Below are 40622 nucleotides of genomic sequence, written 5' to 3'. Positions count from 1 at the left end.
CCCGCCGGTGCCGCCGCGCAGGCTGTTGAGCGAGGCGGCGAGCTGCACCGCCTGGATCGGGGTCAGCTCGCCGATCGAATTGCCGAACAGGATGCGCGCCATGACCTCGTCCTGCGGGAGCGCGGGCGTCGAGGAGAACGCGATGTCTGGATTCTCGCCGGTGCCCGATACGTTGATGTTCACCGTGACATCGCCCGCTTCGCCGCTGGCGCGCAGATTGATCACCGGATTGGTGGCGCTGCCGCCGTTGAACCGCAGGCGGCCCTCTTCCAGATCGAACGAGCGCCCGGCAAAGCCCAGCGTGCCGCGCACCAGATCGATACCGCCGGTGATCCGCGGATTGCCCGTCGTTCCGGTGATGCGGATGTCCGCCGCCCATTCGGAATCCAGCCCCATTCCCGAGACATAGACCTGATTGTCCGCGACCAGCTTGACGTCAAGCCGCCAGTCGCTGGGTACGCCCGAAATGGGATCGGGGTCGCCGGTGATCCGTGCACGGCCCAACGCCGGCTTGCGCCTGACGCCGGTGAGCTTGGCGACCTGCACCGAACCCTGGCGCACGATGCGGTAGCGGGTCTCGGGCAGCCGGATGGTGCCCGAGATCAGCGCTGGCTGGGTCGCGCTGTTGATGATGCTGAGCTGTCCGGTGGCGGTCGCGGCTAGGCCGCTGCCATCTGCCAGTCGCGCATTGTCGAGATTGAGCGCGAGCTGCACCGGAAAGCCCTGCGCCGAGCTCAGCGAGACGAAGCCTTCGCCGCTGATCGTGCCGCTGCCGGCACGCGCTGTCAGCTGTTCGACCTGCAGCCGGTCGCCGGTGAAGCTGCCGCGCAGCCGCATGTTGGTCAGCCGGGTGCCGTATTGTTCGTTTTCGTACGTGAGGTTGTTGGCGCGCACGATGCCGCGCAGCTGCGGCTGCTGGACTCGGCCCGTGAAGTCCGCAGCCACGCCGATCGCGCCCGACAGGCTTTGGTCGGGAAGCGCGGCGAGGGAGAACAGGGTGTCGGCAGGTCCATTGTAGCGCAGACCGCCGCTCAGCGGAGCGGCAAGCAGCCGGGTGGTCCAGCTGCCGGCGCCAGCGGCGAGCGGGGTGAGCGCGACCTGCATGCGGCCGATCACCGCACCACGCCGCCTGATGATCGCGCGGGCATTGCCGCCATCGGGCTGCAGCGTCCCGACCACGCTCATGTCCACCGGTTGCGAAACCGAAGCCAGGCTGGTGCGGGTGAAATTGTCGATCGTCAGCCGGGCATCGGCCTCGGGGAAGCTGTTGGGATTCGTCTGGCGGAAATCCAGGCTGCCCGAGGCCGTTCCGCCCAGGCCCAGTCCGGGCATGATCGGGTTGATCAGCGCCAGATCGACCTCGGCAAGCCGCGCTCCGATATCCATGCCTGCGCCATAGCGGCCTGCGAGCTGGATTGTGCCGCGTGACAGATCGATGGTGGTAGGCATCAGCCGGTACTGTGCGGCCTCGGGAATGATCCGCGCCGGGTTGCGGGTCTTGAAGTCGATGCCGTTGGCACGGCCATCAAGCGCGACGCGCCACAGCTTGGGTTGCAGAACCGCATTGGCGGCAAAGCGGAACGGAAAGCTGTTGCGCCCTTCCGCCATCACCCGGGCGCTGCCCTGGCCGTTGCGATAATCGATCTTGGCGCGCGCGGCGGCGATCTGCAGTTGGCCCATTCTAGTGCCCGCGAGCTGGACATCGGCGACGATCTGCGGCTTTTCGGTCATCACCATGTCGGCTGCGATGATCGCGCGGCCGATGACCACGCCTGCGGGCCCGGGAAGCCGCGCATCGCGGGCGTTCAACGCCAGCACCGCGCGCTGATAGGCACCCGCGGCGGAGAGGTCGACATTGCCCGACACTCCGGCGCCATCGGCTATGAGCAGGCCTGCGAAGGGTCCGGCGCTGGTCTGGCGGACCCTGCCGGTGATGCCGATATCGGCAAAGCGGGTGCCCGGGTTTACCGCGATCTCGAGCGGTCCGCGTGCCGTGAAGACGTTCACATCGGCAGCAAACGCGCCGTAATCGGTGTCGCCATTGCCGGTCACCGCATAGCTGTTGCCGTCTCCGCGAATGGTGGCGATGACGTTGGACATGCCTATGCCCAGCCCGGGCCGCGCGGCTGTCACGGTCGCGACGGGTCGTGTCACCGTCCCTGTCACCGCGACGGTCAGCGGGCCATATTGGTTGGATGAACCGCGCGCGTCGAAGCGGATCTGGCCGTCGGTGGAATAGGCGCCCCGGCCTTCGGAAAGCCTGAATGCCGGCGCTGCCACGGTCAGCCTTGTGACCCGGCCGATGCCGTCGCTGCCATAGCTGACATCGGCGTTGATCAGAGAATTGCCGCCCAGGAACTCGCGCAGGCCATCGTTGAGGATCTGGCTGGATCGCGCCGAAATCTTGCCCGCGAGGCGGAAACCGCCATTGCCGGTTGTTTCCAGATCGATATCTGTCGCGACGTTGAAGATGCCCACGCTCTCTACGCGGTAGCCGTTTACGCGGCCATTGAGCGCGCCGGTATACAGCCCGGTATTGAGATCGGCGAGGATCACCGCCGTTGCATCGATGCGGCTGGACCGGATTTTGAGGTTGTCGGACATCAGCCGGGCGTTCGAATAAGCAAGGTCGCCGTCGAGACGGACGTTTTCGAGCAGGCCACCTGCGGCAGCGTTGAGCCCAGCGATCCGGCGTGCGCGTGCGCTGACCGGGATCATCCAGGCGTCGGCATCAAGCCGCGCCGCGCCGGTCGCGGTCAGGCCGATCACCGAAATATCGTTGAAGCCCAGCCGCGCGGCGGTGATGTCATAGCCGATCTGCGGGGATGCAAACCCGCCGTTGAGCGTGAGATTGGCCGCAATCCCCGCACCGCTAAGATTTTCGGCGATCGTTCCGGGCTGCAGCAGGCGGAAGGCCACCTGCAGATCGCGCATCTGGCTTGTCCCCAGATCGACCAGACCATCGGCATCGAACGCGAAATTGGCGTTGCCGATTTTGGCCGCGATATCGAACTGCCGCTCGTTGGCGGTGGTGGTGATGTCGATCGTCGTTTCGGGCTCGAGCAGCGCGCCGGGCTGGGCTGCGAGCAGCAGGGCAGGGCGCATCTTGCCGCGCGCGGTGAAGGTACCCTTGCGCGAGGTGAGCACGACATCGGCGAGCGACTGCCCGCCCAGCGTGCCGCCCAGCGCACCGTTCCATGCGTCCCAGTCACCCTTGCCGCGCAGATCGACGCGCATCGGCTGGGCAACGCCGGTCAATCCGGCGATCAGGCCTTGCGCCGGGGCGTCGAGATTGAAAGCCAGGTCGAGCGTGTTGGTTTCCGGAACCGCGCGCAGATCGAGCGTCATCGTCTCGCCGCCTGCAAATCCGGTGCCTGCCTGCGTCGCCGCGCGCGCGCTGACCACGGCGGTGCGGTCGGCAATGTGGACCTTGCCTTCGAGGGATGCGCGATGGCGCTGGCCTGTCACTGCCGGATCGATGTCGATGCGGCGGAGGTCCAGCCGGGCGATGTCGATGTCCAGATCGGGCAGCAGCGGCTCGTCGGTGGGCGGGGTCTCATTGAACGCGGGCAGGCGGCGCAGGCGCATCTGCGGCACAACCAGCGAGCGGATATCGACATGGCTGCGTGCAAAGGCAAATGGGCGCCAGTTGACCTCGACCAGTGGCGAGGAAGCAAAAACGCCCTGCGGATCGCGCAAAGTCAGGTCGCGGATTCGCATCTGCCCGTACAGCGAACCTTCGATCCTGCCGATGCCGATGTTGAGTCCATTCTCGAACTCCATCCCGGCAATCTGCTTGGCAACGAAACGCTTTCCGCTGCTGCTATCCAGCCAGACATAGCCGATCGTGAGCAGCGCCAGGATCGTGCCCAGCAGCACCGCGACACCGATGGCGATGCGGCGCGGCCAGGATTTTAGTGGGTGTTCGGTCTGCACCGGCTCGGCCACGGGTTCGGCGGCGGTATCGATTGCGTCGGCCATCAGAAGGCCTGACCGATAGAGATATAGACCGCGACGCGGGATTCGCCGGGGCGCCGGGCGATCGGGGTTGCGACATCGAGCCGCATCGGCCCGAAATTGGTATAGAAACGCCCGCCGATCCCGACGCCATAGCGAAGGTCGTCAAACCCCGGGGTCGAGCTGGTCGAAACCTGCCCTGCGTCGACAAAGCCAACGATCCCGTAATTGCCGAAGCGATAGCGGATTTCCGCCGCCGCCTCGACCAGGCTGCGCCCGCCGATCGGACGGTTGTCGGGGTCCTTGGGACCCAGTTCCTGATAGCCGAAGCCGCGGACCGACCCGCCGCCGCCTGCGTAATATCGCCGCGAGGGCGCGATGTCTGGGCGGTCGGCGCCAAAGATCGACCCCACCCGTGCGCGTCCGGCAATCACGATGTTGTCGCCCACCGGGTAATAGCCGGTGCCCTCGAGCAGCCCGCGGCCATAGAACAGCGTTCCGCTGCCAAGCGAGGCCTCGGGCGAAACCTGCGCCGAGAGCCGGAAGCCGCTGGTCGGGTCAAGCAGATCGTTCGAACGATCCCAGGTGATCTGGCCCGGCAGCGCAGCGACATAATAGGTCCGCCGGTCGCGCTGGCCGAGGGTGAAGTTGTAATCCTGCTCGTTGGTGCCCAGCAGCTCGAAGCCATAGCTGTAGGTCAGCCGCTTCTGCCAGATCGGCGTGCTGTAATAAGACACACGCCCCGCCAACCGCCCGGTGAAGGATTCATACGCTGCAAAGTCGCTGCGCAGCGCCGACAGGCTCAGTTCGACCGCACGGTCGCGGCGTCCGGCGTTCGATCTGCGGAAGGTCGCCGATGCGCCCTGTTCCTGCGTGCCTGCGGTAATGCTGGCGATCAGCGCGCCTTCGGGCGGGAAGAGGTTGCGATGGGTCCAGCTGCCCTGCGCGCGGATGCCCTGGCCAGTGCCATAACCGGCATTGGCCGCGAGCGTGCGCGCGGGGCCAGCCTCCTGATCGACCTTGAGATCGGCATATCGGGTTCCGTCGGGCGCTGCTGTGCCCGAAGGCTCGGGCTGCACGGCGACCACCGAATACAGCCCCGTGGCCACCAGCGCCTTGCGCAGATCGTCGACCAGTCGGCTGTCGTAAAGGTCGCCCTTGTCGAAGCGGGCAAGCTTGGCGATGTGGTCAGCCTCGAACACGGTCGATCCGCTGGTGACGATATCGCCAAAGCTGCTGCGCGCGCCAGGGGTGACGGGAAGCGTGTAATCGCCGGTTACGCTCTCGGGATCGAGCAGGATGTCGCGCTGGCCGACCTTGGCAAACGGATAGCCCTGCTGCGGCATGGCGACTGCGATATTGGCCTCTGCCGCGAGAATGCGCTCGGCATCGATCGGCTCACCGGTGGCGGGAACGAAATTGTGCGCGATCAGATCGGCAGGCTCGACCGGCGGCGCGTTGAAGGTGATCGTGCCGAGGCGATAGCAGGGGCCGGGACTGGCGGTGAGCACGACCATCATCGGCCCGGTGGTGCCGCTTTCGGCAAATTCGATCGCGCCGTTCACGGTTGCGTCGAAATAGCACTGGCCGATCAGCAGGTCGGCGAGGAGCTGCTGGTCCTCGAGCATCCGCGCCGAAACCATCGCACCGTTGCTCGCCTTGCCATCGCCATCGTCGAGCGCGGACAGCTCGCCAAACCGCGCGCGGATCGAACCTGCGCCATCGGGCTCGGGGTTGGCTTCATCTGCTGCATCGAGTGCGTCCAGGCCGTCGATCCGGTAGCTGTAACGTACCGCGCGGGCAGCGTCGTCGTCTGCCTCGGTGTAGCGGCTTTCATCGAACGGCTCGACATCGAAGCTCTCCAGCGGGCCTAGTGGCGCGGCAAGCTCGGGGTCATCGGCCAATGGCGCGGTCAGCAGATATCCCCCGACGGTCGCATCGCCGGTCTGGCCAAGCGCGGGCGCCTGGGAGTCGAGGCGTGCCTGCTCGGCGTCCCAATCCTCGATCGTCCCCATCGGCGCATCGGGATCGATCGACGGAATGGTCGCGTCGAACTCTTCGTCGGTGATGATCGGAGATTCGCCTGTCTCATTCTCGGGCGCGGGCGGAGGAGCTTGTGCGGTCCGCTGCATGGCGATGGCCGCCGGGGTATCGCAAAGTGTCGGCAAAAGGACGCAACAAACCGAGCATAGGCGCAGAAACATCTAAAATCCTGAATTCCGGGCGCCTGGCATGAACGTCCCCCGCAGCTCTACGCGCCAGCCAGGCAAATGGTTCACGCACATAGGTTAGAAAGTTTGTCGGGCTGGATGCGAACCGGACGCAACGTGCCCGTGGTGCGGCGCGCAGATGTCTCACGCACGCTGCCCACACAGGATCATGCGATCCTGCAGTGCTCGGAAATTCTAGACCTATGGAAGGTCCCGGAATTGATCGACATCCTCAAAAGGATGGTGACCCCTACGGGAATCGAACCCGTGTTTCAGCCGTGAAAGGGCCGCGTCCTAACCGCTAGACGAAGGGGCCATCTTCGCGGGAAGCGCCCCATTAGGGATTCGCGGCTGGGCAGTCAAGCGCGCTATTTCGCTTTTCGCAGCTTTTTCAAAGATCGACCGCGGCAAGGTCGTCAACGTGCATTTCCGCGGCGTGATTGCCGTTCCAGTTGTCGATCTTGACGCGCCCCGCCAGCCAGAAGCGTCGGTCGCGCGGCGCACCCAGCAGCGCCTGGCCCAGCGGGGTATCGACGCTGCGAAACGCCATCGCCTTGAACGATGCGCCGTCATCCCCCGCCGCAATCGCGCGGACGTGCGTCGTGCCCACGACATCGCAGCGCACGATGCGCACCGGGCCGGTCGCAAGCCGCGGCGCGGGCCAGCCCATGCCATAGGGGCCTGCGCTCTCCATCCGATCGATGAGGTCCGGCGTCAGTCCGCGCGGAGCGACCAGCGCATCGACCAGCAGCCGCGCCGCTCCCGATGCGGCAGCGACCCTCGCTGCCAGATGCTCCTCCAGAAACTCGCTGAACCGGTCGATTTTGTCGGCGTTGATCGTCAGCCCTGCCGCCATCGCATGGCCGCCGCCTGCCACGAGCAGCCCGGCATCCTTGGCCGCGATAATCGCCGCGCCCAGATCGACGCCCGGGATCGAGCGGCCCGAGCCCTTGCCGATGCCCTTGTCGTCCAGCGCGATCACCAGCGAGGGTTTGCCCGTCCGCTCCTTGATCCGGCCTGCGACGATACCGATCACGCCCGCGTGCCAGCCCTGGCCGGCAAGCAGCGCCACCGCCCGGTTGTGCTGCCCGGCGAGAAGCGCCTCGGCCTCCTCCTGCACCATCGCCTCGATCGCGCGGCGTTCCTCGTTGAGGCGCGAGAGCTGGGCTGCGATATCGCTGGCTTCCGCCTCGTCCTGCGTGGTGAGCAACCGCACGCCAAGGTCCGCCGCACCGACACGTCCGCCCGCATTGATTCGCGGGCCGAGCGCAAAGCCCAGGTCCGAACACACCGGCGCGCGGGTGAGGCGGCTGACATCGATCAGTGCGGCCATGCCGATATTGCGCCGCCGCGCCATGATCTTGAGCCCCTGCGCGACAAAGGCGCGGTTCAGGCCCTTAAGTTGGGCGACATCGGCAACGGTGCCCAGCGCCACCAGATCGAGCAACTCCATCAGCGCAGGTTCTGAGCGGCTGGCGAAATAGCCCCGCGCGCGCAGGGTGCGCACCAGCGCTGCGCCAAGCAGGAAGGCGACGCCGACCGCGGCAAGATGGCCGTGCGCGGCCGCCTCATCGTCTTCGTCGAGCCGGTTGGGATTGACCAGCGCAAAGGCGCGGGGCAGCTCTGCGGCGCATTTGTGGTGATCGACCACCACGACATCGACCCCGACATCATGCGCCATCTGCAGCGCCTCATAGGCCATTGCGCCGCAATCGACGGTAACGATGAGGGTGGAGCCCGCCTCGGCGAGGCTGGTAAGCGCTGCGCCCGAGGGGCCATAGCCTTCCATCAGCCGGTCGGGAATATAGGCGCCGGCATCAAGGCCGAGGTCGCGCAGCAGGCGGATCAGCAACGCGGCGCTGGTTGCGCCATCAACGTCATAGTCGCCATAGATGGTGACCTTTTCGCGCGCGATCACCGCCTGCGCTAACCGGTCGGCGGCGCTGTCCATGTCGCGGAAGATCGACGGGTCGGGCATGAAGCCGCGGATGGTCGGTGCGCGATAGCGGTCGAGATCGTCGCGCGGCACGCCCCGGCTGAGCAGCAGCAAAGCGACCAGATCGTCGGGCTCGAGATCGGCCTGGCGCCGATCGCCTTCTGCGCCGCGCCAGTGCCATGGCTGGCCGGTCAGCGACTGGGTGATGCCGAGAACGGGTTCGGGATGGAGTGTGGCCATCGGTGGCGGTTTCCTAAAAAGTCGGTCGTTCAGCCGGCGCTCTTGCGGCGAAAGCCGGAACCCGGGGCGGGTGCAGTGCCATCACGCATCCGGGCTCCGGCGGTGGCCGGAGAGCGACAGGGATGCCCCGGGGTCTAGCGCTGCTGCGACGATTTGGCGAGGTCTAACGAAAACGGGTGGACCCTGTCCTGTGGGGGTCTAAACCAGACATGATGACCGAGATCCCGACCCTGCTGATCGTGTGGCACAGCCGTACCGGCGCGGCAAAGGCGATGGCGCAGGCCGCCTTCGAGGCGGCAGCGGGCGAGTGTACGGCGCGGATGCTCGCCGCCGACGATGTACAACCCGAAGACATGCTCTGGGCCACAGGCTATCTGTTCGTGTGTCCTGAAAATCTCGCCAGCATGACCGGGGCGATGAAGGAGTTCTTCGATCGCCATTATTATCCTGTGCTGGGGCGGATCGAGGGGCGGCCCTATGCGGCGATGGTTGCCGCAGGATCGGACGGGCAGGGCGCGGTGCGGCAGATCGAGCGCATAGCCACCGGCTGGAGGTTGCGGCGGATTGCCGACAGCCTGATCGTGTGCACCGATGCGCAAACTCCCGAGGCGATCGCGGCGCCCAAGCGGCTGGGCGCGACCGATCTGGCCCGGTGCGGCGAGCTGGGCGCAATGCTCGGCGCGGGTGTTGCCATGGGGATATTCTGATCCCAAGCCGCTGAAATTCCTTTCCGAAACGGGGAGGGGCCCGCGAAGCGGCGGAGGGGAAGCGGGGTTGTGCGCCCCTGTGATCTGTGTACGATCCCGCCTCCCCTCGGTCGGTCCTGCGGACTGCCACCTCCCCGGTCCGGGTGAGGATCATCGGGTGTGTTTTCTTAGGAGTGTCGCATGCTTTACCGTTCGACCTTGCTGGCCTTTGCCGCACTGATCGCTGTCCCCGCCACTGCGCAGCAGGCGCCGGTCGAGACCCGGCAGGTGGGCACCGCGCGGCTGGAGAACGTGCCGGAAATCCCGCAGGAAATCCGCGAGGCGGTGCAGCGCTATCAGAACTATCGCGAGGCGCGCTTCCAGGACTGGCTGCCTGATGGATCGATGCTGATCACCACCCGGTTCGGATCGACCTTTCAGGTGCATCACGTTACCGCTCCCGGCGCGGCGCGGCGTCAGTTGACCTATTTCAACGAACCCGTCGGCGGGGCCAAGGCGGTGCCCGGCCAGCGCCGTTTCCTGCTCACCCGCGACACCGGCGGCGACGAGTGGTTCCAGCTGTTCGTGCGCGATCTCGATGGCGTGGCGCAGTCGCTGACCGAGCCGGTAACGCGCAATCAGTCGCCGGTGTTCGCCAAGGATGGCAGCCTTTTGGTCTGGTCGCGCGCCACCAAGGGATCGGCCGATTATGCGATCATGGCCGCCGATCCTGCCGATCCCAAGAGCCGCCGACTGGTGTGGCAGGGGACAGGTGCGGTCGGGCCGCAGGATATCAGCGCGGACAAGGCGACCGTGCTGCTGGGCAAGGGTATCTCCAACCGCGAAAACCAGCTGATGCTGCTCGATATGGCGAGCGGCAAGGTCACCCCGCTCGAATTCTCGGTCAAGGCCAAGGCGCGGTTCGAGGAGGCGCGTTTTGTCGATGGCGGCAAGGCGATCCTTGCTATCACCAACGCGGGCGGCGACTTCCGTCGGCTGGTCAGGATCGACATCGCGTCGGGACAGATGACCCAGCTTTCGGACAAGGTGAACTGGGACGTTGAGGCCTACGACCTTTCGCCCGATGGCAGGACCCTGGCCTACACGATCAACGAGGACGGCTTCTCGCGCGTGCTGATCTCGTCGCTGACCACCCCGCAGGCGATCTCTTCGCCCGAGCTGCCGCGCGGCGTCATCAGCGCGCTCGAATTCTCCCCCGATGGCGGCAAGCTTGCGATCGGGCTGACCAATGCCACCACCGCAGGCGATGTGTGGGATATCGATCTGGGGACCGGCGCGGTCACCCGCTGGACGCAGTCCGAAGCGGGCGAACTCGATCCGGCAAGACTGGTCGAGCCCGAGCTTATCCGGTTCAAGAGCTTCGACGGGCTTTCGGTCCCCGCCTTCGTCTATCGCCCAAAGAACGCAGCAGCCGATGCAAAGCTTCCGGTGATCATCGACATCCATGGCGGACCCGAGGCGCAGACTCGCCCCTCATGGAACCCTGGCGCGCAGTATTTCGCTGATGTTCTGGGCGCGGTGGTGATCCTGCCCAATGTGCGTGGGTCGGACGGCTATGGCACCAAGTACCTCAATCTCGACAACGGACCCTTGCGCGAAGACAGCGTCAAGGACATCGGATCGCTGATCGACTGGGCAGGCAAGCAGCCGGGAATGGATGCCCGGCGCATCGCGGTCTATGGCCAGTCCTATGGCGGATACATGTCGCTTGCAGCCATGACCTTCTATTCGGACCGGCTGGTTGGCGGGGTCGAGCGCTATGGCATCAGCGATTTCATCAGCTTCATGGCGAACACCGAGGCCTATCGCCGCGACAACCGCCGCGCCGAATATGGCGACGAGCGTGACCCCAAGATGCGCGCCGTGTTCGAGCGGATCGCGCCGCTCAAGAACGTGGCCAAGATCACCAAGCCGATGCTGGTGATGCAGGGGGCGAACGACCCGCGCGTGCCGCAGTCCGAATCCGATCAGGTGGTAGCAGCCCTGCGCGGCAACGGGGTGCAGACCTGGTACGTGCTCTATGCCGATGAGGGGCATGGCTTCCTCAAGAAAGCCAACAACGATCTGCGCCGCGAGGTCGAGACGGTGTTCCTCAAGCAACTGTTCGCGCAATGAAGACGTTCTTCGACGCGCGGCAGCACGACCATGCGCCCGCGATGGAACTGCACAATGGCGCCTATGTGCCCTATGCCGAGCATCGCGGGCGAATGGAGAATGTGCTGGCGACGCTGTCCCAAGTGGAGGCTCCGTGCGACCATGGCATGGAGCCTATCCGGCGGGTGCATAAGGACAATTATCTCGCCTTCCTGCAAAGCGCGCACGAACGCTGGGTGGCCGCGGGGCGCAACGGCGATGCGCATGGCTATGCCTGGCCGGTGGTGGGACGGCGCCCGCTCAACCTGAACCGGATCGATGCGGATCTTGGCCAGTTCAGCTTCGACGCCTCGAGCCCGATTTCGGCAGGCACCTGGACCAGCGCCTATTGGGGCGCGCAATCCGCGCTGGCGGCCACCGAGGCGGTGCTGGGCGGTGAGCGCGCGGCCTTCGCGTTGTGCCGTCCTCCAGGGCACCATTGCGGCGCGGATTATCTCGGCGGATACTGCTTCCTCAACAATGTCGCGATCTCGGCCGAGGCGGCAATCGCGGCGGGCAAGCGGCGGATCGCGATCCTCGATGTCGATTACCACCACGGCAACGGCACGCAGGACATCTTCTATGACCGAGGGGACGTGCTATTCGTCTCGGTTCATGCCGATCCGGCGACCGACTATCCGTTCTTCTGGGGCCATGCCGACGAACGCGGCGAGGGCGCGGGCGAGGGCGCGACGCTCAACCTGCCGCTGCCGCGCGGGAGCGGGCTGGAGGCGTATCGTGCCGCGCTCGATACGGGGCTGGCTGCGATCCATGACTTCGGTGCGGACATGCTGTGCGTATCGTTCGGCGCAGATACCTTTGCTGGCGATCCGATCTCGCAGTTCGCGCTGCAGACGGCGGATTATACGCCGATCGCCCGATCGATCGCTGACCTCGACCTTCCCACGGTGATCGTGATGGAAGGCGGCTATGCCGTCGATGCGCTGGGCGAGAACGTCGCGGCGTTCCTGGCGGGGTTCGACTGAATGGGTGAGGCCCTGGGCCGGCTTAACCCTTCATCTGATCGACCAGTCGCCCTCCCTTGAACAAGGCGACGCAGCGTCCTTGGACCGGCAGGCGGTCGAACGGGGTGTTGCCCGCGCTCGCCGCCATCTTGGCAGAATCGACCTGCCAGGGGCGGTCGGCATCGACCACCACCACGTCGGCCTCGTAGCCGGTGCGCAGCGCGCCGGCCTGAACCCCGAGGATGCGCGCGGGATTGGCCGCGATCAGATCGAACAGCCGCTCGGTGCTGATCACGCCATCACGCACCAGCCCCAGCGACAACGGCAGCAGCGTTTCCGCGCCGGCCATGCCTGGCTGCGAATCGGCGAAGGGGAGGCGCTTGTCCTCCGGCCCGCGCGGATCATGGCCCGAGGCGATGACATCCAGCGTGCCATCGCCGACGGCGGCGATCGCGGCCTGGCGATCATCCTCGCAGCGCAGCGGCGGCGACAGCCGCGCAAAGGTACGGAAGCCGCCCAGTGCGACATCGGAGAGGAAAAGATGCGCAGGCGTGATCCCGGCGGTTACCGGCAGCCCTTCGGCCTTGGCGGCACGGATCAGCGCAAGGCCTGCGCGCGTAGTCACCTGGCGGAAATGCACCCGCGCCCCGGTCATCCGCACCAGCGACAGATCGCGCGCGATCGCAATACTCTCGGCCTCTGACGGCGCCTGGGGCAGACCCAGCCGGGTCGCCATTTCGCCTGCGGTGGCGACGGCGTTGCCCGACAGGCCATGGTCTTGGCTGTGGACGATCAGCGGCAGGTCGAGCATCGCACAATATTGCATCAGCCGATGCATAACGCCGGTATCGACGATCCAGCGTCTCCCGGTGGCAACCGCGCGTGCGCCTGCCTCCTTCATCAGCCCGATCTCGGCCATCTCGCTTCCCGCAAGGTCGCGGGTTGCCGCTGCGAGCGGGTGCACCCAGAAATCGGGCTTGCCCGAATAGGCGGCAAAGCGCACCCGCGCCGGGTGGTCGAGCGGCGGGCTCTGGTCGGGCATCAGCGCAGCGCGGCTGATCCCGCCAAAATGGAACGCGGGCGGATCGATCGCGAACACGCCCAGATCCACGAGGCCCGGTGCGATCAGCGCGCCCCTGGCATCATGCACGGCATCGTCGGACCCGGGCGTCACGTCGCCGATCTCGGCAATCCTGTCGCCGATGATGCGCAGCGCGCCTGGCACAGGCTCAGCCCGGCCCGGCAACACCAGACAGCCGTTGGTGATTGTCAGCGGGCGGGTGGGAAGCTTGCTCATGCCCAGCCCTCCACGCCGCGGCGCCTGCGGGTGAGCACGTCAAGGCACGCCATCCGCATAGCCACCCCCATTTCGACCTGATCGGTAATCGCGGATCGCTCGACATTGTCGGCGATATGGCTGTCGATCTCCACCCCGCGATTCATCGGGCCCGGGTGCATCACCAGCGCATCGGGCCTGGCCAGCGCCAGCCGCACGTCGGTCAGCCCGTACAGATGGCGGAACTCGCGCGGGGAGGGGATGAACTGCCCCTGCATGCGTTCGTTCTGCAGCCGCAGCATCATCACTACGTCGGCGCCATCGAGCGCCTCGGCAAAATCGCGGCAGGGGGTGCCGCCCATCGATTCGACCGCAGGCGGCATCAGCGCGGGCGGCCCTGCGACGCGGACCTCGGCGCCCAAAGTGGAGAGGCAGATCATGTTCGACCGCGCCACCCGGCTGTGCAGGATATCGCCGCAGATCGCGACGCGCAGGCCCGCGATCTGCCCCTTGCGGCGGCGGATGGTCAGCGCATCGAGCAGCGCTTGGGTCGGGTGTTCGTGCGTGCCGTCGCCGGCATTGAGCACAGGACAACCGACCTTGTCCGCGATCAGCTGCACCGCGCCCGAGCTGCCGTGGCGGATGACGATGGCATCGGCGCGCATCGCATTGAGCGTCACGGCAGTGTCGATCAGCGTCTCCCCCTTCTTCACGCTCGACTGCGCCGCGTGCATGTTGACGACATCGGCGCCCAGCCGCTTGCCGGCGATCTCGAACGACAGCAATGTGCGGGTGGAGTTCTCGAAGAATGCGTTGATCAGCGTCAGCCCCGCCAGCCGATCGTCGTGCTTGCTGGCCTGGCGGTTCATGTCGACCCATTGTTCGGCTTCATCGAGCAGGAACTCGATTTCCCATGGCTGCAGCCCGGCAATGCCGAGCAGATGCCGGTGTGGAAAGGCCATGCTGCCGGGCGGATAATCGCTGGCCGGGCGGCGGGCGGAGCTGTTTTCTGGCGATGTCATCAAAGCCAAGCGTCTAGGAGCGAATCGCGATTGGCTCAAGCGTCGTTTTCATGGCAGCCACCCCCCGTTTGCAGGGTGGACAGGTGCGGCTGCAGCCGCAATGATAAGCACTGACAAGAATGTAAGCGGGAGGGATTCTGGATGGAGCTGGTAACCGAAGGCTTGCGCTTTCCCGAAGGCCCGGTGGCGATGCCCGACGGCAGCGTGGTGCTTGTCGAGATCGAGCGCGGCTGTGTCACCCGCGTGCTCCCCGATGGCTCGCAACAGGTGATCGCCGAGCTTGGCGGAGGACCGAACGGCGCGGCGATCGGCCCCGATGGCAGGCTGTATGTCTGCAACAATGGCGGCTTCGATTATATCGAGCGCGCAGGTCTGCTGGTGCCGCACGGCCAGGCATCCGATTATTCCGGGGGCCGGATCGAGCGGGTCGATCTTGAAACCGGAGCAGTGGAGACGCTGTACCGTGATGGCGATTTCGGCTGCACGCTTCGCGGCCCCAACGATATCGTGTTCGACGATGCAGGCGGCTTCTGGTTTACCGATCACGGCAAGACCCGCGAGCGCGAGCGCGACGTCACCGGCGTTTTCTATGCCAAGGCCGATGGCTCGCTGCTCAAGGAAGTGATCTTCCCGATGGAGAACCCCAACGGCATCGGCCTCTCGCCCGATGGCAAACGGCTCTATGTCGCGGAAACCTACACCTGCAAGCTGTGGGCGTATGACGTTGCCGGTCCGGGCGAGATCGCTTTCAGCCAGGGGCTGCTCGGGCCAAGCGGGACGTTCCTGTACAGCCCGCCGGGTTATACCTTTTTCGATTCGCTGGCGGTCGATGGTGCGGGTAATGTCTGCGTCGCGACGATCGGGCAGAGCGGCATCTCGGTGGTTTCGCCCGACGGCCAACTTATCGAGTTCGTCGCGACCGATGATCCGTTCACCACCAACATCTGCTTTGGCGGGCCCGACCTTAAGACCGCGTGGATCACGCTGTCGGGCACCGGGCGGCTGGTGAAGATGGACTGGCCGCGCGGCGGGGCGAAGCTGAATTATCTGAATATCGGATGATCCTTTCCCCTCCACCAGGGCGATAGAGAATTGAACTGCTGCAACAAGGAAGCCAAACCGTGACCGACCAACGCTGGGCCATCGACATCGACCGCGATCAAATCGCCAATGCGCAGATCGTCGCCGCGCCTGAGCCCGATCTGCCCGAAGGCGCGATCGAGGTGACGATCGACCTCTACGCCATGACCGCCAACAACGTTACCTACGCGGTGTTCGGCAAGCCGCTCGGCCTGTTCGGCAATGATCAGGGCTATTGGGACTTCTTCGCAGAGCGGGACACCCCTGGACGTCTGCCGGTCTGGGGGTTTGCCACGGTCAGCCGCAGCCATCACGAGGGCGTGCCTGTAGGCACCCGGCTTTACGGCTATTTCCCGATGGCGAGCCATGCCGTGCTGATGCCGGGCAGGGTTGGTCCGCACGGTTTCACCGACATGACCCCGCGCCGCACCACGCTGCCGGTGATCTACAACCAGTATCAGCGGATCGATGCTCTGGGCGATTATCGCGCGCAGGATCATGATTACTGGCCTGTGTTCCGCCCGCTGTTCCTGACCGGATGGTTGATTGCCGATCTGCTGGAGGACGAGAGTGACTATGGCGCGCAGCAGGTGCTGGTCGCCAGCGCATCGAGCAAGACCGCGATCGGGCTCGCTTATGCCCTCGGCCAGCGCTCGGCGCGGCCCCGGATCGTGGGACTGACCAGCGCGGGCAATGCCGCCTATGTCGGATCGCTGGGGCTCTATGACGAGGTGGTCACCTATGACGCCATCGGAGCGATGGATGCGGGCAAGACCAGCGCGATGGTCGACATGGCCGGCAATGCGCAGGTCGCCGCCAGCGTGCACAACCATTTCGGCGATGCGCTCAAGGCCTCGATCGTCGTCGGCAAGTCGCACTGGGATTCGGCCGACGATGGCACGGCGATGGCAGGGCCCGCGCGGCAGATGTTCTTTGCGCCCGGGCGCAGCGAAAAGCGGATCGGCGAATGGGGGCCGGACCAGTTCCGGCAGAAGCTCGAGGCCGCGTGGCTGGGCTTTGCCGATCTGGCGCCGCGGCTGCTGGGGATCGAGAAGCGCGCTGGCGCCGATGCGGCGCTGGCCGCCTATCGCGAGACGGTCGAAGGCAAAGCCGATGCCAAGACGGGGCTGGTCATCACCCCATGACGTTTTCTGCCGTGATTTTCGATTTCGGCGGGGTGATCACCTCGTCGCCCTTCGAGGCGTTCAACCGGCTGGAGGCCGAGCGCGGGCTGCCACGCGACTGCATCCGCCGGATCAACGCCACCAATCCCGACGACAACGCCTGGGCGCGGTTCGAGCGCGCGGAGATCGATGCGTCCGCCTTCGATGACGCCTTTGCTGCCGAAGCCGCGGCGCTGGGGCTGGAGATCAGCGGCGCCGATGTCATCTCGTGTCTCGCGGGCGATATCCGCCAGCGCATGGTCGCCGCGCTCGATGCGCTCAAGGCGGGTGGCTACACGCTCGGTTGCATCACCAACAACGTGCGCGCAGGCAAAGGGTCGGCGATGGTGTTCGATGATTCGCGCGCCGCTCAGATCGCCGCGATCATGGCGCGCTTCGACCATGTCATCGAAAGCAGCAAGGCGGGCGTGCGCAAGCCCGATCCGCGTATCTATGCGATGATGTGCTACGCACTGGAGGTTGCGCCCAAGGCCTGCATCTATCTGGATGACCTTGGAGTGAACTGCAAACCCGCAGCCGCAATGGGCATGGCCGCGATCAAGGTGACAGGCGAGACGCAGGCACTGGCCGATCTGCGCGCGCTGCTCGGTTTGCCCGGCGATTGGCCACGCGCATGATGCGGCCTCTGGTCGCGCTGCTGGCGTTGTGCGCGGCTCCGGCACTCGCCGATCCGGGGACGGTTGTCGCCGTGGGCGGCGCGCTCGAGGATGACAACGCGGCGGTGTTTCGTGCGCTGGTCGATGCGATGCCCGCCGACGCGCCCGGGATTGTCGTCATCCCTGCAGCGTCGGGGTCGGCGGGAGGATCGGCGTCGCGCTTTGCCGATGCGCTCGCCCGGCATGGCGTCGCGCGCGACAGGGTCGATCTGGCGCAGGTCGCAATGGTCGACGATCCCGAAACCCCGGATGCCGACGAATCCCTTTGGCGCGATGGCGGCAGCAATCCCGCCGAGATCGCCAGGATAGAGCGTGCCGGGCTCATCTGGTTTGCAGGCGGCGATCAGGCGCGGATCATGGCGACACTGGTAAGGCCCGATGGCAGCGACACGCCAATGCTCGCCGTCATTCGCCAGCGACTGGCCGCTGGCGCAGTCATCGGCGGCACCAGCGCAGGCGCAGCGGTGCTGGGCGAGCACATGATCGGTTGCGGCAGCCCCGATGTCGCGCTTGTCGCGCCGGTCTCGCGCAATCTGGCCGACTGTGCCACCACCGAAGAAGGCGCTACCGGTGCGCCTCTGGTGCTGGCCCAGGGCTTGGGCTTCCTCCCAGGCATCGTGTTCGACCAGCATTTCAGCCAGCGCGGCCGCCTGACGCGGCTAGTGCGCGCAGTCGCATGTATCGACGCGGAGGCGGTGACCGGAATCGGCGTGGACGAGGACACCGGCTTTGTCTTCGGGCTGGGCCGCGAAACCGGCCATGCGGTGGGCAAGGGCACGATCACGCTGGTCGACCCGTCCGACGGGCGCAAGACCTGTGATGGTGCGGTAATGGACAATGTCCGCCTCGCCCGCATTCCCGCCCGCACCGGAAACTGAACGGCCATGGACAATTTCACCCACGGCCTCGCCGGATGGGCGCTGGGGCAGGCCGGGCTCAAGCGGATGACCGGGCTTGCGGTGCCGACGCTGATCATCGGCGCGAACCTGCCGGATATCGATGCGGTGCTGAGCGTGCTGGGTACCCAGTCACTGGCGCTGCGGCGTGGCCTCACCCATGGGCCGATCGCCCTGCTGATCCTGCCGCTGCTGCTTACCGCCGCGATGGTCGGCTTCGAGCGCTGGCAGGTGCGGCGGCGCAAGCGGCCAAGGTCGCGATTGCCGGTGCGACCGGTGCCGCTGCTGATCCTCGCCTATATCGGAACGCTGTCGCACCCCGCGCTCGACTACATGAACAATTATGGCATCCGCCTGCTCGAGCCGTTCTCGCCTCGCTGGTTCCACGGCGATACGCTGTTTATCATCGATGCTGTGCTGTGGACCATCCTGCCGTTGGGCATCTGGGCCTCGCGGCGCAGGGAGACGGCGGGACGGAACGGCTGGGAGCGTCCGGCGCAGGCGGTGCTGGCGCTGGCGCTGGTCTATATCGCAGGCAATTTCACGCTCTCGGCCAAGGCGGAGGCGGACACCGCGCAGGCCATCCGCAGGCAGCGCGGGATCACGCCCGATCTGGTTATCGCCAATGCGGTTCCGGTGCGCTTCTGGCATCGCGACATGCTGTGGCGCGGCGATGATCTGATCGGCAGGGGCGCGTACAGCACATTGGGCGCGCCCGCGCTCAGCCTGCAGGCCGGGCAGGCTGCGACCAACATGGCAAGCCCCTGGGTCGCGCGCGCGGCGGCGCAAAACTCTGATGCGCGGGCCTTTTTGTTCTGGGCGCGGATCCCATATGCCAGGCTGACCAATATCCCGGGGGGCAAAAGAGTGACCTTGCGCGACGCACGTTTTGACAGTTCGCCGATTGCCGACCGGTTCACCGTGGTCGTCGATGTGAAGGGCAGGCCATGACCCGCCCCGCGATTGTCTGGCTGCGCCGCGACCTCAGGCTCGCCGATCAGGCAGCGTTCGTGGCGGCGGCAAGTGCGGGGCCGGTGATCCCCGTTTATGTCCTCGACGACGACACACCCAGGCACCGCAAGATGGGCGGGGCATCGCGCTGGTGGCTGCACCACAGCCTCGCCGCGCTTGATGCGGATCTGCGCAAGCTGGGCTCGCGGCTGGTGCTGCGCCGGGGCGCTGCTGCCGATGTGCTGGCCGAGCTGGCGCGCGAGACCGGTGCGGCATCGGTGTACTGCCTGCGGCACTACGAACCCTGGTGGCGCAATGCCGAAAAGGCGCTGAAAGAGACGCTGCCCGAGGGTTGCGCGCTCGAGCGGCATCACGGCAACTATCTGATGCCGCCCGGATCGGTGACCACCGGCAGCGGCCAGCCCTACAAGATCTACACGCCGTTCTGGCGCGCGCTGGCGCAGCACATGCCCCCGCCTGAGCCGCTGCCTGCTCCGAAGTCGCTCGACGCCCCCACCGCCTGGCCGAGAAGCGATGATCTTGCCGACTGGAAGCTGCTGCCGACCAAGCCCGATTGGGCAACGCGCTTTGCCGAGGAATGGACACCCGGCGAGTCGGGGGCGGCCAAACGCGTGGATGCCTTTGTCGACAAGGCCAGGCATTACGAAGACCGCCGCAACCTGCCCTCGATCGAGGGAACCTCGCGCCTGTCGCCACACCTGCATTTCGGCGAGATTTCGCCTGCGACCGTCTGGCACGCGACGATGGAAGCGGGCGGATCGGTCGAGACATTCCTCAAGGAACTGGTCTGGCGCGACTATGGGCAGAACGTGATTGCGCAATACCCCGATTACGGCAGGGCCAACGCGCGCGAACCGTTCGATGCGTTCCCCTGGCGCGATGCCGATGACCCCGAGGTTCGCCGCGAGGTCGAGGCCTGGCAGCAGGGCCGCACCGGCTATCCGCTGGTCGATGCCGGAATGCGCCAGCTCTGGGCGACAGGCTGGATGCACAACCGCGTGCGGATGGTCGCGGCCTCGTTCCTGATCAAGCATCTGCTGGTCGACTGGCGCGTGGGCGAGACGTGGTTCTGGGATACGCTGGTCGATGCCGATTACGGTTCGAACGCGACCAACTGGCAGTGGACCGCTGGCACCGGCGTTGATTCGAACATGTTCGTCCGCATCATGGCGCCGCTGACCCAGTCGGAAAAGTTCGATGCCGCAGGCTATATCCGCCAGTGGGTACCCGAACTTGCCGATCTTTCCGACAGCGCCATCCATGATCCGGAAGCGGCGGGCAAGTTCATCAAGGGCTATCCCAGGAAGATCATCGCGCATAAACAGGCGCGCGAGCGCGCGCTGGCGGCGCATGCGTCGATGAAATCATAACAGGCAGGCAAGAGGAGACAGGGTGATGCGGGTTTGGACGAGTTTTGCAGCGGCGTGTGCGCTGGCGGTGGGCGCAGGATCGATTGCGGTTGCCAAGGAATCTGCCCCGGCGGTCAAGGCGATCCAGCAGATGAGCCCCGCCGAGATGGAGCGGGTGCGCACTGCGGGCGCGCAGATCCTGTTCTGGTCCGACGCGCAGCGCTCGGCCAATTTCCGCGCCATGGAGGCGCAGTTCCCCGGCACCACCGCCAAGGCAGGTACCCCGCGCGCCCTGCACAAGGGCGCAGCCCTGCCTGTGAGCGATGCCGAGATCGAGGCCTTCATGACCGCGCAGAATGTCGCCGGGCTGATGGTGATCCAGGACGGCAAGGTGCGGCTGGAGCGCTATGGTCTGGGGCTGGGCGCGCAGGATCGCTGGACCAGTTTTTCGGTCGCCAAGTCGTTTACCTCGACGCTGGTCGGCGCTGCGGTCAAGGATGGCCTGATCACCTCGGTCGATGATCCGGTGACCAAGTATGTCCCCGAGCTCAAGGGCAGCGGCTATGACGGGGTGTCGGTCAAGCAGATCCTGACGATGACCTCGGGGGTCAAATGGAACGAGGATTACACCGATCCCAACAGCGATGTCGTCAAGATGCTCTCGGTTGCGGTGAAGCCCGGCGAGGATCCCAACAGCGCATACATGAAGACGCTGCCGCGCGAGGCCGAACCTGGAACCAAATGGGTTTACAAGACCGGCGAAACCAACCTCATCGGCGTGATCGTCCAGCGCGCCACCGGCAAGACGCTGACCGAATATGCCGAAGAGAAGATCGTCAAGCCTGCGGGCTTCGAGGGCGATCTGTTCTGGATGGTCGATTCCGCCGGGCAGAATGTCGGCGGATGCTGCCTCTCGATCCGGCTGGCGGACTATGCGCGCATGGGCCTGTTCGCGATGGAAGGCGGTGCAGGCCAGGTGCCCGAGGGCTGGTTTGCCGAAGCCGGCAAGGAACAGGCGCCGATCGGCCTGCCGGGCTTTGGCTATGGCTATCAATGGTGGACCTATCCCGGCGGCGCCTGGGGCGGACAGGGCATCTTCGGCCAGGCGATCCTGATCGTGCCGGAGAAGAAGCTGGTCATCGCGGTGGTCAGCAACTGGCCCAAGGCGAGCGGGGCAGATCTGCGTATCCCGCAGCTGCAGTTCTTTCAGCAGCTTGCCATGGCGGCGGATTGATCAGGACCGATGACCGACGACAGCCGCCTGCACAAGGAACTGACCGCCGCCGGGATCGCGTTCGATCAGGTCGAGCATGAAGCCGTCTTCACCGTGCTGGAAAGCAGCGTGGTGGAGCGGCTGGTGCCCGGTGCGCACACCAAGAACCTGTTCCTGAAGGACGCGGGCGGGCAGTTCTATCTGGTGACGGTGCTAGCCGAAAAGCAGGTCGATCTGGGCGCGCTCAGGCATATGGTGGGGGCAGGGCGATTCAGCTTCGGCAGCGCGGACGAGATGATCGAGCTTCTGGGGATCACCCCGGGCTCGGTGACGCCGCTTGCCGTATTGAACGACGCGCGCGGGCGGGTGCAGCAGGTGCTCGACGAGGTGCTTGCGGCGCAGCCCCGCGTCAATGTCCACCCCTTGCGCAACACCGCGACTTTGGGGCTATCGGGGCTGGATCTGGTGCGGCTGCTGGTGCGCTGGCGGCATGCGCCGCTGATCGTTCCTGTCCCCAACAAGGCCCCGGCGCCCGAGCAATCCCAAAATTGAGGGTGGGCGCTGGCCGATGCTTGCTGTAGTCCTCACTGAATGACCCTGGTAACCGCCCGTCCGCTGATCGACAGCTTTTCGCGCACGATCAGCTATGTCCGCCTTTCGGTGACCGATCGCTGCGACCTGCGCTGCTCTTACTGCATGCCCGAGCGGATGCAGTTCCTGCCCAAGGCCGAAGTGCTGAGCCTTGAGGAGTTGCACCGGCTGGGCCTCGCCTTCATCGCGCGCGGCGTGCGCAAGATCCGGCTGACCGGGGGCGAGCCTCTGGTGCGGCGCGACCTGATGACGCTGATCGGGAAGCTGGGTCGCGAGCTGGGCAATGGGCTCGACGAACTGACGCTCACCACCAACGGGACGCAGCTCAAGCAGCACGCGGGCGCTCTGGTCGATGCCGGGGTCCGCCGGATCAACATCTCGCTCGATACGCTCCAGCCCGATCTGTTCGCGAAACTGACCCGCCGCGATGCGCTGGCACAGGTGCGCGAAGGCATCGATGCGGCCGACCGTGCGGGGCTCAAGATCAAGCTCAACACCGTAGCGCTCAAGGGTCTGAACGAAGAGGAGCTGCCCGCGCTGATCGGCTGGGCGCACGGTCGCGGCTTCGATGTCACGCTGATCGAGGTCATGCCGCTGGGCGAGGTCGAGGAAGACCGGTTCGACCATTACCTGCCGCTCACCGCGGTGCGCGACCGGCTGGAACAGGACTGGACACTGCAGCAGAGCCCGCACGACAGCGGCGGCCCTGCGCGCTATGTCGATATCGCCGAAACCGGCGGCCGGCTGGGCTTCATCACCCCGCTGACCAACAATTTCTGCGCCAACTGCAACCGCGTGCGGGTGACCGCGACGGGGCAGATCTTCATGTGCCTCGGCCAGAACGACCAAGTCGATCTGCGCGCCGCGATGCGTGGTCCGGACAGCGAGGCGGCGCTCGATGCCGCGCTGGATCGCGCAATCGCAAGAAAGCCCGAACGGCATGATTTCCACATCGATGCCCCCGGCGCGGCACCCGCGCTGGCGCGGCATATGTCGATGACCGGCGGCTGAGCGCGGACCATGGCACAATTGCTGTTCTTTGGCCGTCTGGGTGATCTGGCCGGCGGGACCGAGCGGGTGCTGGGGTTGAGCGAGCCGCAGGCGATTGCCGATCTGATCGGCATTCTTGGGCAGAGCGACGACCTGCTGGGCAGCGCGCTCGCCGAACCGCGCATTCGCTATGCAATCAACGGCGCGATCGTCGATGCCGATGCGCTGGTCGAGGACGAAGACGAGCTGGCGTTCCTGCCGCCCGTCAGCGGGGGCTGACATGCGCTGCGACATCCGCATCCTGAGCGAGGGCTTCGATCCGGAGGCCGAAGTGGCGGCGTTGCGCGCGTCGCTGGACGCTTCGGGCGCGATGGTCAGCTTCACCGGTATGGTGCGGCCATCTGGTACCGATGGCGCGGTGAGCGCGCTTTGCCTGCAGCATTATCCCGGGATGACCGAGCGCGGCATTGCCGAGGCGGTCCAGGGGGCTGCAAACCGCTGGCCGCTCGAGGCGGTGCTGGTGATCCACCGGGTCGGCGAGATGGCACCGCGTGATCCGATCGTTCTGGTCGCCACCGCCAGCGCGCACCGCCGCGCGGCTTTCGAGGCTGCCGATTTCCTGATGGATTTCCTCAAGAGCCGCGCGCTGTTCTGGAAGAGCGAGACCGGGCCTGCAGGCCGCAACTGGATCGAGCCGCGCAACGACGACTATGCCGATGCCGCACGCTGGGACGCGGACTGACAGCAACGCTTGCCGGGTCAGCCGAACACCCGCCTGCCATGGGTCACCCGGTCGGCCATCGCCATGGTGGTCAGCTGCGCATTGACGCGAATGCAGCTGGGCATCACGCTCGCGTCCGTCACCAGCACGTTGGTGGTGCCGTGCACCCGCTGGTCGAGATCGACCACGCCCTTGGCAGGGTCCGCGTTGATCGCATTGCCGCCATGCGGGTGACTGGAAGACAGCACGACGTCATCGGGTTCCTCGATATGCTTCCAGTAGAATTCGTCGATCTCGGCATCGGTCATGCCTGCCCTCAGTGTCTCGCCGTGCAGCAGTGCGGGGTAGACCTCGGTCGCACCCCCCGCAAAGTGTATCTTGGTCAGCGTCGACAGCGCGCGGCGAAGCACGGCAAGATCGGTCGGCTTGAGCTCGAAACCAAGCTTGCCCTTTTTGATCTCTCCCAGCCGGTCGGCGGGGAACAGCGCGCCTGCCGAAGCCAGCCGGTTGTAGTTGAGCATCCGGCGGAAGTGCTCGTCGAACCAGCCCGGCACCAGCGAAGCCATGCTCATCGGCGGCTGGAAATGGCTCTCGATCAGGAAGTCGCCGCGATCGATGAAGGTCGCCATCTGGTCCTCGTCCCAGGCGTTGACCGGATCGGGCATCAGCGCAGGCACAGGGCAGGCGATGTTGAGCGATATGCCCTTGCCGGTGCCTTCGATGCCGCTCGCCGACAGGATGTTGCTCGATGCGATGGTGCCGGCGGCGACGACCACGCCTTTGGTGACGCTGATCGTCTTGCCGCGACCATCGGGAAGCATCACCTGCACCGATGTCGCCACGCGCCGTCCGTCTCCGGCACGGTCGCCCCAGCCGATCTGCGCGACCTCGGCATGCGCCAGGATGCGCGCCAGGCGTGGCGCGCTGAGTGTCGCGTGCCGCAGGAAGCTCTCGGGCATCGCGCGCTTGCGTCCATAGGGGCAGCCGGTGTTGCAATAGCCGCACGAGACGCAATGATTGGGTTCGGTCTTCTGCCCCCAGTTCTTGCGGAACCATCCCGAGATGGCGCGCTGGTCGAGCGGATCGGTGGATCCCGCGCGATAGGCGTTCCACCCATCAAGCAGCCGGGTGCCGTTGTTGCGCCCCAGCCTTCTGTCGATCTCGTGTACGCCCAGCCGCTGCTCGACCCGGCAATAGCTCTCCTCCAGCGCTTGCGGTTCCACACCCGCGCCGAGCGCGCGCCAGGTGGCCAGCACGTCATTGGCATCGGGATGGGTTTCGCCCTCGCGCTCGAGCCTGAGGCAGATGCCATTGTTGACCACGGTGGAGCCGCCGACCGTACGCCCCTGAAAGACTATGATGTCGCGGTTGCGCGTTGTCTGGATCGCGCCGTCCTTGAACAGGCTCGAAGACATGTGCGCCTCGTTGGGGGTCATCCGGCTGCTGGGCATGTAAGGACCGGCTTCGACCACAAGGACCTCATAGCCCTGATCGGCAAGGTTCGAGGCAGCGACCGCGCCGCCCGCGCCCGAGCCGATGACAATCACCTCGACGCTGTCGGGGATCGCATCTTCGCCAACGAACACCGTGCGAGGAAGGTCGTTGCCGACATGCTCCTCGATCAACGGATCATCGGGGGTCCCTGCACGGGCCCGGTGGCGGGGCAGGGTGAAGCCGATCGCATTGAACACCGGGTTGGCACGATTGGCGTCTTCGGAGGCGGCGTCGCTGGCATTTTCGTCGTCCTGGTCGAGCCAATGGCCGTAATAGCCCGCATAGACGATGCCGCGGATGCGGGCCATGTCCTGGAACAGATCGATCCGGCTGTTCTTCAGCCGCCGCTCGATCCGCCAGATGCGGAAAGGACGCGGGGCGAAATGCCAGATCGGACCACCCAGTACCACCCAGGTCGCGATCACCGACAGCGCGGTATCGCGCGGCGTGTCGCCTTCGATATTGGCAAAAAGGCGCTGCAGATTGTCGACCACCTGGCGGGGGCTGATAGCCATCTGTGCGGGTTCGACAAACAGCGTTTCGGCAAGCCTTCGCCAGATTGCCGCCTCGAACGGATTGAACGGTTTTCTGAGCATGCTGCGAATCCCCCCGGTGTCGGAGGATAAACTAGCAGGGCGAATGTCGATTGTAAGTTTTGGACGATTATGGCGCGTCAATTCATCGTGCAAACCGTGGCGGACAGGCTGCCGCCCTCGACCGTGATGCGGTTGAACGAGGGTCGCGAGGTCCGGACGCGCTCGGACAATGTGCCTGCGCCGATCAGTCTCACCGGCCCATAGGCCGTCGTAACACGCTGGTCGAACGGATCGTGGACATGGCCGGACAGAACGGCATGCGCACCTGCCGCAGCAATGGCCTCCAGCGCCGCGCGGCCGCCCGTGGTGCGCCCGCTGGTGCGGGTCGCAGCCTCGATCAGCGGGTGATGCGTCAGCACGATCCGGCAGGTGTCATCGGGGCCTGCTTGGAGCGATTGCACCGCATTGTGCAGCGCGCGGCTGCCGACCTTGCCCTTGGACCAGTTGAGACGCCATTGGGCGCGGGCAGTGGTGGGGAGCGAGACCAGATGGACGTGATCGATGCTTACGCCATCGTGCAACTGCTCCTGCAGCCGCATCACCCGGCCATAAGGCCGCCATATGCGCCGGACGGGGTTGAAATAGGGCAGGTCGTGGTTGCCGGGCTCGATCAGCACGGGCACGCCCAGTGCGGTCAGCCAGCTTTGCGCCGCCGCGAATTCTCTTGAGCGCGCACGCATGGTCAGATCGCCGGTGATCACCACCGCCTCGGGCGCATCTTCCTCGACACAGCGCGTGAACCAGTCGAGCGCGGCGCTGTCCTCGGCTCCAAAATGCAGATCGCTGGCGTGGAACAGCAGCGTCATCTGTCGGCAGGTCCTCGTGTATCGATGAAGTTGTGCGGCGCGCGGCCCAGCACCAAGGTATCACCCGGAGCGCAATCTGCAGGTTCGCCATCGATCAGCAGGCCGATGCTGTCGGCTTCGCTGACCAGCGTCGCGCGGCTCGCCTCGCCCAGATCGACACGGGGTCCATCGCGAAAGTCGCCATCAAGCCAGGCGCCGGCGTGCGCGATCACCTCGCCAATGCTCGATGCGGTAAACCCGCACAGCGCCAGCGTGGTTTCACGCGGCGCCGCGAAGATCGCAGGATAGGTGCCATCGTGGCCCTCGATGCCGACCTGCGGTCCGCTCAGGCTTTCGGATATCGCCGCCGGGATCGTGCTGAACACCAGATCGGCAACGTCGGCATGCCGGGCATTCTCGCGGACCTTGGCCCAGCTCGTGGTGGGGCCTGCGATCACGCCGACATAAGCGATGTTCTCGCCGATCTGGACCGTGTTGAGCCGCCGCGTGTGGCGGTCGCGACAGGCATATGCGATGATATCCTGGCACGAATGCTCGCCATGCAGCGCGCGCGCCAGCAGGTTCATCGTGCCTCCAGGCAGGATCAGAACATCTCCGTCCCAGCCTTGCGCCGCCTTGAGCCCGCTGTTGGTGGTGCCGTCGCCCGCATAGATCGCCAGGATCGACACCCCCTCGGCCTCAAGCCGTTCGGGCGTCGGCAGTGTATCGTCGGGGCAGCGGACGACGCAGTCCACCGGCTGTCCGCCATCGGCGAAGCGGGTTACGATATCGGCGATCACGTCAGCATCGTAGCTGCCGCTTGCCTCGTTCACGATGAGCCATGTGCCTGTCATGCGCGCTCAACGCACCAGGGCGCCGAAAGGTGCCACAAAAAAGGGCCGCGCTCCCCAAGGAAACGCGACCCCTTTTTATTCAAGGACTTCAGGCGATCAGAACTTGGCGCCCGCCGCCATGAAGAAGGTGCGGCCGATGCCGCTGACCGGAAAGGCCGAGCTTGCCAGGTAAGGCTCGCGGTCAGACACGTTGTTGATGCCGGCGGTGATCGTGAAGTTCTCCGCGACGTCATAGCTGGCCGAGATGTTGTGCAGCCAGTATTCCGGCGCGAAGCCTGCGGGTCCGAACTCGCGTTCGATACGCTCGATCTGGATCACCGATGCAGCAGCCTGCTTGCCGACATATTGCAGCGAATAGTTCATCGTGAACCGTCCGCGGTTGTAGGTCACCGATCCCACACCCGACCATTCGGGCGCACCCAGCTCGTTGAGACCGGGGTTGACCAGCGTGGTGTCCACCGGATCGAAGAACCGGTTGACCTTGTCGGTCCAGTTGCCCGCGATGTTCAGCGCAATGTTGCTGCCGCCGATCGAGAAGCGGTAATCGATCGAGGCATCGATGCCTGCGGTTTCGATCTTGCCGAAGTTGAGCTGGGTCTGGCGCAGGAAGTTGAACCCGAAGGTCGTCGGTCCCGAGCCAGGTCCGTTGCGGGTGAACAGGTCGCAGAACTGGTTGGGGAAGGTGGTGTTGTCATAGCAGGTGTTGACGATGTCCTGCGCGGTGACCGCTGCGATCGCATCCTCGATCTTGATCGAGTAGTAATCGACCGACACGGTCAGGCCGGGCAGGAAGCGCGGCTGCAGCACGCCGCCGACGGTGAAGGTCGTGGCGGTTTCCTCGGTCAGGTTGGGATTGCCGCCGCTGGTTCCGGAGAAACGCGCGGTCAGCGGGTCGTTGTAGTTGGCGAGGAAGGTCGTGGGGTTGGCGATGCCCAGCGCGGTGGCCGCCGCGATGCAGTTGGGCAGGCGGTTGGGCGTGGCCGACTGGTTGATCAGATCGCACGGATCGGCGGGACGGAAGGTCGCACCCTGAGCCGGATCGAACAATTCGGCGATATTCGGCGCGCGAATGGCGCGCGAATAGGTGCCGCGGAAACGGATATCGGGGATCGGTGCCCAAATGCCGTTGACGTTCCAGGTGAACGCGCCGCCGACGGTCGAATAATCCGAATAGCGCGCTGCGCCGCCCACGGTCAGTTCGTGGAAGAACGGCGTGTCCTTGAGGATCGGGATCGAGATTTCACCGAATGCCTCGATCACGTCGAACGAACCACCGGCGTTGAAGGTGCGGGCTGATGCGTCGAATAGCAGCGACTGATTGTCCGAGATATCGCCGATGAACGTACCGGCAGGGCCGGCGGGTGAGCCTTCCGGCAGCAGGCCGAGTTCAAGATCGCTGAACCGCGAACGCGACTTTTCCTTGCGGTATTCGCCGCCGACCGCGAACTGGATCGCACCGCCGGGCAGGTTGAAGAAGCCGCCGGTATCGCCGCTGACAATGCCGGTGAACACGATCTGCTCAAGCCGGAAGCGGTCGGTGGTCGGCGTGGTGATGAAGTTCACCGCTTCTGCGCTCACCGAATTCTGGCCTGCCAGAATGTTGGCGGGCCGGCACTGGCCATCGCCGGGGCGGAAGGTGAAGAAGCCGGGTGCGATCACCGGGAAGATTTCGCTGCCCGGATGCGGCACGCCGCTGATGTCCGAACGGCAGATCGGCTGGCCATTGGGCCCGCGCACCACGTCGATCGCGGCAAACAGACGGTCGTAACGCACCGAGTTGCCCTGGGTCACCTGGCTGTCGGTGCGGCCGTAGTTGCCGACCAGCTCATACTTCAGGTGATCGGTGATATCGCCGGTGAGGCCGCCGACAATGCGATAGGTTTCGCGCTTGGCCCGCTGGATGTTGGGACCAAGATCGAGGAAGTCACGGCTGACGCGCAGGCCGCCCGCCTGGTTCGCATCCGCTTGCAGCACCGCAGGGATGAACGGGTTGTCGGGGAAGATCAGCAGGCTGTCGTAGAAGGTGTTGTAGTTGTTGCGCGAAACCGAGGTGTTGCGCGCATATTTGGCGTCGATGAACACGTTGGCCGCAGGCGAAAACTCATAGTTCGCGCGCAGGTTGGCGAAAATGCGCTCGCTTTCCGGGATCAGCGATGAATCGTTGGTGCGTTCGACCGCACCATCGCCACCGAACTGGTTCGATCCAGTCGAGATCACACCGTCTTCGAAGATCTTCACGCCGCCGCCGGGGGTTGAGACATAGCAGCCGCCGCCGCCAAAGCCGGTGAGGCCGATATAGCTCTCGCGGCAGTCGTTGACGCCGTTGCGGTTGATGTCGGCGTTGAAGAAGCCGAAATCGTTGCGGAAGATCAGGCCCTGGCCCGAGCTGATCGCGAACTTGGGATCGCGGCCGATGACGAACAACGGTGCGGTCGCCGCGCGGTCGATCAGCGCCTGCTCAGCTGCGGTCGGCGTGCGACCGGGGAACTGCGTGGCGAACTGGGCTGCAGTGGGGATGGCGAAGCCGATCGGGAAGCGCCCAGCGGCCTGCGAGAAGCGCGATGCGAAGTTGGGCGTCGCAGCGGCACTGATATCGCCGCGCTGGAAGCGACGGTCGGGGTTGGCATACGTGGTGCTGTTGTTGCCGCGGCCGTTGTCGCGGGTGAAGTCGCGCTGGCCGAACAGCACTTCCAGTTCCTTGGTATAGCCGGCCGAGAAGGTGATGTTGCCGCGACCGTCGCCGAAATTGTGGCCGATCGTGCCGTCCAGCCGGTAGCTGCCGCCTGCGCCCTGCGATGCCATGTTGACAAAACCGTCGAGCGCGATGCCCTCGAAATCCTTTTTGAGCACATAGTTGACCACGCCGGTGACAGCGTCTGCGCCATAGATCGCCGATGCGCCGCCGGTGAGGACCTCGACGCGCTCGATCAGCGCTGCCGGGATGGTCGACACGTCAACGGTCTGCTGGCCGGCGACGCCCGAAACGTGGCGATAGCCGTCCACGACCACCAGCGTGCGGTTGGAGCCAAGCTGGCGAAGGTTGAGCGTTGCCTGGCCAATGCCGCCGCCGCCGCGCTCGATCGAATCCGCGACGGTGCCAGAGGAGATCAGTGCGGGAATTTGACGCAGCGTTGCCGTGGGGTCGGAGTTGCCCGCTGCAGCGAGCGCCTCTGCAGTCACGGTGCTGATCGGCAACGGTGCTGTGGCATTTGCGTCACGAGACAGGCGGCTGCCGGTGACCACGATGGTGCCTTCAGTGGCTTCTGCGGTCGCTTCGACCTGCTCCTGCGCATCCTGCGCGAATGCGGCAGGGCTGCCCAGCCCGCTGATCGCCAGTGCGGTCGCCATCGCAGGCAGTGAGACAAAATTCGAATGTAGATTTGCTTTTGACATGAATACCCCCAAGCCATTTTACAGGCGAGATCGCACACCGAACCATATCGGTGCGTGCATAAATCCGGGCGCTGAAAGCGCCTGGCCCTGTTCCCCTGCCAGGTCCCGGCGTCGTTCTGTGGCGCGCCGAAGTCCCTGTTTATGCTGCAAGGCTATTCGCCCTCGCCACCAAGTTGCAACATTGGCTTCATAGGAGGTTCATCTTTCTGCGAGGTTGTGACAATGGAGCAACAGCGCCCCGGTCGGTGCTTTCCCTGCTGACACTGGGGCAAGCCCCTGCTAATCGCGCGGACATGACCGAACTCAAGCACATCCGAAATTTCTCCATCATCGCGCATATCGACCATGGCAAATCGACCCTGGCCGACCGGCTGATCCAGCAGACCGGGGGGCTGTCCGAACGCGAAATGTCCGCACAGGTGCTGGACAACATGGACATCGAAAAAGAGCGCGGGATCACCATCAAGGCGCAGACCGTGCGGCTGAACTACACCGCCAAGGACGGGCAGCTGTACGAGCTGAATCTGATGGACACGCCGGGGCACGTCGACTTCGCCTATGAGGTGTCGCGCTCGCTCGCCGCGTGCGAAGGCGCGCTGCTCGTCGTCGACGCCGCGCAGGGGGTCGAGGCGCAGACGCTCGCCAACGTGTATCAGTCGATCGAACACGATCACGAGATCCTGCCGGTCATCAACAAGATCGATCTGCCGGCTGCAGAGCCTGAAAAGGTGAAGAAGGAGATCGAGGACATCATCGGTCTCGATGCTTCCGAAGCCGTGCTGGCAAGCGCGAAATCGGGCATCGGCATCAAGGAAATTCTCGAGCAGATCGTGCTCAAGATCCCGCCGCCCAAGGGCGACCGCGATGCGCCGCTCGAGGCGATGCTGGTCGACAGCTGGTACGACCCGTATCTGGGCGTCGTCATTCTGGTGCGCGTCGTCAACGGCGTGATCAAGAAGGGCCAGAACATCAAGTTCATGGCCGGCGGGACCGAGCATCTGGTCGACCGTGTCGGCTGCATGCGCCCCAAAATCGAGACGCTGCCCGAGCTGGCAGCCGGCGAGATCGGCTTCATCACCGCGCAGATCAAGGACATCAGCCAGACTCGCGTCGGCGACACGATTACCACGGTGAAGAACCCCGCAGCTGCCCCGCTGCCGGGGTTCAAGGAAGTGCAGCCGGTGGTGTTCTGCGGGTTGTTCCCGGTCGATGCAAACGACTTCGACAAATTGCGCGACTCGATCTCCAAGCTGCGGCTCAACGACGCATCGTTCAGCTTCGAGATGGAATCGAGCGCGGCATTGGGCTTCGGCTTCCGCTGCGGTTTCCTCGGCCTGCTGCATCTGGAGATCATCCAGGAACGTCTGACCCGCGAGTACGACCTCGACCTCATCACCACAGCGCCGTCGGTGGTGTACAAAATCCAGCTGACCTATGGCGGCGGCGAGATAGAGCTGCACAATCCCGCGGACATGCCCGATCCGACCAAGATCGACGAAATCCAGGAGCCGTGGATCGAGGCGGTGATCTATTGCCCAGACGAGTATCTCGGCAGCATCCTCAAGCTCTGCCAGGACAGGCGCGGTATTCAGAAGAACCTGACCTATGTCGGCGGCCGCGCACAGGTGACGTACGAATTGCCGCTCAACGAGGTGGTGTTCGATTTCTACGACCGCTTGAAGTCGATCAGCCGCGGCTATGCGTCGTTCGATTACCACCAGATCGGCTATCGCGAAGGCGACCTCGTCAAGATGTCGATCATGGTCAACGCCGAACCCGTCGATGCGCTGAGCATGATCGTCCACCGCGGCACCGCCGAATCGCGCGGGCGCGGCATGTGCGAGCGGCTGAAGGACCTGATCCCGCGCCACCTGTTCAAGATCCCGATTCAGGCGGCGATCGGCGGCAAGGTGATCGCGCGCGAAACCATCGCCGCGATGCGCAAGGACGTCACCGCCAAATGCTATGGCGGCGACATCAGCCGCAAGAAGAAGCTGCTCGACAAGCAGAAGGAAGGCAAGAAGCGGATGCGCGAGTACGGTTCGGTCAGCATCCCGCAGGAAGCCTTTATCGCGGCGCTCAGGATGGGCGAAGAGTGATCAGGCCGGAAGGCTGGGCTCTGTCGGAATAGCCACCGGGTCCGCCTGCGGCTCCGTCAGAGGGGCGGCAACAACCGCCTCGCCGGTCTCTTCCGCCTTGGATATGCGCATCGGGATGGCCATCGCGATGCCATAGCCGACGATCAGCGTGCCCAGGATCGACCACATCGCCACCGCGCCCAGGCCGATCAACTGCGCCAGTAGCTGGCCGCCAAAGCCGCCGCCATCGGGATAGCCGATTCCGCCGAAGCTCGCGCTCGTGAACAGCGCCACCAGCAGCGCGCCGATCAGGCCGCCGACGCCGTGCAGAGCAAATGCGTGGTTGCTGTCGTCGATGGCCAGCGTCTCGGTGACGAAGCGCAGCGCGAAATAGCAGGCGGGCGCGGCGATCAGGCCGATCAGGATGGCAGCGCCCGGAGACACCAATCCGGCAGCGGGCGCAATCGCGGCGATGCCTGCGGTAAGTCCGCTGACCAGTCCCAAGGCGGAGACGCTGCCCGTGCGCAGCTTTTCGATCAGCAGCCAGACAAGGCCGCAGACGCTTGCTGCGACATGCGCGTTGATGATCGCGCTGCTGGCATCGTCGGTGGCGGCCAGCGTCCAGCCACCGGCCAATGCAAAGTTGCCGACGAACAGCAGGGCTGCGCCTGCCAGCACCAGTGTTGGATTGTGCGGAGCCATCTCGGCGCCCTGCCACCCGGCGCGCCGTCCGATGATGAGTGCCGCGACCAGTGCGGAAATGCCTGCGCAAAAGTGCAGTGCGATGCCGCCTGCGAAATCGAGCACGCCAAATCCGAACAGCCAGCCGCCGCCCCAGATCCAGTGCGCGACCGGCGCGTAGACGATCAGGCTCCACAGTCCGCCAAAGGCCAGCGCCCAGCCAAAGCGGGCGCGCCCGACCCAGGCACCCGCGACCAGCAGCGCAGCCAGCATGGCCCCGGCGATCTGGAACAGAACGAACGCGCTTTCAGGAACAGCGGTGCCAAAGCGGACATTGCCCAGAGCGATCAGCATCCAGGCATTTCCGCCCCCGATTACCCCGCCGCCTGCATCTCCGAACGCCAGCGTGTAGCCGACCACAACCCACAGCAGCGACACCAGCGCTGCGATCGCCGCGCCCTGCAGGAACACCGGCTGAACTGCCCGCGAGGTTCCCCGGCCAGCCTGCATCAACAGTACCCCGGGCAGGGCAAACAGCATCACCAGCACCGCAGATATCAGGACAAAGGCGGTATCGCCCGAATCCGCCGGATCGATCGCGGCCATATCGATGACGCCAGGCGCCGCCCATGCGGGGGTCGCCAGAAAAGCTGCTGAAACAACTGCGGCGCGTGCCAGCCTTGCGATCATGCCTTGAACTTTCCGATTCCCGTAACCGCCGTGCACACCGGCTCGATGTTTGGGCAGAATGTGCAGCAGTTTGGCAAACAATCGATTAACGCTGGCATGCGGCGGCGCGCATCGAGCGGCCGCTGCGGCGCGAACTACATCCAGCCTTCGAGCACCTGATCGGGCGGGCGATGGCCATCGAACCAGAAGCGGATATTGGCGATGACCTTCTCGCCGGCGACGCGGCGCCCTTCGAAGGTAGCGCTGCCGACATGCGGCAGCAGCACGACGTTCTTCAACGCGAGCAGCCGCGGATCGACCTGTGGCTCGTGGGTGTACACGTCCAGCCCGGCGCCTGCTATCCTGCCGGCTTCCAGGGCATCGATCAAAGCTGCCTCGTCGACGATCTCGCCGCGCGCGGTGTTGATCAGATAGGCGCTGGGCTTCATCAGGCCGATGCGCCTTGCGTCGATCAACCCGCGGGTTTCGGGGCTGCGCGGGCAGTGAAGCGTGATGATGTCAGACTGGGCGACCAGCGCATCGAGATCGGGCTCGAAGCTCGCGCCGAGCATCTGCTCGAGGCTCTCGGGCAGGCGGCGGCGGTTGTGATAGCGCACGTCCATGCCGAAACCGCGCGCGCGATGCGCCACGGCCTGGCCGATCCGGCCCATGCCGACGATGCCAAGCTGCTTGCCGCCGATTCGGTGACCGAGCATGCCGGATGGGCTCCAGCCGTCCCATTCGCCCGAACGCACGAGCTTCTCGCCCTCGGCGAGCCGGCGCGGTACCGACAGGATCAGCGCCATCGTCATGTCGGCGGTATCGTCGGTGAACACGCCCGGCGTGTTGGTGATGATGATGCCCTTGGCGCGCGCGGCCTTGAGATCGATATGATCGACCCCGGCACCAAAATTCGCCAGCAGTTTCAGGCGATCTCCGGCACCCGCGATCAGCTCGGCATCGAGCGCATCGGTGACCGTGGGTACCAGCGCATCGCAATCGGCCATTGCTGCAGCAAGTTCGTCGCGGCTGAAGGCGTGATCGTCCTCATTCAGGACAACATCGAACAGTTCGGCCATGCGCGCTTCGACCGAGGGAGCGAGCTTGCGTGTCACGACAACGCGCGGGCGCGCGCCGGGTGCATGCTGCGGGGCTGACGGCTGGGAAGAGGCGTTTGCAGGCATGTTTTTGCTATGCCGCAACCCCGGCAAAGGTCAAGCTGCAGCACTTGCTTGCGGGGCGTTTTTTCCGGTAAGCGGGGCAGGGGGCGAATTTCGGCCGGGCGTCTTGCCCGGGCCATGGGCTGGGGACAGGGATATGCGGACATCATGGTTCAAGGCGCTTGTGCTTGGCGGCATGATGGCGGCTGTCGTGATGCCGGGAGGCAGCCCCGTGCAGGCGCAGGCAGAAGTCGAAGTCCCGTATTGGGCGTCGATCCAGCGCGACGAGGCATTTGCCCGCGCCGGGCCGATGGCAAGCTATCAGATCGAATGGGTGTTCCGGCGCAAGAACCTGCCGGTCAAGGTGGTCAAGCGCTATGGCACATGGCGCCAGATCCAGGATCCCGATGGCTGGACGGGCTGGATGCACTCCAATATGCTCAGCCGCAAGCGCACCGCGATCGTGCAGGGCAGTGTGAGCGCGATCCGCGCCGCACCGCAGGACAGCGCCAAGCTGATGTGGCGCGCGCAGCCTGGCGTGGTTGGCGAGCTGGGTGATTGCGAGGCCGGATGGTGCGAGTTTGCTGTCGATCGCCGCGCAGGCTGGGTGCGGCAGGACGAAATCTGGGGGGCCGGCGCGCCCTGACGGAATCAGGCCCGCCCATCGCTTGGGCCAAGCGATGGGCGGACCGTCATTCTACCGGCGAAAGGACTTACCAGTAGAAATTGGGGATGACGCGGATGACCGTGCCATTGCGCTGGTTGACCAGCAGCATGTCGTTATAGTGCCGCACCCACGCCTGCCGCGCGCCCGGATTGGGCAAGCGATAGTTGCGATAGTTGTTCACGACATAGCGCTGGCCGAAATAGTTCGGTGCAATGCGAACGCCGGGGCGGAACTGCTGATAGCGGAAGTTCGCGCGGAAGTTCTGGCCACGGAACGCCTGACGGTTGGTGCCGCGATACTGGCGATAGTCGCGCAGATCCTCGCGATATTCGCGGCGGGCTTCCTGGACGTCGCGGCGCTGTTCGCGCACATCGCGGCGTTCTTCGCGAACATCACGCGCGTTGCCATAGCGGCGGGCGTCCTGCACATCGCGGCGTTCGCGCTGCAGTTCACGCTGCTCCTGGCGCACGTCGCGTTCGGAACGAACCACCTCGCCACGCGACTGCGCGAAAGCGGGAACGGTGGCGACAGGCAGTGTGGTCGCCAGCATCAGTGTCCCTATCAGGGTCTTGGAGAGCATCTTCATAGTCGTAACTCCTGTCATGGCCGGAGCATGGGGGAACCGCTCTGGACATGTTCAGGAATACGCTTGGTTATCTGAATGGGTTGCGAATGCTGCGCTCATTTTCATGAAATGTTGTCGCAAGGTGTAACGAGGGGAAATCGGACGCTCTTTTCGTCACCCCCGCGCACGCGGGGGGCCCGCTTGCGAGGGAATGACGAAGAGATTTCATTCCGCGACTTTCGCCTTTGGCAGCAGATCTGCGGGATCATTCGCCACGATCCCCAATACCGTCACCCAGGCTGCGACATTCTGCTGCATCGCTTTGGGGTCGATCTTGTCGAGCGTGTCGTCGGGGGTGTGGTGGAGGTCGAAATAGTCGGTGCCGTCCTGCTGCAGGTCGATCGCATTGACCCCCAGCGCGACGATCGGGCCGTGATCGGGCCCGCCACCGGCAACATCGCGGCCGCGCCCGACGCCCAAGGGGGCAAGCGCGTTGGCGATGCGGGTCTGCAGATCATCGGTGCCTTCCGGCAGCCGGAAATCGACCTGCCAGATTCGGTCGGCGCCGAAGTCTGATTCCATCGCCAGCGCATGGCCTGCTGCGCCGTGCTTTTCCGCATAAGCACGACCGCCGAAAATGCCGACCTCTTCGGCACCCCACCATACGACACGAATGGTGCGCTTCGGCGTGCCCGCGTCCATGATCATCTTGGCCGCAGCGGCGCTGATCGCGACGCCCGCGCCGTCATCGATCGCTCCGGTGCCCAGATCCCAGCTGTCGAGATGCCCGCCGATCAGGATCATGCCCGCCGCCGGATCGCTGCCCGGCACCTCGGCAATCACGTTGCCGGACTGGGTGGTGCCGATCTGGCGCGGGGTGAGGACCAGCTTCATCCGCACCGCCTCGCCCTTTTTGGAGGCGCGCGCGATCATGCGCTCGAGATTCTCCGCGTCTGGGATCGAGAGTGCCGCTGCCGGAATGGGAACGCCCTTCTCGCCAAAGCTGGTGCCACCGGTGTGCGGGTTGCGATGATAATCGGTGCCGACCGATCGGATGATGATCGCCGCTGCGCCTTTTTCCGAGGCCAGGCTGGGGCCAATCCGCCGCACCCCGCCGAACTGGCCATAGCTGGCGCCGTTCTGCGTCTTGGTCATCTTGTGGCTGACAAAGGCGATCTTGCCCTTCAGGCTGCCCGCAGGTGCAGCGCCCAGATCCGCCAGCGTGCGGAAATAGACGACCTCGGCCTCGAGCCCCTTTTCGCCGGTGCTGGCCGAATTGCCCAGCGCCGAGATGTGCATCTTGCCGCTATAGGGGCCGGTGACCTCGGCGGTTTCGATGCCGCGCACCCAGGTCTTCATGTCGAAAGGTTCGATACGCACATTGGCAAAGCCCATCGCCTTGAGCCGCGTCACGGCCCAGGCGCGCGCCGCCGCCTCGCGTTCGGTGCCTGCGAGCCGCGGGCCGATCTCGGTGGTGAGATCCTCGACGATGCCATAAGCGGTATTGTCCCCCAGCGCCTTTTGCTGGAGCGCGGCAGGGTCATGGGCCGGGCTTTGCTGGGCGATAAGGGGGAAGGGCAGGGTGAGCGCGGCCAGTGCCGCAAGGATGCGCATGTTCATGGGGCAACGGCTTAACCAGCCTTGTGCGCTTTGCCAATGCCATGCTGCCTCTCCGCCAACCTGCCCGCCCAATGCTGTCTTGCCCGTAAGCTGCGTGGCCGCTAAGGCGCGGGTCAAATCCTGCCATTTTCCACAAAGGGCGTTTCTCAGCATGGCCGCACAATATTCCTACGTCATGAAGGGTCTGACCAAGACCTTCCCCGGCGCCAACAAGCCGGTGCTCAATGGCATCCACCTGCAATTCTATTCGGACGCCAAGATCGGCATCGTCGGCCCCAACGGATCGGGCAAGTCGACGCTGATGAAGGTGATGGCCGGGCTCGACAAGGAGTACACCGGTGAAGCGTGGCCGGGCGAGGGCGTCACCGTCGGCTATCTGGCGCAGGAGCCCGAACTCGACCCCACCAAGACGGTCAAGCAGAACGTGATGGACGGGGTGCGCCCGGTCGCCGATCTGGTCGAGCGCTTTGACGAGATCAGCAACCTGATGGCCGACCCGCCGGAGGACGCGGATTTCGACGCCCTGATGGAAGAGATGGGCACGCTGCAGGAAAAGATCGACGCGGTCGATGGCTGGACGCTCGACAACCAGCTCGAGATCGCGATGGAGGCCCTGCGCTGCCCGCCCGGCGATGCCGATGTCGCGAACCTGTCGGGTGGTGAAAAGCGCCGCGTGGCCTTGTGCCGCCTGCTGCTCGAAAAGCCCGGCATCCTGCTGCTCGACGAACCCACCAACCACCTCGACGCCGAAAGCGTCTCGTGGCTGGAGCGGCATCTGGTCGATTATCCGGGCAACGTGATCCTCGTCACCCATGACCGCTATTTCCTCGACAATGTCGTGAACTGGATCCTCGAGCTCGATCGCGGAAAATACTTCGTCTACGAAGGCAACTACTCGACTTATCTCGACAAGAAGGCGCAGCGGCTCCAGCAGGAATCGCGCGAGGACGAGGGCCGCCAGAAGGCGATCCAGGACGAGCTCGCGTGGATCCGGCAGACCCCCAAGGCACGTCAGACCAAGTCCAAGGCGCGTATTCGTGCGTTTGACGAACTGGTCGAGGCGCAGGAAAACCGCAGCCCCGGCAAGGCGCAGATCGTCATCCAGACGCCCGCACGCCTCGGCGGCAAGGTGATCGAGGCGCATGGCCTGACCAAGGCCTATGGCGACAAATTGCTGTTCGAGGACCTGTCGTTCACGCTGCCCCCGGGCGGCATCGTCGGTGTGATCGGCGCCAACGGCGCGGGCAAATCGACCTTGTTCAAGCTGATCACCGGCAAGGAAGAGCCCGACAGCGGGACCATCGCGATCGGCGATACGGTCAAGCTCGGCTATGTCGACCAGAGCCGCGACGATCTCGACCCGAACCACAATGTCTGGGAAGAAATCTCCGACGGGCTCGATTTCTTCAAGCTGGGCAAGCACGATGTGCCTACCCGCGCTTATGTCGGTGCGTTCAACTTCAAGGGTCAGGACCAGCAGAAGAAGGTCGGCCAGCTCTCGGGCGGTGAACGCAACCGTGTCCATATGGCCAAGATGCTCAAGGAGGGCGGCAACGTGCTGCTGCTCGACGAACCGACCAACGATCTCGACGTCGAGACACTGCGCGCACTCGAGGAAGCGCTCGAAAGCTTTGCCGGCTGCGCGGTGGTCATCAGCCATGACCGCTTCTTCCTCGATCGACTGTGCACGCACATCCTGGCGTTCGAAGGCAACAGCCATGTCGAATGGTTTGAAGGCAACTTCGAAAGCTATGAAGAAGACAAGCGCCGCAGGCTGGGCGATGAAGCCGATCGCCCGACGCGGATGAGCTATAAGAAGCTGACGCGCTAAAGCCTCTCCCTTCCCGCTTGCGGGAGGGGCAGGTTCAGCTTGCTGAACCGGGGTGGGCCTGAACCGGCGTAAACATCAGGCCCACCCCGTCTTCGCCTGCGGCTCAGCCACCCCTCCCGCAAGCGGGAGGG

Annotated in this window: 30 protein-coding genes and 1 tRNA gene; 17 read left to right on the top strand and 14 right to left on the bottom strand. The window is 65.1% G+C overall.

Annotation, left to right across the window (positions count from 1 at the left end; all coding sequences use genetic code 11):
* The 4 genes from IP68_RS15795 to recJ form a co-directional block, all read right to left on the bottom strand.
* Window positions 1-3981 (bottom strand): translocation/assembly module TamB domain-containing protein (locus tag IP68_RS15795; RefSeq protein ID WP_054135976.1); only part of this gene is annotated, 3981 nt, incomplete at its 3' end.
* Window positions 3981-6089, bottom strand: a complete 2109-nt coding sequence (locus IP68_RS15790) for an autotransporter assembly complex family protein (protein ID WP_054135975.1) — start codon at window positions 6087-6089, stop codon at window positions 3981-3983. The genes IP68_RS15790 and IP68_RS15795, both read right to left, overlap by 1 nt.
* Before the next feature lie 319 nt (window positions 6090-6408).
* Window positions 6409-6483 (bottom strand) — tRNA-Glu (locus IP68_RS15785).
* Between the two features lie 75 nt (window positions 6484-6558).
* Window positions 6559-8343, bottom strand: coding sequence for a single-stranded-DNA-specific exonuclease RecJ (gene recJ / locus IP68_RS15780; protein WP_054135974.1), 1785 nt, complete (start codon window positions 8341-8343; stop codon window positions 6559-6561).
* A gap of 212 nt (window positions 8344-8555) precedes the next feature.
* Here recJ and IP68_RS15775 point away from each other — a divergent pair, with 212 nt between their 5' ends.
* The 3 genes from IP68_RS15775 to IP68_RS15765 all read left to right on the top strand — a co-directional run bounded on the left by IP68_RS15775 (window position 8556) and on the right by IP68_RS15765 (window position 12169).
* On the top strand, window positions 8556-9050 hold the full coding sequence (locus IP68_RS15775; RefSeq protein ID WP_054135979.1) for a flavodoxin family protein: 495 nt from the start codon (window positions 8556-8558) through the stop codon (window positions 9048-9050).
* A gap of 180 nt (window positions 9051-9230) precedes the next feature.
* Window positions 9231-11165, top strand: a complete 1935-nt coding sequence (locus IP68_RS15770) for a prolyl oligopeptidase family serine peptidase (RefSeq protein ID WP_054135973.1) — start codon at window positions 9231-9233, stop codon at window positions 11163-11165.
* Window positions 11162-12169: a histone deacetylase family protein gene (locus tag IP68_RS15765; protein WP_054135972.1), complete on the top strand. Its 1008-nt coding sequence runs from the start codon at window positions 11162-11164 to the stop codon at window positions 12167-12169. The genes IP68_RS15770 and IP68_RS15765 overlap by 4 nt, the downstream gene beginning before the upstream one ends.
* Window positions 12170-12191: 22 nt before the next feature.
* Here IP68_RS15765 and IP68_RS15760 read toward each other — a convergent pair whose 3' ends face one another.
* Window positions 12192-13445, bottom strand: coding sequence for a dihydroorotase family protein (locus IP68_RS15760; protein ID WP_054135971.1), 1254 nt, complete (start codon window positions 13443-13445; stop codon window positions 12192-12194).
* The gene (locus IP68_RS15755) at window positions 13442-14446 is read right to left on the bottom strand and encodes an aspartate carbamoyltransferase catalytic subunit (RefSeq protein WP_054135970.1); all 1005 of its coding nucleotides are present in this window, start codon (window positions 14444-14446) and stop codon (window positions 13442-13444) included. The genes IP68_RS15760 and IP68_RS15755 overlap by 4 nt, the downstream gene beginning before the upstream one ends.
* A gap of 141 nt (window positions 14447-14587) precedes the next feature.
* Between IP68_RS15755 and IP68_RS15750 the strand changes: the two genes are divergently transcribed.
* The 11 genes from IP68_RS15750 to IP68_RS15700 are packed head-to-tail and all read left to right on the top strand — an operon-like array spanning window position 14588 to window position 24119.
* Window positions 14588-15508: an SMP-30/gluconolactonase/LRE family protein gene (locus IP68_RS15750; protein ID WP_054135969.1), complete on the top strand. Its 921-nt coding sequence runs from the start codon at window positions 14588-14590 to the stop codon at window positions 15506-15508.
* Between the two features lie 59 nt (window positions 15509-15567).
* A complete protein-coding gene (locus IP68_RS15745) occupies window positions 15568-16671 on the top strand; it encodes a DUF2855 family protein (RefSeq protein WP_054135968.1) in 1104 nt (367 codons plus the stop codon).
* Window positions 16668-17327 carry an HAD-IA family hydrolase gene (locus tag IP68_RS15740; RefSeq protein ID WP_054135967.1) on the top strand — a complete coding sequence of 220 codons (660 nt, stop codon included), beginning with the start codon at window positions 16668-16670 and terminating at the stop codon, window positions 17325-17327. Before IP68_RS15745 ends, IP68_RS15740 begins: the two co-directional genes overlap by 4 nt.
* On the top strand, window positions 17324-18244 hold the full coding sequence (locus IP68_RS15735) for a cyanophycinase (protein WP_054135966.1): 921 nt from the start codon (window positions 17324-17326) through the stop codon (window positions 18242-18244). Before IP68_RS15740 ends, IP68_RS15735 begins: the two co-directional genes overlap by 4 nt.
* 6 nt (window positions 18245-18250) lie before the next feature.
* On the top strand, window positions 18251-19213 hold the full coding sequence (locus IP68_RS15730; protein ID WP_054135965.1) for a metal-dependent hydrolase: 963 nt from the start codon (window positions 18251-18253) through the stop codon (window positions 19211-19213).
* A complete protein-coding gene (locus tag IP68_RS15725) occupies window positions 19210-20604 on the top strand; it encodes a deoxyribodipyrimidine photo-lyase (protein ID WP_054135964.1) in 1395 nt (464 codons plus the stop codon). The genes IP68_RS15730 and IP68_RS15725 overlap by 4 nt, the downstream gene beginning before the upstream one ends.
* Before the next feature lie 25 nt (window positions 20605-20629).
* Window positions 20630-21817 carry a serine hydrolase domain-containing protein gene (locus IP68_RS15720; protein ID WP_054135963.1) on the top strand — a complete coding sequence of 396 codons (1188 nt, stop codon included), beginning with the start codon at window positions 20630-20632 and terminating at the stop codon, window positions 21815-21817.
* A 9-nt stretch (window positions 21818-21826) separates the two neighbouring features.
* Entirely contained in the window at window positions 21827-22348 is a 522-nt protein-coding gene (locus IP68_RS15715) for a prolyl-tRNA synthetase associated domain-containing protein (RefSeq protein ID WP_054135962.1), read from the top strand.
* A gap of 39 nt (window positions 22349-22387) precedes the next feature.
* Window positions 22388-23398, top strand: a complete 1011-nt coding sequence (gene moaA, locus IP68_RS15710) for a GTP 3',8-cyclase MoaA (RefSeq protein ID WP_054135961.1) — start codon at window positions 22388-22390, stop codon at window positions 23396-23398.
* A 9-nt stretch (window positions 23399-23407) separates the two neighbouring features.
* A complete protein-coding gene (locus IP68_RS15705) occupies window positions 23408-23656 on the top strand; it encodes a MoaD/ThiS family protein (RefSeq protein ID WP_054135960.1) in 249 nt (82 codons plus the stop codon).
* Window position 23657: 1 nt separating this feature from the next.
* A complete protein-coding gene (locus tag IP68_RS15700; RefSeq protein WP_054135959.1) occupies window positions 23658-24119 on the top strand; it encodes a molybdenum cofactor biosynthesis protein MoaE in 462 nt (153 codons plus the stop codon).
* A 17-nt stretch (window positions 24120-24136) separates the two neighbouring features.
* Here IP68_RS15700 and IP68_RS15695 read toward each other — a convergent pair whose 3' ends face one another.
* The 4 genes from IP68_RS15695 to IP68_RS15680 form a co-directional block, all read right to left on the bottom strand.
* Window positions 24137-26188 carry a GMC family oxidoreductase N-terminal domain-containing protein gene (locus tag IP68_RS15695; RefSeq protein WP_054135958.1) on the bottom strand — a complete coding sequence of 684 codons (2052 nt, stop codon included), beginning with the start codon at window positions 26186-26188 and terminating at the stop codon, window positions 24137-24139.
* Window positions 26189-26265: 77 nt separating this feature from the next.
* Window positions 26266-26994 (bottom strand): metallophosphoesterase, encoded by a 729-nt coding sequence (locus IP68_RS15690; protein WP_054135957.1) that lies wholly within the window; start codon window positions 26992-26994, stop codon window positions 26266-26268.
* Window positions 26991-27827, bottom strand: coding sequence for a diacylglycerol kinase family protein (locus IP68_RS15685; protein ID WP_054135956.1), 837 nt, complete (start codon window positions 27825-27827; stop codon window positions 26991-26993). Before IP68_RS15685 ends, IP68_RS15690 begins: the two co-directional genes overlap by 4 nt.
* Before the next feature lie 96 nt (window positions 27828-27923).
* A complete protein-coding gene (locus IP68_RS15680; protein WP_231684081.1) occupies window positions 27924-31220 on the bottom strand; it encodes a TonB-dependent receptor domain-containing protein in 3297 nt (1098 codons plus the stop codon).
* Window positions 31221-31513: 293 nt separating this feature from the next.
* Here IP68_RS15680 and lepA point away from each other — a divergent pair, with 293 nt between their 5' ends.
* Window positions 31514-33319, top strand: a complete 1806-nt coding sequence (lepA, locus tag IP68_RS15675) for a translation elongation factor 4 (protein WP_054135954.1) — start codon at window positions 31514-31516, stop codon at window positions 33317-33319.
* Here lepA and IP68_RS15670 read toward each other — a convergent pair whose 3' ends face one another.
* Both IP68_RS15670 and IP68_RS15665 read right to left on the bottom strand, forming a co-directional pair.
* A complete protein-coding gene (locus tag IP68_RS15670; RefSeq protein ID WP_054135953.1) occupies window positions 33320-34669 on the bottom strand; it encodes an ammonium transporter in 1350 nt (449 codons plus the stop codon).
* A gap of 134 nt (window positions 34670-34803) precedes the next feature.
* Window positions 34804-35832, bottom strand: coding sequence for a D-glycerate dehydrogenase (locus tag IP68_RS15665; protein ID WP_054135952.1), 1029 nt, complete (start codon window positions 35830-35832; stop codon window positions 34804-34806).
* Between the two features lie 133 nt (window positions 35833-35965).
* Here IP68_RS15665 and IP68_RS15660 point away from each other — a divergent pair, with 133 nt between their 5' ends.
* Complete coding sequence (locus IP68_RS15660) at window positions 35966-36454, top strand: SH3 domain-containing protein (protein WP_082382425.1); 489 nt, start codon at window positions 35966-35968, stop codon at window positions 36452-36454.
* A 67-nt stretch (window positions 36455-36521) separates the two neighbouring features.
* Here IP68_RS15660 and IP68_RS15655 read toward each other — a convergent pair whose 3' ends face one another.
* Both IP68_RS15655 and IP68_RS15650 read right to left on the bottom strand, forming a co-directional pair.
* Complete coding sequence (locus IP68_RS15655) at window positions 36522-37061, bottom strand: RcnB family protein (RefSeq protein ID WP_231684080.1); 540 nt, start codon at window positions 37059-37061, stop codon at window positions 36522-36524.
* 204 nt (window positions 37062-37265) lie between these two features.
* Entirely contained in the window at window positions 37266-38660 is a 1395-nt protein-coding gene (locus IP68_RS15650; protein ID WP_054135951.1) for a M20/M25/M40 family metallo-hydrolase, read from the bottom strand.
* 151 nt (window positions 38661-38811) lie between these two features.
* Between IP68_RS15650 and ettA the strand changes: the two genes are divergently transcribed.
* The gene (ettA, locus tag IP68_RS15645; RefSeq protein ID WP_054135950.1) at window positions 38812-40491 is read left to right on the top strand and encodes an energy-dependent translational throttle protein EttA; all 1680 of its coding nucleotides are present in this window, start codon (window positions 38812-38814) and stop codon (window positions 40489-40491) included.
* Window positions 40492-40622 lie beyond the last annotated feature (131 nt).

The sequence above is a fragment of the Blastomonas sp. AAP25 genome, assembly GCF_001295965.1.
GTDB classification, from domain to species: domain Bacteria; phylum Pseudomonadota; class Alphaproteobacteria; order Sphingomonadales; family Sphingomonadaceae; genus Blastomonas; species Blastomonas fulva.
The sequence above is the reverse complement of the archived record's forward strand: the minus strand, read 5'-3'. Positions and strand labels throughout refer to the sequence as shown.

Bases quoted from the DNA above. Each gene is read 5' to 3' on its own strand.
- IP68_RS15665 (WP_054135952.1), bottom strand. From the start codon at position 35,832: ATGCCTGCAAACGCCTCTTCCCAGCCGTCAGCCCCGCAGCATGCACCC.
- IP68_RS15735 (WP_054135966.1), top strand. From the start codon at position 17,324: ATGATGCGGCCTCTGGTCGCGCTGCTGGCGTTGTGCGCGGCTCCGGCA.
- IP68_RS15700 (WP_054135959.1), top strand. From the start codon at position 23,658: ATGCGCTGCGACATCCGCATCCTGAGCGAGGGCTTCGATCCGGAGGCC.
- lepA (WP_054135954.1), top strand. From the start codon at position 31,514: ATGACCGAACTCAAGCACATCCGAAATTTCTCCATCATCGCGCATATC.
- IP68_RS15650 (WP_054135951.1), bottom strand. From the start codon at position 38,660: ATGAACATGCGCATCCTTGCGGCACTGGCCGCGCTCACCCTGCCCTTC.
- IP68_RS15725 (WP_054135964.1), top strand. From the start codon at position 19,210: ATGACCCGCCCCGCGATTGTCTGGCTGCGCCGCGACCTCAGGCTCGCC.
- moaA (WP_054135961.1), top strand. From the start codon at position 22,388: ATGACCCTGGTAACCGCCCGTCCGCTGATCGACAGCTTTTCGCGCACG.
- IP68_RS15695 (WP_054135958.1), bottom strand. From the start codon at position 26,188: ATGCTCAGAAAACCGTTCAATCCGTTCGAGGCGGCAATCTGGCGAAGG.
- IP68_RS15775 (WP_054135979.1), top strand. From the start codon at position 8,556: ATGACCGAGATCCCGACCCTGCTGATCGTGTGGCACAGCCGTACCGGC.
- IP68_RS15685 (WP_054135956.1), bottom strand. From the start codon at position 27,827: ATGACAGGCACATGGCTCATCGTGAACGAGGCAAGCGGCAGCTACGAT.
- IP68_RS15690 (WP_054135957.1), bottom strand. From the start codon at position 26,994: ATGACGCTGCTGTTCCACGCCAGCGATCTGCATTTTGGAGCCGAGGAC.
- IP68_RS15705 (WP_054135960.1), top strand. From the start codon at position 23,408: ATGGCACAATTGCTGTTCTTTGGCCGTCTGGGTGATCTGGCCGGCGGG.
- ettA (WP_054135950.1), top strand. From the start codon at position 38,812: ATGGCCGCACAATATTCCTACGTCATGAAGGGTCTGACCAAGACCTTC.
- IP68_RS15755 (WP_054135970.1), bottom strand. From the start codon at position 14,446: ATGACATCGCCAGAAAACAGCTCCGCCCGCCGCCCGGCCAGCGATTAT.
- IP68_RS15760 (WP_054135971.1), bottom strand. From the start codon at position 13,445: ATGAGCAAGCTTCCCACCCGCCCGCTGACAATCACCAACGGCTGTCTG.
- IP68_RS15720 (WP_054135963.1), top strand. From the start codon at position 20,630: ATGCGGGTTTGGACGAGTTTTGCAGCGGCGTGTGCGCTGGCGGTGGGC.
- IP68_RS15790 (WP_054135975.1), bottom strand. From the start codon at position 6,089: ATGCAGCGGACCGCACAAGCTCCTCCGCCCGCGCCCGAGAATGAGACA.
- IP68_RS15770 (WP_054135973.1), top strand. From the start codon at position 9,231: ATGCTTTACCGTTCGACCTTGCTGGCCTTTGCCGCACTGATCGCTGTC.
- IP68_RS15750 (WP_054135969.1), top strand. From the start codon at position 14,588: ATGGAGCTGGTAACCGAAGGCTTGCGCTTTCCCGAAGGCCCGGTGGCG.
- IP68_RS15660 (WP_082382425.1), top strand. From the start codon at position 35,966: ATGCGGACATCATGGTTCAAGGCGCTTGTGCTTGGCGGCATGATGGCG.
- recJ (WP_054135974.1), bottom strand. From the start codon at position 8,343: ATGGCCACACTCCATCCCGAACCCGTTCTCGGCATCACCCAGTCGCTG.
- IP68_RS15765 (WP_054135972.1), top strand. From the start codon at position 11,162: ATGAAGACGTTCTTCGACGCGCGGCAGCACGACCATGCGCCCGCGATG.
- IP68_RS15655 (WP_231684080.1), bottom strand. From the start codon at position 37,061: ATGAAGATGCTCTCCAAGACCCTGATAGGGACACTGATGCTGGCGACC.
- IP68_RS15680 (WP_231684081.1), bottom strand. From the start codon at position 31,220: ATGTCAAAAGCAAATCTACATTCGAATTTTGTCTCACTGCCTGCGATG.
- IP68_RS15715 (WP_054135962.1), top strand. From the start codon at position 21,827: ATGACCGACGACAGCCGCCTGCACAAGGAACTGACCGCCGCCGGGATC.
- IP68_RS15730 (WP_054135965.1), top strand. From the start codon at position 18,251: ATGGACAATTTCACCCACGGCCTCGCCGGATGGGCGCTGGGGCAGGCC.
- IP68_RS15740 (WP_054135967.1), top strand. From the start codon at position 16,668: ATGACGTTTTCTGCCGTGATTTTCGATTTCGGCGGGGTGATCACCTCG.
- IP68_RS15670 (WP_054135953.1), bottom strand. From the start codon at position 34,669: ATGATCGCAAGGCTGGCACGCGCCGCAGTTGTTTCAGCAGCTTTTCTG.